The organism is Nostoc linckia z4 (assembly GCF_002608075.1).
Lineage (GTDB): Bacteria > Cyanobacteriota > Cyanobacteriia > Cyanobacteriales > Nostocaceae > Nostoc > Nostoc linckia.
On record NZ_LAHA01000005.1, the window covers coordinates 57672 to 115342 of the forward strand.

General features: G+C 38.2%; 48 protein-coding genes and 1 CRISPR repeat array (2 of these 49 cut by a window edge). Of the genes, 16 read left to right on the plus strand and 32 right to left on the minus strand.

The annotated features are described in order from the left end of the window. The 5 genes from VF06_RS06845 to VF06_RS06875 form a co-directional block, all read right to left on the minus strand. Window positions 1–469, minus strand: the 5' portion of a protein-coding gene (locus tag VF06_RS06845; protein ID WP_099069364.1) for a glutathione S-transferase family protein. Its footprint begins 182 nt before the window's first position; the window shows 469 of its 651 coding nt (coding positions 1–469); it begins with the start codon at window positions 467–469; its stop codon lies off the left edge, out of view. Window positions 470–895: 426 nt separating this feature from the next. Continuing rightward, window positions 896–1489, minus strand: coding sequence for a TetR/AcrR family transcriptional regulator (locus VF06_RS06850; protein ID WP_099069363.1), 594 nt, complete (start codon window positions 1487–1489; stop codon window positions 896–898). 557 nt (window positions 1490–2046) lie between these two features. Further along, the gene (locus VF06_RS42460) at window positions 2047–4644 is read right to left on the minus strand and encodes a CPBP family glutamic-type intramembrane protease (RefSeq protein WP_244918137.1); all 2598 of its coding nucleotides are present in this window, start codon (window positions 4642–4644) and stop codon (window positions 2047–2049) included. 324 nt (window positions 4645–4968) lie between these two features. Beyond that, window positions 4969–10914 (minus strand): trifunctional serine/threonine-protein kinase/ATP-binding protein/sensor histidine kinase, encoded by a 5946-nt coding sequence (locus VF06_RS06870; protein ID WP_099072246.1) that lies wholly within the window; start codon window positions 10912–10914, stop codon window positions 4969–4971. A gap of 246 nt (window positions 10915–11160) precedes the next feature. Continuing rightward, window positions 11161–12258, minus strand: coding sequence for a hypothetical protein (locus tag VF06_RS06875; RefSeq protein ID WP_099072247.1), 1098 nt, complete (start codon window positions 12256–12258; stop codon window positions 11161–11163). Between the two features lie 334 nt (window positions 12259–12592). Between VF06_RS06875 and VF06_RS06880 the strand changes: the two genes are divergently transcribed. From VF06_RS06880 to VF06_RS06925, 10 genes are all read left to right on the plus strand, one after another. After that, on the plus strand, window positions 12593–13135 hold the full coding sequence (locus VF06_RS06880; protein ID WP_099072248.1) for a hypothetical protein: 543 nt from the start codon (window positions 12593–12595) through the stop codon (window positions 13133–13135). 891 nt (window positions 13136–14026) lie between these two features. After that, complete coding sequence (locus tag VF06_RS06885) at window positions 14027–14521, plus strand: DUF2231 domain-containing protein (RefSeq protein ID WP_099072249.1); 495 nt, start codon at window positions 14027–14029, stop codon at window positions 14519–14521. Continuing rightward, window positions 14518–15117 (plus strand): DUF2231 domain-containing protein, encoded by a 600-nt coding sequence (locus VF06_RS06890; protein WP_099072250.1) that lies wholly within the window; start codon window positions 14518–14520, stop codon window positions 15115–15117. The genes VF06_RS06885 and VF06_RS06890 overlap by 4 nt, the downstream gene beginning before the upstream one ends. Before the next feature lie 121 nt (window positions 15118–15238). Then, window positions 15239–16171: a cytochrome c oxidase subunit II gene (locus tag VF06_RS06895; RefSeq protein WP_099072251.1), complete on the plus strand. Its 933-nt coding sequence runs from the start codon at window positions 15239–15241 to the stop codon at window positions 16169–16171. Continuing rightward, window positions 16161–17819, plus strand: a complete 1659-nt coding sequence (locus VF06_RS06900; protein ID WP_099073022.1) for a cytochrome c oxidase subunit I — start codon at window positions 16161–16163, stop codon at window positions 17817–17819. The genes VF06_RS06895 and VF06_RS06900 overlap by 11 nt, the downstream gene beginning before the upstream one ends. A 94-nt stretch (window positions 17820–17913) precedes the next feature. Continuing rightward, the gene (locus VF06_RS06905) at window positions 17914–18582 is read left to right on the plus strand and encodes a cytochrome c oxidase subunit 3 (RefSeq protein WP_099076416.1); all 669 of its coding nucleotides are present in this window, start codon (window positions 17914–17916) and stop codon (window positions 18580–18582) included. A 38-nt stretch (window positions 18583–18620) separates the two neighbouring features. After that, window positions 18621–18860: a hypothetical protein gene (locus tag VF06_RS06910; protein ID WP_099076417.1), complete on the plus strand. Its 240-nt coding sequence runs from the start codon at window positions 18621–18623 to the stop codon at window positions 18858–18860. A gap of 78 nt (window positions 18861–18938) precedes the next feature. After that, on the plus strand, window positions 18939–20306 hold the full coding sequence (locus tag VF06_RS06915) for an NAD(P)/FAD-dependent oxidoreductase (RefSeq protein ID WP_099067943.1): 1368 nt from the start codon (window positions 18939–18941) through the stop codon (window positions 20304–20306). Window positions 20307–20537: 231 nt separating this feature from the next. Then, entirely contained in the window at window positions 20538–21146 is a 609-nt protein-coding gene (locus tag VF06_RS06920; protein WP_099067944.1) for a TetR/AcrR family transcriptional regulator, read from the plus strand. Window positions 21147–21437: 291 nt separating this feature from the next. Beyond that, the gene (locus tag VF06_RS06925; RefSeq protein WP_099067945.1) at window positions 21438–22349 is read left to right on the plus strand and encodes a fatty acid desaturase; all 912 of its coding nucleotides are present in this window, start codon (window positions 21438–21440) and stop codon (window positions 22347–22349) included. Between the two features lie 190 nt (window positions 22350–22539). Here VF06_RS06925 and VF06_RS06930 read toward each other — a convergent pair whose 3' ends face one another. The 10 genes from VF06_RS06930 to VF06_RS06975 form a co-directional block, all read right to left on the minus strand. After that, window positions 22540–23289: an SDR family oxidoreductase gene (locus tag VF06_RS06930; RefSeq protein ID WP_099067946.1), complete on the minus strand. Its 750-nt coding sequence runs from the start codon at window positions 23287–23289 to the stop codon at window positions 22540–22542. A 120-nt stretch (window positions 23290–23409) separates the two neighbouring features. Further along, window positions 23410–24831 (minus strand): MFS transporter, encoded by a 1422-nt coding sequence (locus VF06_RS06935; protein WP_099067947.1) that lies wholly within the window; start codon window positions 24829–24831, stop codon window positions 23410–23412. 229 nt (window positions 24832–25060) lie between these two features. Continuing rightward, complete coding sequence (locus tag VF06_RS06940) at window positions 25061–25687, minus strand: rRNA large subunit pseudouridine synthase E (protein WP_099067948.1); 627 nt, start codon at window positions 25685–25687, stop codon at window positions 25061–25063. A 584-nt stretch (window positions 25688–26271) separates the two neighbouring features. After that, window positions 26272–26961: a DevA family ABC transporter ATP-binding protein gene (locus tag VF06_RS06945; RefSeq protein WP_099067949.1), complete on the minus strand. Its 690-nt coding sequence runs from the start codon at window positions 26959–26961 to the stop codon at window positions 26272–26274. A gap of 67 nt (window positions 26962–27028) precedes the next feature. Beyond that, entirely contained in the window at window positions 27029–28210 is a 1182-nt protein-coding gene (devC, locus tag VF06_RS06950) for an ABC transporter permease DevC (RefSeq protein WP_099067950.1), read from the minus strand. A gap of 45 nt (window positions 28211–28255) precedes the next feature. After that, the gene (locus VF06_RS06955) at window positions 28256–29443 is read right to left on the minus strand and encodes an ABC exporter membrane fusion protein (RefSeq protein ID WP_099067951.1); all 1188 of its coding nucleotides are present in this window, start codon (window positions 29441–29443) and stop codon (window positions 28256–28258) included. A 259-nt stretch (window positions 29444–29702) separates the two neighbouring features. Further along, complete coding sequence (locus VF06_RS06960; protein WP_099067952.1) at window positions 29703–29966, minus strand: hypothetical protein; 264 nt, start codon at window positions 29964–29966, stop codon at window positions 29703–29705. Between the two features lie 143 nt (window positions 29967–30109). After that, window positions 30110–30322: a hypothetical protein gene (locus VF06_RS06965; RefSeq protein WP_099067953.1), complete on the minus strand. Its 213-nt coding sequence runs from the start codon at window positions 30320–30322 to the stop codon at window positions 30110–30112. 171 nt (window positions 30323–30493) lie between these two features. Then, window positions 30494–30688 carry a hypothetical protein gene (locus VF06_RS06970; protein WP_099067954.1) on the minus strand — a complete coding sequence of 65 codons (195 nt, stop codon included), beginning with the start codon at window positions 30686–30688 and terminating at the stop codon, window positions 30494–30496. A gap of 755 nt (window positions 30689–31443) precedes the next feature. Continuing rightward, a complete protein-coding gene (locus tag VF06_RS06975) occupies window positions 31444–31713 on the minus strand; it encodes a hypothetical protein (RefSeq protein ID WP_244918010.1) in 270 nt (89 codons plus the stop codon). Between the two features lie 1287 nt (window positions 31714–33000). Here VF06_RS06975 and VF06_RS06985 point away from each other — a divergent pair. The 5 genes from VF06_RS06985 (at window position 33001) to VF06_RS07005 (ending at window position 36987) form a co-directional block, all read left to right on the plus strand. After that, complete coding sequence (locus VF06_RS06985) at window positions 33001–33648, plus strand: sigma-70 family RNA polymerase sigma factor (RefSeq protein WP_099067957.1); 648 nt, start codon at window positions 33001–33003, stop codon at window positions 33646–33648. 320 nt (window positions 33649–33968) lie between these two features. Then, on the plus strand, window positions 33969–34556 hold the full coding sequence (locus VF06_RS06990) for a hypothetical protein (protein WP_257207503.1): 588 nt from the start codon (window positions 33969–33971) through the stop codon (window positions 34554–34556). A 227-nt stretch (window positions 34557–34783) separates the two neighbouring features. Continuing rightward, window positions 34784–35662 (plus strand): phosphodiester glycosidase family protein, encoded by an 879-nt coding sequence (locus tag VF06_RS06995; protein WP_099067958.1) that lies wholly within the window; start codon window positions 34784–34786, stop codon window positions 35660–35662. A gap of 363 nt (window positions 35663–36025) precedes the next feature. Beyond that, window positions 36026–36448 carry a hypothetical protein gene (locus tag VF06_RS07000; RefSeq protein ID WP_099067959.1) on the plus strand — a complete coding sequence of 141 codons (423 nt, stop codon included), beginning with the start codon at window positions 36026–36028 and terminating at the stop codon, window positions 36446–36448. A gap of 284 nt (window positions 36449–36732) precedes the next feature. Then, window positions 36733–36987, plus strand: a complete 255-nt coding sequence (locus tag VF06_RS07005) for a hypothetical protein (protein WP_099067960.1) — start codon at window positions 36733–36735, stop codon at window positions 36985–36987. 17 nt (window positions 36988–37004) lie between these two features. Here the strand turns inward: VF06_RS07005 and VF06_RS07010 are convergent, their stop codons facing one another. The 17 genes from VF06_RS07010 to VF06_RS07090 all read right to left on the minus strand — a co-directional run bounded on the left by VF06_RS07010 (window position 37005) and on the right by VF06_RS07090 (window position 55116). Next, window positions 37005–37481, minus strand: coding sequence for a DUF1499 domain-containing protein (locus VF06_RS07010; RefSeq protein ID WP_099067961.1), 477 nt, complete (start codon window positions 37479–37481; stop codon window positions 37005–37007). A 188-nt stretch (window positions 37482–37669) separates the two neighbouring features. Next, on the minus strand, window positions 37670–39295 hold the full coding sequence (locus tag VF06_RS07015) for a hypothetical protein (protein WP_099067962.1): 1626 nt from the start codon (window positions 39293–39295) through the stop codon (window positions 37670–37672). A gap of 3 nt (window positions 39296–39298) precedes the next feature. Next, complete coding sequence (locus VF06_RS07020) at window positions 39299–40909, minus strand: hypothetical protein (RefSeq protein ID WP_099067963.1); 1611 nt, start codon at window positions 40907–40909, stop codon at window positions 39299–39301. Then, the gene (locus VF06_RS07025; RefSeq protein WP_099067964.1) at window positions 40899–41312 is read right to left on the minus strand and encodes a hypothetical protein; all 414 of its coding nucleotides are present in this window, start codon (window positions 41310–41312) and stop codon (window positions 40899–40901) included. Before VF06_RS07025 ends, VF06_RS07020 begins: the two co-directional genes overlap by 11 nt. Before the next feature lie 165 nt (window positions 41313–41477). Beyond that, window positions 41478–42317, minus strand: coding sequence for a type III-B CRISPR module RAMP protein Cmr4 (gene cmr4 / locus VF06_RS07030; RefSeq protein ID WP_099067965.1), 840 nt, complete (start codon window positions 42315–42317; stop codon window positions 41478–41480). Between the two features lies 1 nt (window position 42318). Continuing rightward, a complete protein-coding gene (locus VF06_RS07035) occupies window positions 42319–43305 on the minus strand; it encodes a CRISPR-associated protein (RefSeq protein WP_099067966.1) in 987 nt (328 codons plus the stop codon). Window positions 43306–43429: 124 nt separating this feature from the next. Next, window positions 43430–44980 (minus strand): Cas10/Cmr2 second palm domain-containing protein, encoded by a 1551-nt coding sequence (locus VF06_RS07040; protein WP_099067967.1) that lies wholly within the window; start codon window positions 44978–44980, stop codon window positions 43430–43432. A 468-nt stretch (window positions 44981–45448) separates the two neighbouring features. Beyond that, window positions 45449–46515: a CRISPR direct-repeat array (repeat unit 36 nt; unit sequence CTTTACCGATTGCTCTAAATCGGAATTAATGGAAAC). 128 nt (window positions 46516–46643) lie between these two features. Beyond that, window positions 46644–46928 carry a hypothetical protein gene (locus tag VF06_RS07045; protein WP_180267291.1) on the minus strand — a complete coding sequence of 95 codons (285 nt, stop codon included), beginning with the start codon at window positions 46926–46928 and terminating at the stop codon, window positions 46644–46646. Between the two features lie 189 nt (window positions 46929–47117). Further along, window positions 47118–47384 (minus strand): hypothetical protein, encoded by a 267-nt coding sequence (locus VF06_RS07050; protein ID WP_099067969.1) that lies wholly within the window; start codon window positions 47382–47384, stop codon window positions 47118–47120. 807 nt (window positions 47385–48191) lie between these two features. Continuing rightward, entirely contained in the window at window positions 48192–49172 is a 981-nt protein-coding gene (locus VF06_RS07055; RefSeq protein ID WP_099067970.1) for an aldo/keto reductase, read from the minus strand. 279 nt (window positions 49173–49451) lie between these two features. Then, complete coding sequence (locus tag VF06_RS07060; protein WP_244918013.1) at window positions 49452–49955, minus strand: thermonuclease family protein; 504 nt, start codon at window positions 49953–49955, stop codon at window positions 49452–49454. Window positions 49956–50010: 55 nt separating this feature from the next. Then, on the minus strand, window positions 50011–50556 hold the full coding sequence (locus VF06_RS07065) for an HD domain-containing protein (protein WP_099067972.1): 546 nt from the start codon (window positions 50554–50556) through the stop codon (window positions 50011–50013). Window positions 50557–50571: 15 nt separating this feature from the next. Then, a complete protein-coding gene (locus VF06_RS07070) occupies window positions 50572–50775 on the minus strand; it encodes a hypothetical protein (RefSeq protein ID WP_099068008.1) in 204 nt (67 codons plus the stop codon). 51 nt (window positions 50776–50826) lie between these two features. After that, a complete protein-coding gene (locus tag VF06_RS07075) occupies window positions 50827–51366 on the minus strand; it encodes a DOMON-like domain-containing protein (RefSeq protein WP_099067973.1) in 540 nt (179 codons plus the stop codon). Between the two features lie 426 nt (window positions 51367–51792). After that, complete coding sequence (locus VF06_RS07080; protein WP_099067974.1) at window positions 51793–52953, minus strand: phosphotransferase enzyme family protein; 1161 nt, start codon at window positions 52951–52953, stop codon at window positions 51793–51795. A gap of 315 nt (window positions 52954–53268) precedes the next feature. Further along, window positions 53269–54576: an agenet domain-containing protein gene (locus VF06_RS07085; RefSeq protein ID WP_099067975.1), complete on the minus strand. Its 1308-nt coding sequence runs from the start codon at window positions 54574–54576 to the stop codon at window positions 53269–53271. A 318-nt stretch (window positions 54577–54894) separates the two neighbouring features. Continuing rightward, on the minus strand, window positions 54895–55116 hold the full coding sequence (locus VF06_RS07090) for a DUF4327 family protein (protein WP_099067976.1): 222 nt from the start codon (window positions 55114–55116) through the stop codon (window positions 54895–54897). A gap of 480 nt (window positions 55117–55596) precedes the next feature. Between VF06_RS07090 and VF06_RS07100 the strand changes: the two genes are divergently transcribed. Continuing rightward, a protein-coding gene (locus VF06_RS07100; protein ID WP_099067978.1) for a PAS domain S-box protein crosses the window boundary here: on the plus strand, window positions 55597–57671 show its 5' end (the start). 3601 nt of this gene lie beyond the right edge of the window; the window shows 2075 of its 5676 coding nt (coding positions 1–2075); the start codon lies at window positions 55597–55599; its stop codon lies beyond the right edge, outside the window.

Consider the following 57671-nt stretch of genomic DNA (forward strand, 5'->3'; position numbering starts at 1 on the left):
TGCCTACGATAAATGATGTTGCTAGTTCTTTTTCGAGGACATCTAGATGGTGACTAGTGATGTTTGCTGACTCTGCAACAACAACTTCATCAGGTATACCACCCATAATTGGACTCATAATTCGTTGCAAAAACAATTGCATCACACCGACTGTATACAAATAATTTGCTGCAATACCAATCCATTTCCGGACTTGGGCGCGTGCTTTGACATCGGTGGGTTGTAAAGATGGGCCTGCAAAAGCTTCATCAACGTAACCTAAAATCGCTGGAGTTTCGTACAAGACGAAATCTCCATGTTCCAATACGGGCATTCTCCCAAATGGGTTGAGCTTGGCATATTCGTCTGTCTTCAGATAATCAAACCCGATTTCGTTGAAGCGGTAGTCAATTCCTTTCTCGATTAAGACAATACGAGCAGAACGGACATAAGGACTGACTGGAAAGCCGTGTATAACAACGCTGGACATAAGGTTTACTCCTGAAGTGTTAATCGTATTTTTGAACGCTCATTCAATTTGAACACTCATTCAAGATAAAACGAAACAAAATCATTGTCAACACCAAATCGTAAAATTAATTTCTGAAAAAACGTCGGCTTACCTTCGGGGATCAGAGAAAAGTGCGGGGGAAAGGGGAAAGGGGAAAGGGGAAAGGGGAAAGGGGAAAGGGGAAAGGTTTTAAATCCCTTAACCTTTACCCCTTTCGCTTTGCCCAGGCCTCACAAGGGCATTTTTGGATTGGTAGACCACTAGTAGTACGCCAAGTAAGCTTGGCTCTTTAAAGGGTAAGGAGGAAAGGTTTTAAATCCCTTACCCTTTTACCTTTCCCCTTTTCCCTTTAGCCTTTCCCCTTTTCCCTTTTCCCTTTCCCCTTTCCGCTTTCCCCTTTCCCCTTTACCCCGCTAAGTTGACTTGGCGAACTACTAGTGTCCTTGCTCCTGCTGCAATACTGTTAAGGGTTTGAGCGTCACGTCGGATTCGTGCAACAGCTAACATACCCACAACTAATCCCAGCAGTGCTTTTGCGTTGGTATCTATGGCAAATGATTTCGGCAAATCTCCGTCCTCAATTGCTTGAGCAAGATTGAGCCGAAAGAATGATTCAATTTCGTCTAAACGATCCTCAATAATGGCGATGGTGCTTGGTGAATGGGATTCCCGCTCTATTGCTGTGTTAATAATCAAACAACCCTTCTGTTTTGAGTCGCCGATCATTGCTTTTGCCAATAGATCGAACCATTGCTGAATACATTCCAACGGTGGACAATGGCGTGGCATGGAAGCCCGAAAGAATTCTTGTGTGTATTTTTTGAATACTTGCTGAAATAACTTTTCTTTGTCACCAAAGGCGGCGTATAAGCTTCCAGGCTGGATTCCTGTAGCTTGTACAATGTCTTTCATAGATGTGTTGGCATAACCACGCTGCCAGAACAAATCCATGATGATTGCTAAAACCTCGTCTTTATCAAACTCTCGTTGCCGAACCACGGGGTAATTGAAGTCTCCCAATTATTGTATGTATTTGTTAACTATACATATTTTTGAACGATTAATCAAGATTCAGCTTTTTTATGTGTTTTTGCCATTTTTAGGGTAATTTAAATCACTCGTTTACAAAAAATCAGTACTATTGATTACACTTACACTTTAATGAGATTGTTATTTGATAAGGATTTGAGGAGCGATCGCCAATCTCAACTCAATACTTTTACGTACATATCTTATTTTGAACAAACAATCAAAAATATGGCAATAGGGTTCTAATACTGCTCGGTTAAGGATTTTAAACTGGAATTTGGTTTGGGGAAAAGGTGAGCCAGCGCGGTCTTGGGGGTTTCCCCCATGAGCGACTGGCGAACCCCGAAGGGGTTAAAGGGTAAGGGTTAAAGGTTTTTTCTTTCCCTTTTCCCCTTTCCCTTTCCCCCTTAACCGACAAGTATTGAATAGGGTTCAGTTAAGGGCTAGTAGTAAAATTTTTGGGTTTTCGAGATGCGATTTATCCGCGTCTCTATAAGTGTTTTGGTCTTATCTGAACTGTATTAGCCTTAATGGGATGAATCTGTGAATTTTTCCATCCCTCCAAAAACAATTAACCAAACCACTACCACAACCCAGTGAATTAAAACTATCACCCACAAGGAACCTGTAAGGGCATAGGCAAGTGTACATATAATTCCTAATAATGCAGCTAAACTGAGAAACACTAAATTAAAAAATGTAGATAATCCCTTTCTAAAAAAGGTTTTAGCATTCAATGGATGATAAACAACAAACAATAATAAACTGAAAATTCCCCACAATACCCAATTAAACCAACTGATGATTTCTGTGGGATGAGGCAGCAGAAAAACTCGAAAAATTAATTCTTCTAAAATTGCAGGTGTGAATAAGCAACGCAATACCAACAAGCTTTGATCGAGCAAATTAGCAGACCAAATTTGTATTTGTAAAAAGTTAAATTTCCAACCAAAAGGTATGGCGATCGCACCATAAATTACCAGTAGTAAACCGGCAATTAACCAATCTTGGAGGCTGGGAATTACTAATGATGATAAAAAACGATTCAAAAGAATTGATAGCGGTGAAATATTAGTAAAGGGAATCTGAATTTGTCCGAAAATCACTGTTGGTGCAATGGGTGTAATGTCAGCCTGCCAACCGCCTACTTGATTGGTTCGCCATACTTGCATTATGGCACCTTGTTTTAAAAATATTGCGGCAAGTTCGTCCTGTGCTTGTCTTGGCATAATTGTTCGCCATGTCGTCAAACCAGCCCAAATACTCCTATCTTGAAATGCTTCCCCAGTACTCTGCCAATCCAAAAATGCTGGGTCAGGTTTCTTTAAAGGGGCAGGGGTAGAAGGTAAGGGATTTAAAACCTTTCCCCTTTCCCCTTTACCCTTTCCCCCGCCTAGTTCACTTGGCGAACTACTAGTTTTGCCGATTCCCGTACCTGCGAGTATACTAGCTTGACTCTGCCAATCAGCCCTGACTATCCCCAAAGGTGTTAATTGTTTTTCTAAAGCTTGACCTAATTTGATTAACTGTTGAAACCTTGAGGTTTGCGGGTGATTAGAATTGGCATTTAACCAAGTTTGAATTTGAGGACTAGCAGCAACTTGATTTTTAATGGCTAGTATTGCTGCATACAGCGCTTGACTAGAATCTTGAATACAAGAAGTAGCAGGTGATACTATGGAAGCGCCAGTACCATCGCCGACTCGATAACGGGCCATTGTGACTTGTAATTGTTGCTGGAATTCATTTAAAGGCGAAAGTTTGACTCCACCAAAATTATAATCTTGGGTTACAGGGTCAAATTTTATCAGAATATCCGATACCGGACGGGTTGCCAGCCAGCCGCGTTGTAAGTTTCCCATATAATCAGCCCATGTATGCGTTGCAGCAATAATTCCATCGGGGTTGTGGGCATAAATTTGATGATATTTTGTCTCGAAGCGTAATTCGTCAGTAAACTGATCTCGCACAACTTCTGCAATTCCAAAAGCAAAATGTCCGGTGACAGTGTAAGGGACTCCCAGTGTCTCAGCTTTACGTCCGCCAATTCCACCGAATAAGTGGAGTAAGATTGCTTTGTCCCCTTCTTGCCATTTTGATATTAATTGATTGGATGAATTGTTTGTTGGGACTGGGTTTAAGAAAAGAGTATTAAATTGACCTTTTTTTTCTTCCGTATTTTGCCAATTTCCAGTTTGAATATAATTCAGTGCTGATTGTTTGCCAGTAATGCTTTGATTGGGTTGGATGTGAAATAGAGAACGAGGGGCGATCGCCTGCACAGTAAATACATCATTGATATCTTTAGCACCGTAAATATACCAGCCTTCATTACCCGCAGGTGACTTTTCAATTTGCTGCAAAGTTGAAGGAGGAAAATTTCGCGTATCTATAACTTGTTGGGGAATGCGAATAGTTTCTAAAACTCCATCAAACTGATGAGAATTAGGGTTGTAATGCTGTACCAAAAAATAATCACTATTTGTGTGATTTTTAGTTGATGAATAAGTTGGCGGATGGGGTTTGATGATTTTTACCAAACCATAAAATCTACCAGTCACCAAAACAGGTTCTTGTTCAATTTGTAAAAGTGGTTGTTCTGGACTTTCTATATAAATTGTTTGGGCATCTAAAGCAACAATTGTATCATCATGAGGATTTGCTCCAGCCAAAGAACGTAAACTTCCTACCTGACGCACTCCATTCAGTCGAAAAGGATGAATATTTCCTTGTTTTTGGCTTTGAATGACTTCCGGAGTAAAATTTACATCTCGCGTTACAGCTTGAAGGTAAGCTAGTGAATCTTGATTTTTTTTCCATTCCAGACGCACAATCTTTCCTACCAAACTTTGTGCGGTGGGTGGTGCATGTTGTACTTCCAGCCATACCCAATCTAAATTATCTACTAATTGCTGTTTCGTTGGTAAAATTAATCTTCCTACCCAGTCTGCAATCGGTTTATAAAGGTTTGCAGAGGGAATTTTTGTCACTGGGTAAAAACTAGGTTGATTAAAATTTTGTTGAATATGTATTGCATAATTGCTTTTGCGTTCTACTAACTGTGGTTGTTTTGGGGAAAATTGCAACACCACAACTAGGGCTAGGAAGAGTAACAATAAAAATATTGTTAATTTTAACGTGTTTTTGCGATTCAATCCGGGCCAAATCAAGGAAATATACCTAGTAGTAATTCGTCATTATTATATTAATAATACTGGCATTTTAGAGGTGAAAAAGACGGTGGCTGAGGGATGTGATGGCGAAGAAAAAAGAGCGATCGCTTTTTTTATGATACAAATACCCTGTAGGGGGGAACTGGTTTGGTGCGAAAAGATTTGGGGCGAACAGCCGTTCGCCCCTACAGGGGTCTGGATTTGTATTAAGATTTTGATGAATTGGTATGATGCCAGAAATGTCTGGAATTCTTGTTTTTTGGTGATTTGTGTGTGCTAAAGCGGTAACTTGATGGCAAATTCAGTACCTTTGCCTGGGGTAGAATCTACATGAATTATTCCTCCATGTTTTTCTACGACAATTTGTCGGGCAATGGCTAACCCTAAACCTGTTCCTTTTCCTACCGCTTTAGTAGTAAATAAATGGTCAAAAATCTTTTGTTGAATTTCTTCATTTATCCCTTTGGCATTATCAGCAATTGATATTTTTACGTGTTGTTCTACGATTGATGTTGTAATTGTGATGTGATTGGGATTGGCTTGTATTTCTGATGAATTTCGTCCAATATTGGATTCTTCTAGGGCATCAATGGCATTAACTATAATATTCATAAATACTTGATTTAACTGTCCGGGAAAACAATTAATTAAAGGTAAATCGCCATAATTAGTAGTTACTTGAATGGCGGGACGTTGTTGATTAGCTTTCAGGCGATGTTTGAGAATTAAAATTGTACTATCAATACCGTCATGAAGATTAAATTCTACTTTGTGTTCTCGGTCTGCACGGGAGAAAGTGCGAAGACTGGTACTAATATTTGTCAGTCTGTTGCACGCTAAAGCCATAGAGTCAATAATTTTTGGTAAATCTTCTAAGCTATAATCCAAGTCAATTTTTTCAGCGTGGTCTTGGATTTCATTATTATGATGGGAAAAATTAATTTGATATAATTTTAAGTGTTCGACAACATCAGCCAAAATAGGTTTAATTTGTTGGAGACTAGCATAAATAAAACCTAAGGGATTATTCATTTCATGAGCTACCCCAGCAACTAAGTTACCTAATGCAGACATTTTCTCATTTTGTACTAATTGAAGTTGAGTTTGTTGGAGTTGTTGTAGTGTTTCTCTTAGTTGTGTGGCTTGTTTTTGAGTTTTAATTAATAAATCTGTTTGCTTGAGGGCAACTCCCATTTGTGCGCCAATTTGCTGGGCAAATTGAATCTCAAAAGGTTGCCAGTGACGAGGGCGATGGCATTGATGAATACAGAGTAATCCCCAGAGTGTCTCATCTTGCATAATTGGAACTACCAATGATGCCTTGACTTGGAATTGCGTTAATATTGTGCGATGGCAATCTTTGACTACATCTGAGTTAATGTCATTAATAGTGCAAACACGTCCTTGTTTGTACAGGGTAGCAAAGTTTTCACTAAAGCAACAATCTTGAACTTTTACTGCTAAAGCAGAAGTAAATTCTGGTAGAACATCTTCTGCAATAAATTGGCCATACCTGTAATTTTCATCTAAATGAAACTGATAAATTCCGACGCGATCGGCTTTGAGAATCTCACGAATATTTTGAGTGACTGCACCGAAAATTGCATCTAAGTTTAAAAATTCTCGAATTTGAGTGACAACTTCAAATAAGGTTTTTTGTTGTTGGAGAGATTGTTGTAGTTGTTGCGCTTTTTCTTGGGATTCTCGATAGAGGCGGGCATTTTCTAAAGAGATGGCAGCTTGGGCTGCTAACATTTGAATTATTTGCAAGCGATCGCTGTTAAATACCCCACTTGTAAGTTGATTTTCAAGGTAAAGAATACCGACTAAATGTCCTTGATGAATAATTGGCGTACATAACACACTTTTGGGCTGAATTCTGTGCATATATTCGCCGATAATTCCGGGAAGATTTGTGATACAGTCATCTATCACAATGGTTTGTTGAGTATTTTTGACGAAATTAATAATTGTTGTAGGAATCTCTTGGTAAGTATCTATTTTTTGTCGGTTAAGTGTGGTTTCTAAATCACCTTGATAACTTCCTTGATGGTTGATTAAAGTCACCGCTTTGACTTGCCAATTACCCTGTTCTTCAGGGAGAATCAAGGCACATTTGTTTGCTCCAGAGTTTTCGATAATAATTTGGGTGAGACTAGCCAAAAGTTGCTCTAATTCAATAGTACTGGAGATAGTTTGAGCAGCTTTGAGGATGGAAGCAAAATTGAGAACATCACTAATGCTGGTGCTGTGAATGGTAGAAATTTGACCGATGGTACCAATATTTTCCACAGGATTTAAGTTGAATCGTTGCTGTTGCAGGATGGGTTTGAGTAATTGGGGATAGCATTTTTCTAGATTGTCAGTTTTAGCTTTTGCTCCCCATCGAGCGTAGCAGTAATATGCTTCTTGCATGTATCCTTGGGCTGCTTTTTCTTTACCCCAATTCAGGTAAAATTTAGCAGCAAGTTCGTTGGCTATGGCTTCTTCTTGGAGATAACCGTTGGCTTGGGCTTCCGCAATGGCATTATCGTAAAGTTCTTGGGCTTGGAGATATTTTCCAACAATTCGCGATCGCTCTGCTTCAACTAGCAAATACTTATGTAAAAAGTTTTGCGAACAACTTTCTGACCAGATTTTGAGTTTGGCTTGATTGGTTTCAATCTGCTGCAACACATCGTTACGCTCTGGTTGTGGCAAACTTAAATAGCGATCGCACAAAATCAAACAACTATAGTAATAGTAACCAGAAGAAGTGGTAAATCCGGCACAAGCATTGAGAAATTTACCAGCTTCCATAACATAGTGAATGTCCGGTTTAAAGCTGTCAATTAAGCAAGCTCGATGCATTTGTAGAATGTAATACGTACCTAGTGCTGTATGGGATTTTAATGCTTGAGAACGCTCGACCCAAGCTTGTTCTGTTGTTGCCAAGGTTGGTTGTTGTTCATCTAAAGATTGCGAAAGTTGGTTGACAAAGAAACGGCAGGCTGAAAGAATACTCAGCAAAAAATCATGCTTTAGTTTCTCGCCAATCAGCCAATATTTATCGATGTCCATCGCTATATCTGCGAGGTTTTCACCTTGAAACAGTCGATTAAGAATATTACCGTATAGGTTGTATCCAGCGTGGATGATTTCTCCAGATTCGAGTCCTGCGAGGAACCCTTGATAATTTCTCTGGGCTGCTCCCTGTATTGGCTTTGCCCAAACTTGGATACCACAACTGAATATAAAGCAAGCCCTAGATTGCTGAAATTTACTATTAAGCTTATAGCTTAATTGCAGCGCCAGTTCAGCAAACTCCAGTCCGCGCTGGTACTGACCATGTATCAGTCCAATCAGAAAACCGTAACTGGCATAGGCTTTGATTGATTCAGCAGTGTTACCCTGTTCAATGGATAAACGCACGGCTCTAAAGGTCGCGAAACTGTAGAGATGGAAATCAGAGACAATGTAGGCCGGTGGTTGCAAAATAATCAATAATTCAATGGCGACTCGAACTTCTAAATTCGTTACCGCAGGTAAATCCAACAACGTCGCCAGGGAGCGATTTTTTAAGCTGTCTTCAACAACGGTAAACTCTTGTTGAGCTAATTGTTTCAATGTAGATCTGTCAAAAGTGATGCCCAGACTTTCTAACCCTGACAAACCCGCCTGGATGGATTCTGCAAACTGTCCTTGCAAAGAATACCAATCTACTTTCAAAACATAAATTTTAGCTCTATCGATATTTGAGTTGGCAAATTCCAGTAATATTGACACTGTGTCTTCTAACAACTGAAAATCTCCACTCATCAACGCGGCTTCTGCTAAATTGAAATGCAGATTGAATGCCAGACCATAGGCCGCAGTCTTAGCATCTTTTGTTAACAAATTTATCCCCACTTGTAAGTAACTTTTTGCCGCTTCATAGGCTGTAGAAGCTTTAGCTTTTTGACCCGCACTTAAATTAAGTTCCGCAAGTTGTTTTTTCTCATTTTCATCTGAAAGCAAAAATTTGCCAATGTTGATTTGGTTGACTACATCAAAAATTCTGTCCTCTAATTCTGCCGTTGATAGATTTTTTAGTAGTAGTTTGCCGATGTGGTAGTGAGTTGCTTGTTTTTGAGTTTCGGGAATTAAAGAATAAGCTGCTTGTTGAATGCGATCGTGGAGAAATTTATATACAACAATTTCAGCATTCTCTTGAGTAACAGGCTGATTTTCCGAACCGACAAAAAACTTATAAACTTCACTTTGGGGTAAAATTAATCCATCTTGTAAGGCACTCCACAAACTAGCTGCGGTTTCGATTTTTGATTGTTTAGAAACAATAGCTAATGTTTCTAAATCAAATTGATTGCCGATACATGCAGCTAATTGTAAAATATTTTGAGTTGATTCTGGCAATTTTTGTAATTGTAAAGCCATGAATTCAACGACATCATTGGTGAGCGATCGCTGATTAATTTTTGTGATATCACATTGCCAATAACCTTGCTCGTAATTAAAATAAATCAATCCTTCTTGATGCAATGCTTTAATAAATTGTGTAGCAAAAAATGGATTACCTTGAGTTTTTTGATAAATTAATTGTGAAAGTGGTAAAGCTAGGTTTACTTTACAATTTAAGGTATCAGATACTAATTGATTTAATTTTAATTGATTGAGTGATTGAAGAATAATTGTATTAACGACCGCACCATTTTTTTGGATTTCATCCAATGTCAACATCAAAGGATGCGCCCTTGATACTTCATTATCTCGATAAGCACCAATCAGAAGTAAATATCGATAATTTGCCTCGCTCATTAAGGATTCCATGAGTTTTAATGAGGCAGAATCAATCCATTGTAGGTCATCTAAAAATATTACCAATGGATGTTCTTTGTTAAGAAATAATTCAATAAATTTTCGCAGTAATAAATTAAATCTATTTTGTACCGCAATACCCGATACTTCTGGCACAGGAGATTGTTTTCCGATAATTAGTTCTAATTCTGGAATAACTTCAATAATTATTTGAGCGTTATCTCCTAATGCTTGAGTAATTTTCCCCCGCCATTGTTGTATTTGTTCGTCGCTTTCTGTGAGTAATTGTCCTATCAAATTGCGAAAAGCTTGTACAAATGCCGAAAAGGGAATATTACGGTTAAATTGGTCAAACTTGCCTTTAATAAAATAACCACGTTGTTTAACAATTGGTTTATGAACTTCATTGACAACCGCTGTTTTACCAATCCCAGAAAAACCAGCTACCAGCATCATTTCGGTAGCACCATCAGCCACGCGGTCAAATGCTTCCAGCAACATTTGAACTTCATTTTCACGACCGTAGAGTTTTTCGGGAATGATAAAGCGATCGCACACATCCCGCCGTCCAATAAGAAAGTTTTCAATCTTACCAGTTTCTTGGAGTTGAGTTAAACAATTTTCTAAATCAGATTTTAGTCCCAATGTACTTTGATAGCGGTCTTCAGCGTTCTTTGCCATCAATTTTGCGATGGTATCAGAAATTACCTGCGGTATTGCTTGATTTTTGACTGGATTTGGCTGTTTAGCAATGTGGCAATGTACCAATTCCATCGCATCGTTTGATTTAAATGGTAATTCCCCAGTCAGTAATTCATAGAAAGTGACACCTAAAGAATAAAAATCAGTCCGATAATCAATTAAGCGATTCATTCTCCCCGTTTGTTCTGGAGAAATATAAGCAAGCGTTCCTTCTAAGACATTGGGGTTAATGAGTGTTTGACTTTCCCGTGGTAATAAAGATGCAATACTAAAATCGATTAGCTTTACTTGTTTGGTTGCAGGATTAATTAAAATATTGCTGGGTTTAATATCTTTATGAATAATGCGCTCTTTGTAAAGTATTTCTAAACAATTGCACAGAGCGATCGCTATCTGTAAAAATTCTTGTAAAAAATTGATGTTCTGCTTGCGAATGCCAGCAAAATAATCCTGGAGAGAAATACCTCCAAAATCTTCCATAATCAAGGCATAGCCATTTTCATAAGGTTCCAGACTGTAGGTTTGGATGATTTCGGGGTAGTTGAGATTTTTGGCAATGGTGTATTGATTGCGAAACTCCACAAGTTCGCTAAAGCTAGGATAAGAATTTTTCAACAGTTTGATAATTACGGATGATGAGTCAATCTCTCGCAACGCTCGATAAACCAATGTTCTGGAACCATTGTAAAGTTCTTCAATCAAGCGATATCCCGTAATATAAAGCATCGTACTGAACCTGAAATACCAAATTTAGTATTCCCTAACAAACACAAGATTTCACCATTAGATAGAAACAGTTACATTCATCATGAAACTGCAATAACTATTGCACAGCTTACTGTCCCAACTTTATATTTTTATCAAGCAAGTATCTGCTGATATTTCTGGTACGAAGGAACTCTTAAACCCATCCGTTCAAGTTTTGGGTCTAAAAACATTTTTGAAGTGCAGCTTTAAACCCAGAACTAAAATCTATCTTAATGGAAGCCAGCCATTTTCAGAACATACACCTGTTTCGCGTCTTGGAGGGATACACCAATAATTTTCACCATCAAATATCAAACCTTCTTTGATGTAATTTAACTCAGAAATTGGTTGCCATTCCTTATTTCCTTCCTCGTCATAATATCGATACTGTTCCCCTTTTATTTCCAAACCTTGACCTGTTCCTCCGAGAATATAAAATCCGTCTACAATCACAGGAGATGGTGCTTCCAGCAAAGAAGACTCACAAATTGTTCCTTCACCTTGACAACCTTTTGCGATGTTTCCATCAGTTGATAGGCTATAAACTTTACCATCTTTGAAAAGTAATCCTAAGCCACTGCCATCTTGCAAAATAATGGGATTGGAGAATTTTCCGTTATATTGAACCGAACTTTCAAATTTACCGTTAAGCTTAACTATAGTGGTTCCGTCAGGGGCGATCGCTATGGATTGACCAGTTCCATTTCCATTAAGAAAATTAAACAATCGAGTGCCGATAAACGGTAGTTTCTCTTGATGAGAAGCAACCAAAGTTGATTGATTAGTATTTGTCCCCTTTTCAATCGACCAATGCCAAACTACTCGTTCTGTATTAGTGCGATCGGCCATCGTCGCTGAAATCCATAAAAGTTCTCCAGCTTTATTGGTAAACTCAAATCGACAAGCTCCCACACCCGTCCCCGAACAGTCTTTAACCTCTTCATACCCGAAATCAAATAATTCTTTCACAGAAGTATCTTGGAGATTAGGAGAATCGCCCTGTAAATTTGGTTGCCAACCTTGTTGAATCACTAGTTCTCGCGCTTTTTGATATGGCATACCTTCTTTGAGATCTAGCTTGCTCACTGCATTGGCAGAATTTTTAGTTCTAGATGGGAGGTTCTGGACTTGATTGGCTTTTGTTGGAGAGGTTTCTTTTGCTTGGCCCCCAGCAGTTTGAATTGGAGTGTAATTATTAACACGATTATCTGGCTGCACATTGGGAGTTGCAAAACCCGCGCATCCACTGGCGATCGCTCCCAATAAACTTGTAAAAATAGCTACTTTTAGTACATACGCACATAATTTATTGTTTTTCAACATCAGTTACAACCTATGAAGTGATACATATAATTAATATTATTTTACGCAATTTTACATACTCATTTTTTGTGTGACCAACAGGCAAGAAGAAACAGCAAGCGAAAGCCCGTAGGGACTTCTAAGTAAAAAAATATTCCATTACTATTGTTGACTGTTGGCGGTTCACAGTTAACAGTCAACACATTAAGATTTTCTCTCACCCCAGTTCAAATTCAGTGCTGCTAAAATTGTGTTTCTTGCATAACACAGAACCAGAAACACAAAACGATTATGGAAAATTAGATTTGCAAATGTAGATTAAATAAGATGTAAAACTTGGCTTAAATACCATCTAATGAAAAAAATTATCTTCACTACAGCATTAACTGGCTTGCTTTCACTTTCCTTTACAGCCAACCAAGACTTAATTTTAGCTCAGCCTCCAAAAGTAGCACAAACTCAAAACACAATCATAGCTCTTACCAAAGTGGGACTAGGAAAAATTTGTCCTGGTATGTCCGAACAACAAGTACGCAGCATTCTTGGAAAACCCATTAGCAGTAAAACCCAATTTAGCGAGGGAGTTGGCGACAATATCCGAACGCTTCAATACTCAAATATTTCCATATCTCTAGTTCCCTATGTAAACAAGCCGAAAAATTTCTTTGTTTACCACTTTGTTACCCGCAGTTCTAAATTCCCAACTCCAACGGGTGTAAAAGTTGGCGATTCGCAATCCCAGGTAATTAAGCTTTACGGCAAACCTTATATATCGCAAGAAGGTAAAATTACCTTTTTAGGATATTTAGTTGGTAGTCAAGATAGCGCTGCTGCATTCACCTTCCGTATCGAAGCTGGCAAAGTCACGCAAATTGAGTATAGCGAGCAGTTAACCTAAGTTGTGTCTTGAAAATAGGGAACAGGGAACAGGGAACAGGGAACAGGGAACAGGGAACAGGGAACAGGAAATTTTCGTGTTGGCTGTTCACCGTTGATGGTTGACAGTTAAAAACTTTACTAACTATGTTGACTGTCAACCGTTAACAATCAACATTTTAATCAAACATAAAAAAAATCGGAGGAAATCCAAAGCAACCTCCGCTTTTATGAATCAAAGACTATATTGTTATGGTGGCATATCATATCCAATAATCCCTATCCATCAGGAATATATTTTACTCTCTCGAAAGGTAGAGATGAATTAATTCTGCATTGCCCGAAATCCTTACTCTTTTATAACCCTGTTGCCTGTTGCCTATTGCCTCTTGCCTGCCTATACAGATCGAATCATTAATCAAATTAGACTGCTGTAGAGTATTCATGCTTGCAAACATCCTCTGATATCATGTCCGGTTGAAGACTTATCATTAGGACTGACGCGGGGACGGGGAGACGCAAAGACGCGGAGAATTTTTTTGATAAGTGATTAGGCGGACATGATATGAGAATCAGTGAATTTATCTTTTGGCCTTGCTGAGGGCATGATTAAGGTTGACGCAAAGACGCGGGGACACACCAGACGCACGGATTATGGTTGATTCCAAAATCATCCCGCAATTATGCACCATCTATCTTTTAAATTCACACATCCTTTGTTTTACGTAAATCTTTCCAAAGATAGTGTTTTTAATCGCTACTTTCAGAAACTATGTATTCAGATATATTTTCAAAACAGCATATAAAATTCATTGGAGTTTAACAAGTATAAATACATAAATACTACAAAAAATATAATTTTATTTTGACCGCAGCCAGTGATGATAGCGCGTTAATACTTCAGGAAAAAATGATGCCTGCTTTGCCTCTCAACAGTCAAAATCTTCCTTACCCCGACCCCATACACCCCATCATCGTCCACTTTGTGATTGCGATGGTGTTTTTTTCATTTTTCTGCGATGTCGTAGGTTATTTTACCCATAATGCGCGTTTGTTTGAAGTCAGTTTTTGGAATATGTTTGTGGCTTCAGTGGCTATTTTTTTCGCAGTTATCTTTGGTCAATTTGAAGCAGGTTTGGCAAACAATTATCAAGCAGTCCAGCCAACACTAAATTTTCACACTATTATGGGTTGGTCGTTAGCTGTGATTATAGCTAGTATCACAGCTTGGCGTTTTGTAATTCGTAATCGCAATTCCTTAAAAATACCCCCAGCTTATCTTGGTGTAGCAACTTTTTTGATTTGTCTAGTCTTCTTGCAAGTATACCTGGGAAGCAAACTATTTTGGGTATACGGGTTGCATGTCGAACCTGTTGTGGAAGCAACCAAGCAGGGGGTTTGGCAATGAATTCGCAGCTAATCGAACAATTAAGATTAAGGTTAGGCGCTAACGGATTACCTTACGAAATTCCTATACACCCGCAATTAGTACATTTAACATTGGGCTTGTTTATTATCGCCATCTTATTTGATATCGCAGGAGCATTTTTTCATTTAGGGCGACCAATTTTCAAATTTCTCGGTCTACCTGCAATCCGTTCTGGCTTCTTCGATGTTGGCTGGTACAACCTAATAGCAGCGGCCGTTGTGACATTTTTCACCGTTGCATTTGGTTTTTTCGAGTTACTGCTAGCAAATCCACCAGTAAATCAAAAGAGTGATTGGGGTTTGAGTCCTGGTTGGACAATGCTACTACATGGTTTAGGTGGTGTTTTGTTATTGGGAATGTTTGTTGGTATGACTGTATGGAGAGGTTTTCAACGCGATCGCTGGCGCAAAAATGCTTCACGACAAGTACAGTGGAGTTACTTATTAGTAGGTATTGTAATGTTAGGTATTTTATATGTCCACGGCACTTTAGGGGCACAACTAGGCGAGGAGTTCGGAATTCACGTGACGGCGGCCAAATTAATCCAACAGAGTACAAATCGAAATTTGTATTAGTTATTAGTTATTAGTCATTAGTCATTAGTCATCTTTGAAGCTATGGAAAGAAATAAAGCTAAATTTAATTTTGATATGTCAATTGACAATTAAATAATTCAACAATGATTTATCGAATTTTATGGTGAAATTTTTAGAATATTTACTAATAGCTGGATGTATAGCATTGTTGCTAGTTATCAGTCATTGGATTGGGCAGCAAGCATATTCTTGGATGCCTGTGGAAGCTACAGCGGAAGCACAAAAGGTAGATAGTTTATTTAGCTTTTTAGTCTCAGTTGGAGCCTTCATCTTTCTTGCCCTTGTGGGTATGATGATTTATTCAATGCTGTTTTTTCGCGCACCAAAGGAAGACTACACAGAAGGGCATCCATCTAGAGGTGATGTGAGATTAGAAATTCTCTGGACAGTAACCCCAACTTTGTTAGTAATGTGGATTGCTTTCCAAGGATTCAATATTTATCGGCAATTGGATATTTTGGGTTTAAAGCAAATTGTTCATTTGCATACACCTGTAGAATCTGCAACAGCCTACGCCGCAGAAATCAGCCCAGGCGCAGCCCCCCTCAAGCAACCAGCTGATGAAACAATTGAAGTTTTTGTCAAGCAGTGGGATTGGTCTTTCCGCTATCCAAATAATATTAATAGTCAGGAATTACACCTGCCAGTGAATCGCCGTACTCGTCTCAATATGCACGCCCAGGAAGTGATTCACGGTTTTTACGTCCCGGAATTTCGCTTAAAGCAAGATATTATTCCTGGACGAGACATTGACCTTGTGGTCACACCCATTCGTGTTGGTAAATATCAACTCAAAGATTCTCAATTTAGCGGTACTTACTTTTCTTTGATGGATGCGGATGTATATGTGGAACCAATTGAAAAATATAACCAATGGCTTACTCAAGTAACTAATCAACCAATGACGATCAAAAATCAGGCTGTTGCTGAATATAGCCAACCGCCGAAGACATTATTTAAAACTAGCTGGTACACTGTCGCACCTGCTGAATCTAGTATTGCTAATCAAAGGAAAGTCAGTAATGACACATGATAATGTTTCTAATTTGGAGAATTCTCCAAACCAGACAGTTGATAATTGGCGACAATATTTCAGCTTTAGCACCGACCATAAAGTTATCGGTGTTCAGTACATAATAACAACTTTCATTTTCTTTCTAATTGGCGGGTTGTTGGCAATGCTGATTCGTGCCGAACTCCTCACCCCGCAATTAAATGTAGTCGATCGCCCCCTCTACAACAGCTTATTTTCTATGCACGGGACAATCATGATTTTTCTGTGGATTATCCCGTTCAATGCAGGTATTTCTAATTACCTAGTACCCCTAATGATTGGAGCGCGAGATATGGCGTTTCCCCTACTCAACGCCATTTCTTTTTGGATTATTCCACCAGCCGGTATTTTTTTACTGTCTAGCTTTTTGTTACCCAACGGCCCTGCAAAAGCTGGTTGGTGGTCTTATCCACCTGTTAGTCTGCAATTTCCTCCCGATCAACCAATTAATGGTCAATTCTTTTGGATTGTCAGTTTAGTATTGATTGGCATTTCTTCCATTATGGGAGCAGTTAATTTTATAACTACAATTTTTTGGATGCGCGCCCCAGGAATGACATTTTTTCGGATGCCTGTATTTGTTTGGTCAGTCCTTAGTGCCCAGTTATTGCAGCTAATTAACTTGCCTTTCTTAACTGGTGCATTGGTATTACTATTATTTGACCTAGCTTTTGGAACCCAATTTTTCAAACCTTTAGAAAATGGCGACCCAATAATTTATCAACATCTTTTCTGGTTTTACTCCCATCCAGCAGTTTACATCATGGCACTGCCAGCCTTTGGGATTTTTGCAGAAGTTCTACCCGCATTTTCCCGGAATCCTTTATTTGGCTATCGTTCCTTAGCCCTTGCTTCCCTGGGCATTGCCTTAGTGAGCATTTTTGTTTGGGTGCATCACATGTTCACTAGCGCTACCCCTGGTTGGATGCGAATGACTTTTATGGTGACATCAATGTTGGTGGCTGTGCCCACTGGTGTCAAAGCATTTGGCTGGACTGCCACAGTTTGGAAAAGTAAGCTACACCTAGAGACACCGATGTTGTTTGCAATGGGCGGTGCAGCAATGTTTATTTTTGGTGGTGTTACTGGTGTCATGCTTGCCGCCACACCTTTCGATATTCATGTTAATAATACTTACTTTGTAGTAGGGCACTTTCATTACATTGTCTTCAACACAATTACGATGGCAATTTTCGCAGCCATTTACTTTTGGTTTCCCAAGATTACTGGACGAATGTATGCTGAAGGCTGGGGTAAATTGCATTTCTTATTAACTTTTATTGGTGCTAACCTGACTTTCTTTCCCATGCACCCACTAGGTTTACAGGGAATGTTGCGCCGCATCTCCTCCTACGACCCACAGTATCAAGGATGGAATATTATCTCCAGTCTGGGAAGCTTCTTACTAGGAGTATCCGTATTGCCTTTCATTGCTAATATGGTGGGTTCCTGTTTATACGGCCCAAAAGCAGTAAATAATCCTTGGCACGCCACTGGACTGGAATGGACAACCACCTCACCACCACCGCGAGATAACTTTGACAATATTCCAGTTGTGAAAAGACCCCCTTATGACTACGGCGATCCCAAATACTCTGTGATTGAAAATTCTGACAATGGGGGATAGGGGTGGGGAGATGGGGAGATGGGGGGATGGGGATGGGGGGACGCCCTGACGCGGGGAATACAATGACTAATGACCAATGACTAATGACTAATTTATGACCCGTCGTATTATTCATATAGATGAAAGTCCTATTCGTTTTGAACGATGGCGGCAATATTTACCAAGTTGGTTGCAACGTTTTTTGCCAAGTGGTGGCGGAAATGTGGAAGACCATCATGGTAAAGGGATGTTTGGGTTTAGTGTATTTTTGCTGTCAGAAAGCTTAGTTTTTGTGAGTTTTATATTTACATACGTGGCTTTGAGATTGACGCATTCCAAAAATTGGCTACCGCCTGGTGTTTCAGGGGTGGAATTGTCTAATTTTGTTATTATTAATACGGTGGTTTTGCTCTCTAGTAGCTTTGTGATTCAACCAGCCGAAAATGCTCTCAAGGATGGCAGATTAAACAGATTTCGGTGGCTTTGGTTGATGGCGATCGCAATGGGAACTTACTTCTTAATTGGTCAATTAATTGAGTGGAGTAAACTGGATTTTGGATTAACTACAGGACTATTAGGTGCAACATTTTTCTTATTAACCGGTTTTCATGGTCTACACGTTCTCGCTGGTGTAATTCTCCAGATAATTATGCTCATGCGCTCATTTATTCGGGGTAATTACAACAAAGGTCACTTTGGCGTCAGTGCAGCTACTTTGTTTTGGCATTTTGTTGACATAGTGTGGGTATTTTTATTTTCGCTGCTTTATTTGTGGCGAGTATAAAAATATTAAAATAATCAAAGTTTTTCAGGAGTAAATTTATGAAATTATTAGCACAAGAATTACCATCTCCAAGAGCAATTCAAGAAACTCCCTCGCCTGCTATCAATAAAGATCCACTGATTGCGCGTAACTTACAAAAAGAACAGTATGTGGGTATTTTCGGGCTAGCGATCGCTTTAATTGCTGCTGTCGGATTTTTGAGCCGCAGAATTGAATACGCCATTATATTCGCCATGATTCTGAGTGCCATTCTCATTGCTTTCTTTTTATTTGTATAGCGAATTGGTCATTAGTCATTGGTCATTCCCCGCGTCCCCCCATCTCCCCATCCCCCCACCTCCCCATCTCCCCACCTTATGAACAGCCAAGTTTATCAAACTATAATTCTCGGCGGTGGTTTTACCGGATTATTTACGGCATTAAATCTTGCTTCCGAACATTATCCTCGTTCTGTGATTTTGATTGATAAAGAAGAACGTTTCTGTTTTAAGCCGTTGCTGTATGAATATTTTGATGGCGAAATGAATAGCTTTCAAGTAGTACCGCGTTTTTCGGAATTACTTCGAGGTAGCGGTGTTATCTTTGTTCAAGATACAGTGGAGTCAATAGATTTGCATCAACAGCAAGTCCAATTAGCTTCGGGTAACTCCTACAAATACAGTAACTTAGTATTAGCTTTAGGCAGTGTTACTGGCTATCATAGCGTTAAAGGTGTAAAAGAAAATGCCTTTGCTTTCTGGACACAAGCAGATGCGATCGCTCTCGATCGCCATTTACGCGGATGTTTCCAAAAGGCAATTAAAATTGAAGATCCAGAACTACGTCAAAAATTATTAACAGTAGTTGTAGTTGGTGGTGGTGCTTCTGGTGTGGAAATGGCAGCTACTTTAGCAGATTTTCTGCCTCATTGGTATGGCGCTTTGGGAGGAAATGCAACTGAAATTCGTGTGATTATGCTCAATCACGGAGAAAAAATTCTCGATGGCGATATTAACGATCCGCTACGCCCAATTGCTGAACAAGAATTAAAAAAACGCACTGTACCAATTGAAATTATCACAGAGGCAGAAGCTACTGCTGTTAGTCAGAATGCTGTTGAATATAAAACTAACAATCAAGTCAAGATACTGCCGACACACACCACAATCTGGACGGCTGGTACTTCTGTCCATCCATTAATTCAAAATTTACCAATTCCTCAAGAACATCGAGACCATCACCATCGTCTCTTAGTTACTTCTAATATGCAATTGCTGGATTTTCCAGAAGTTTTTGCAGGTGGTGACTGTGCGGCTGTTCGCGATAATTCCTTACCACCAACAGCCCAAGTAGCTTATCAACAAGGAGCTAATATTGCCAGAAATTTGAAAGCGATGGCAATAGGAGAAGACCCCAAACCTGTTGGGATAAATATCCGAGGAACTCTCTTAAAATTAGGATTAAATGATGCTGCTGCTAACTTATTCAATGTTTTTGAAGTTGTAGGTGAACCAGCACATTTAATTCGTCAAGGCACTTATTTAACATTATTGCCAACCCCGATTCATGACTTCAAAGCTACAACTGAATGGCTAGATGAAGAGATTTTTCATAACCACCTAGACACCCACAAGACTGGTAAAAAAGTAGTACAGGCAGTAGAGTTAATTGGTGCAGGAGTCGTTAGTGTATTAGTTGCAAGGAAATTACTCCGAATGTTAGGAGAAAAAGAAAAAACCGAATAGCAAGTAGGGAATTGGCAATGGAAAAGAGTTTTTTGCAAGCCTGATATTCAATTGTGAAGAAAAAGATAATTCATTGATGAATATGCTTCTTTATAACAGTTTGCCTTGAGTTTAGCCTCAGGAATTGCGAGCCTCCAGGGTGTTGAAAACTGTTATAAATTTTAGAAATTGGATGATGAATTATCCTTTTCAACATAACCTAGTGATATCAGTGAGTATTTGCCAGCATAAATGAATAAAGCCATCCGTTCGTCAGCCCTTACCCGTAAACGTTTGATTGAAGCAGCCTCGCAGGTATTTGCTAGTTTAGGGGTTCAAGGAGCAACCACCCGTGAAATAGCTCGTGTTGCCAGTGTGAATGAAGTGACTTTATTTCGCCACTTTGCTAGCAAAGAACAACTTTTGGGAGCAGTAATCGAAAATGTTTTAGCACTCCAGATAGAATCCCTTGCACATCCCGAAGCATGGACGCAGGATTTGAAAATTGATTTAGAACGGTATGCCCAACTTTACAATACTATGTTAGAGTCACATGAAGACTTAATTCGTACCTTCATTGGAGAAGCCAAGCGTCATCCAGAGGCCGCCAGACAAGTGATTCAAGAAGCTGCTAAGCCATTAGGGGAAAAACTAGTAGCTTACTTACAATGTGGTCAAAGACGAGGTATTGTCAGAGCAGATATCGATCCGTTTCCAGCAGTTGATATGTTTACAGGAATGTTGTTAGCGGGAATGCTATGTCGTACTGCAAAATTCAATCAAGCTAACTATAGCTGTGAGCGCTATATTGAAACTTGTGTAGATATTTTTGTGCGTGGTATCAGTATTACTCCACTCTAATAAAGCTTTGATAAGTACCTCAAAAAGTTGCAATTTGCTGTAAGTATGTAATGTAACAGCAATTCTTGTAAATTTTCTCAGGATTATGTCTATAAAGGGATTGTCAAAATTAAATCTAATATTTTCTAATTGAAGAATTAAGTATTATGTCTAATAATTTTTAGGTATTGTTGAATTTAGATAGCTTGTTTGTGAAATTTATGGTTAATATCTAATGAACGGTGGAAATGTCTGAAAATTTTTGTTTTTAATGCGTGTCGATTCTTGGTGGAGTAGCTATTAGGAGTAATTATGACAGCCATTAATAATATTTCAATAAAAAACAAACAATCTGTAAACCTTGTAATTACTTTATTTGTTTGGTTACTATATCTGTTCTTCCTACCTTATATTTATGCTTCATTCCACATATTTTCAATCTTATTTATGCTTTTTCCTGGAGTCTATCTTCTTTGTTTATTGGCACAATTTATGCATGAATGTTGGCATGAATATTTACCCGGTATTGACAATAAGCTTTTTTACTTAATATTATCTTGGGTGATTTTTCTTGAGCCACAAATTTTTAACATAGTACATCCTTATCATCATTCCCAAGTAAATACTTACAAAGATATAGAGTTTCATCCTTTAGGTGAAATTAAAAATAAACCATTACGAATTATCTACAACTTTTTAGAAATATGTTTTGGAAACATCTTTGTTATACTCGTGACTAGTTTCAAAATATCCAGGCATCCGACACTCAAACATGTGTATTCTTATAAAAAATTCATAGTTTCGATTTTGATGTGGATTATTATTTGGGGAGGAATTGGATACACTTCGCATTTAATATTAGGAGTAAGCACAAGTCAAATTGTAATTTCTTATTTTCTTACCTGTTGGATGGGTTCTTTTATGGTTCATCATTGTGAATTAATAGAGCATGGAAATTTAATTGTAGAGGGAGACTTGAAAGAACGTAACTTACAAACTAGAAACTTGAAACCTTGCGGTATCATAGAAAGATTTTTTCTATTTATTACCCATAATCATTGTCTAGAACATTCGTTACATCATTCGATGTCTAATCTTTACACTCGACCATTTCCCCAAGCATATGTCCTACCAGAAAAAACAGTATATATTTCATTTGGTGAATATTTAGTAATCCTCAAAGATATGCTTACAGGTAAATGCGTAGTTGTTAATCCTAAATAATTGCTTGCAAGGCTAGTAGTTCGCCAAGTTCACTTGGCGGGGGAAAGGGGAAGGGGTAAAGGGTAAAGGATTTAAAACTTTTTCCCTTTCCCCTTTCCCCTTTCCCCAGCCCTCATCCAGCAAAGTTGACTTGCCAGAACACTAGGGTGGCACTGCTGTGCTACCCTAACTTCGTTGTTGGTTATTGGTGTTAGTTTTCTTGTCCGGTTGGTCGGATCAAAATTTCGTTGACATTAACGTGTGGTGGTTGAGTGACAGCATAAACGATCGCAGCAGCGATGTCTTCACTTTGCAGAGGTGTGATGGATTTGCGTCGTTCTTGGATACGTTGTTTGCTAACGGGATCGGTAATATGGTCATCAATACCTGTATCAACTAAGCCAGGTTCGATGATGGTGACGCGAATATTATCCTTGTAGACTTCTTGACGCAGTGCTTCCGAAAGAGCATTTACACCCCATTTGGTGGCGTTGTAAACACCTACACCAGCTCGCGCTGTCCGCCCTGCAACCGAGGAAATGTTAACTATATGCCCCGCTTGTTGCTGTTTCAAAATGGGCAAAGCTGCATGAGTCACATATAACAACCCTAGAACATTGATATCAAAAGAGCGCCGCCAATCTGCTGGATTTCCGGTCTCAATAGTACCGAGCAAAGCAATACCAGCATTATTAACTACAATATCTACCCGACCGAACTCTGCATTGGCCTTGCTCACCAAGTTATTTGCCTGTGTCTCGTCAGTAATATCAGTGACAACAGCTAGTGCCTGACCACCACTCGCTTGGATACGTTCTGCCAATGCCTCAAGAAGTTCACCACGCCTAGCAGCCAGAACTACTTTTGCTCCTTCTGCCGCTAAGGCGATGGCCGTCGCTTCCCCAATTCCCGAAGAAGCACCCGTAATAATTGCTACTTTTTCTTGTAATTTACCAGTCATTTGTCATTTTCCTTAGTGATAGTGATTGGGCATGGGGCATTGGGCATTGGGCATTGGGCATTGGGCATGGGGGAGACAAGGGGAATAAATTCTACTGACTTACCAGTCATCAGTCATCAGTCATTCCTTCCTTAATCTCAAAACAGATGCCATTGCTGCCGCACATAGTACTAGGGCGGCAAAACGAAAAGTTCCTTGGAAGCCGATAACGATCGCTTCTGGAGGAGCAACGGATACATCTGCACCCCCAGCCATAGTGGCGATTAAGCCTCCAAATACTGCCCCAAACAGCGAAACTCCGACGGTGTTACCTGAGGTGCGCGATAAAGACAACAACCCAGAACCAATTCCCAGCCGCTCGCGAGGCACTGTTCCCATGACGGCGCTGTTGTTGGGGGATTGAAATAAACCCAGTCCTATACCGTAAATAAAATAACGGGAGATATAGCCTACTTCAGTGATTTGGGCATCAAAGGTGCTAATTCCCAAACAGCCGCCAATCATCAACCCCAACCCAATTGAGCTAATTAATTGAGTGCCAAAGCGGTCTGCAAGTGTTCCAGCTAAGGGGGCAACGAACCCACTCAGTATGGGGGATACTGCTAGTAGTAGCCCTACTTTTGCTGTGGGATATTGCTTTACTCCCTGCAAAAAGAATGGCACGATTAGTAGAGAACCACCAATGACGGTGAAGGCTAGCCAGCCACTGAGCAAACTCATACTCAATTGAAGATTGCGAAACAAGTGCAGTTCGAGTAGTGGTTGCTCTATTAGCATTTCAACTACCAAAAAAGTCGTCAAACTAATGGCGGCGATCGCTAGTAATATCAATGCATTAATACTACTAAAACCAAGGCTTTGACCTAGTGTCATACCTAAGCCAAAACTACCCAAAGTCAATAAAGCCAGCATTGCTCCAAAAGGGTCAAATTTCTGTTTACCCTCAATGACTACAGAAGGTGGCACTACGCGAGCAACTAAAAAACTAGCTACGATCCCCAGGGGTACATTGACCAAAAATATACTATGCCAGCCCGACCAACCCAGCAGTAGTCCGCCAGCCGAAGGGCCAAAAGCAATACCCAATGACACCACGCTACCGATGATACCCACAGCCCGACCTCGTTCGGAAGAGGGAAAAACTTCTGTAATAATTGCCAAACCAAGGCCAGAGATAAACACAGCACCTAATCCTTGGAGTGCCCGAAAGCCGATTAACCACTCGATACCAGGTGCAAGACCACACAACAACGAACTGAAAGTGAATAAAATCAGTCCGCCTTGATATAACGACTTCTTGCCCCACATATCCCCCAGCCTGGTTGCTGCCAACACTAAACCGGAACTAACCAACTGGTAACTCAATACAACCCATTGAGTTATGGGAAAAGTGGTGTCAAAAGCTTCTACCAATGTGGGTAAAGCAACATTGATAATGCCCACATCCAAGGTAGACATGAATACCCCAAGTCCTACACCAACTAAAACCCAATTTTTTTGAGAGCTTGACAAAGCCAGAGGTTGTGCTTGCAATTTTGCCAACTTTTACTTTCCGCCTTTAACTTTACGATTATCAATAGTTTGCATACGTATATTCATTGTAGGTTGTTACCATTACTGCCAAAGTTAGGGAACTGCAAAAATAACACGTGGTGGTTGACTGTTGACCGTTGACGGTTCACAGTTAACAGTTTTTAGTTGTAAGTCTACTAAAATACGTTAAATTGATAGACTTAGTGTATTTTATGCTAAAGTTGAAGCCACACAACATTCAACTGACATCAAAATCAGGAATGCGGGAAAAACTTTTTGATTTGCTGAAATTATGCAGAGATTTGAGTTCTGATATTGTGATGTCCCGCCATTGACCGGGTTGTAAGTCATTTAATTCTAAGTGGGCGATGCTGACCCTAACCAATCGCAAAGTCGGAAACCCCACAGCCGCAGTCATGCGGCGCACTTGGCGGTTTTTTCCCTCAGTCAAGGTCATTTCCAGCCAAGCTGTTGGTACATTTTTACGAAATCTAATTGGTGGGTTGCGTTCTGGTAGCTGTGGTTCTGCTGGTAATAGCCTAACTTCTGCTGGCTGAGTGCGGTAATCTTGAATTTCCACACCTGTTTGTAATCTTTTTATGGCCTCTGCATCGGGAATTCGTTCTACTTGTACCCAATAGGTACGTTTATGAGCAAAACGGGGATGGGCGAGGCGATGTTGCAATTGTCCGTCGCTGGTTAGTAACAATAAACCTTCGCTGTCCCAATCTAAGCGTCCCACAGGATAGACATCAGGCACATCAATATAATCTTTGAGAGTGCTATGTGTGGGAGTTTCTTTTGTAAATTGACTGAGAACTCCGTATGGTTTGTAAAAAATAATATATCGATGGTGATTGGTCATTAGTTATTAGTTATTAATTATTTTGTGCGTTCCTTTTATTTTGTCCAATCACCACTGTGTTGATAGCGATCGCCACTTTCAATAAAATAAATATTACACCTGATTTTACCTAACGCACCATATTATATAGCGGTGCGTCACGTTTGAGTGTTTAACGCACCCCACTTAAGATTTACTAACCTTACTAAAGATAAAACCAGTTAAAAATAGACCTGGAATAGTCGATTGTATATATTCTATTATCGTGGAAGTTAATCCCATGAGAACCAAGGTAATAGGCATTTTCAGCATTATTTATACCACCAGTACCATTAAATAAATTAACATATATATAACCTCCAAATACAGCCTGACTTTGAGATAAAGTCAAGTTGTTTATAAATACCTCCAAATCAGTAGGATGGCAATAACAAATTATTATTTTAGCCATTGTTTTAATTTATCCATTACAAAAAAATACTTTCGATTTTAAAAATTTATCAACAATAATTTCGGAGTAAGTCGTCAGAATTCAGTATGAATTTGAGTTAACAAACAACACGAAAAAATATCCAAATTAAATGTGCCACAGCTTATTATTGATATCAGCAGTAAACTTCTTTAACTAGGCGTCCATCTTCTATATAAATGATTCTATCAGATATATCTAAAATTCTATTGTCATGGGTAACCATTAAAATTGCTGAATTTTGCTCTTTAGCTAATAATTGCATGAGATTCACAATATCTCGACCTGATTTACTATCTAATGCTGCGGTAGGTTCATCAGCCAGAATTAATTTTGGATGCTTTACTAAAGCACGAGCAATTGCTACTCGTTGCTTTTGACCACCAGAAAGTTCGCATGGATAGTAATTAGTTCGATTCCCCAATTGAACAGCTTGAAGCATAGCTTCTGCTTTTTTTTCAGCTTCGGAATTAGACATATTATTGTCTAATTCAAGTAGCATTTGAACATTTTGCTGAGCCGTTAAGAAATTTAGTAAGTTATGGGACTGAAAAATATAGCCAATATGACGACGTATTTCTCCCAATTGTTCATTACTAGCGCCATAAAGTTCTTGATTAAGAAATTTTATGCTTCCTTTTTGAATGGAACGTAACCCACCAATTAAACTTAGTAATGTTGTTTTACCCGAACCTGAAGGGCCAGTCATAGTGACAATTTCGCCATATTTAATATTGAGGTTGATGTTAAATAAAATTTGGCTTTTTAAGATTTGTTTGCCAAAGTAGTGATTGAGGTTTTTGATGCTAATAATAAAGTCTGACATAGGTGGTTAAAAGTTGATTATTGACTGCGAACAGTCTTCTATGACATATTTTTTATTGATAAATACCTTACAGATGACTAAAAAAATCTGCTGGATCTATCTTTCGCAATTTTTTTGTAGATATAAACCCAGATGCTAAGCACATTAAAATTATAAAAAACAATACCATAGCTGCTTTGTCTAAGCTCATAGTAATTGGTAAATTAGTAACACTTTTGGCTACATCATACAAACCTATAGATATGGCAAACCCAGGTATGTAACCAAAAGATGCTAAGATTAAAGCCTGTTGAAAAACTACAATGAGTAGATATTGATTTTTAAAACCCATTGCTTTGAGGGTGGCATATTCCACTAAATGACTAGCGATATTACTATAAAGAATTTGATAGACGACTACTACACCAACAACAAATACCATAGTCACCATCAATTGAAATACAAATCCAATAGGCGCTCTGAGCGTCCAATAATTTTTCTCTAAATTAATAAAATCCTGGCGTGTAATCACTATCACGTCTTTAGGTAATTTAGCAGATAAAATAGCCAAAACTTTTTGGGGGTTAGCATCGGGTTTGAGATTAATTGAGCCTATATCTACATTTTGTGCTGAACGACCTTCAAATATTTGAAAAAATGTAGAAGCACTCACAATTAAATTGCCATCAACTCCAAAGGATGGGCCGAGACTAAATAATCCACCCACTTTTACTTTGTAACCAATTGGTGAAGTATAGTTAAATATTTCCAGCGTCACAGGTTTTCCTAGTTCAAAATCTTGAGGAATTGGCCCAAATTGTGACCGAGATTTACTATCAAATAAAACTATGTTAGGTAATTGTAATAATTTGTGGTTTTTTTGAATATCTGGCAATGTTAAAATTTGTTGATTTGGATCGAAACCAAGTACATATATAGGAAACTTTATGCCATTAGTTAAATTTTTTAGTTTAGCAAACTGCATATATAAGGGATTAACTGATTCTATGCCGTCGCATCCTAATATTTGATATAAATACCAACGTGGAAAGCTTTGATTGAAAGTCAACGATTGATATTGATTACTGATGATAAATAAATCGCCTTTGAGATTGTTATGTAACTGCGTAGCACTAGTGTATAAAGCGTCTTGAAAACCAACTTGGATAAACATCATTACTGCAATAAAAGCAATTCCAGTGGAAGCCACAAAAAAGCGAGCTTTTTGTCGAGCTAGCTGTAACCAAGCCAGAGATATATTAAGAATCATTTGATAAACCTAAAGTGATACACAAATCAACCTCGATCTATAGATTTAAATATCAATGCGTACCTGTACCTGTAAATTAGTAAGAGCGGTGATTTGTTTGTTATCTTTCATATTATTGATGCGAATTTTTACCTGAATTACTTTGTTGTCTGTATCGGCTTGCAAATTATTAAACATATTTTGTTGCTCGACTTGCAGACCAATATCTGTGACTGTTCCTCGTAATTCCTTTGGTAAAGCATCACTAGTAATCACGACTGACTGACCTAGACGTACTTTTTTAATATCAGTTTCATAAACTTCTGCTATTGCATACATCTGTTGTGTACGACCCAAGTCAGCTATTCCCGCACTACCAATAATTTCTCCAGGACGAGTATTAATTTTCAGAATTTGCCCAGCTATGGGCGATCGCACAGAACTTAAATCCAATTCAACCTGGGCTTGTTTGACTGAAGCTTTGACACTTTCGACATTAGCTTGTGCTGCTTGCACATCGGTAGAACGCACTTCTGTAATACTTGCAAACTTGGCTTTGGCCTCTATCAACTGCTGTTGAATAGTTTTTACAATTCGATTCTCGGAAGCCTTAGCTTCGTTATACTGCTGTTGAAGAACTTCGACTCGCAAACGCCTAGTCTCTGACTCAGAAGCAGAAATAGCACCCACTTTGTATAAGTGCTGATAACGCTGATTTTCGCTTTCAGCATTACGCAATTCTGCTTCTAGGCGAGCAGTTGTAGCTTGTTGTGCAGACATGGCTCCCAACAAATCAGCTTGTAGGCGAGTAATTGTTGCTTGCTGTGCAGATATGTCTCCAACTTTGGCACCCGCTTTTACTTGATTGAGATTAGCTTGCGCTACTAATACTTGTTTTTGTGCTTTTTCTAAAGCTGCAAGACGTGGATAATAACTATCAAGAACAGCAATTATTTGTCCCTCATGCACCCAACTTCCTGGTTTAACAAAAAGTTTCCCCACTCGAACGCCGCCTTGAAAATTAGGTGCAGATAAACGAATAACTTCTCCTTCAGGTTCCAAAGATCCTAAAGCAGTAACAGCAGTTATTGTGGGAGAATCACTAGGAACAGATGAGTCTAATTTAGAGGTCAACTGAAATCGTGAAAAACTGTAGAAAGAAAGTGTAATAGGAACTACAGCCATAGCAGCTGTCAACATTATCAAATACCAATTTACAGGTTTTGTTAATGGCTGCCTTTGTTTGTATACCATAATTATCTTTTCCAAGTTAGTGTGCAAAGCTTTTGCATTCAATCACGCCAACAGTTACAGCAGAATTGAAAAGTCAAACAAATTTGATATAGCAGTTTTAAATGAGAAAGTGAAATCTTGTGTAGAAGCTGTTGACTGTTAACAGTTCACAGTCAACAATCAACAGTCACCACTGATATTTTTCACAACTCAAATAGGATTGCTATATCTGGCTTTGTTCCCTAAAATTGATACTTCACTCAGTGAAAATCAAAAATATTTAACTCGCATTAGTCAAACTTACAACTTCTGGTGTTCCTATAGGTAACATGATGACGAAATTAATAGTTAATCTTGAAAAATCAATCGTAAATAACTTGTTGCCATCTAAAGAAAAAAGGCTAAGGCTATTTGAGACGTTATTGATACCATCCTGAATGTTAGCCAAATCAACACCAACAATACCTCCTAATACAGTAGTAGATTTTTCAGAAGATATTTGAGCGAATATTTCGTTATTTTCGAGATCGAGAATTTGTAGCATATTGTATAGTTAATAGCATCAAAGTTAAGAGTGAAGTGACGTTGATTCATAGCGAAAAGGTATTTACATCGTTTTTAGTCACGGGTAGCATTCAGGTAAATATTTTTTAACATTAAATAAAATTCATAACCCAAATCGGAAGATTAAACTTGTGCAAAACTTCCGGCGGTTGGATTGGCCATTTCTGACATCAGAGAACTAACTCCAAAGGCAATTAACCCAGCAAAAAGTCCGGCGGTGAGTGCGGCGGCTGCAAAGGCATAGGGAGCAACTTCACAGCCACTAACACTAACAGATTCTTCATTGGAAATTTCGTTAAAAAGTTCGTTATTTTCGATATCGGTAATTTGCAGCATATTGTGTACATCTGCACGCTAAAACAGTATAACTATTGGTGGTTGTTGACAGTTGACAGTTCACAGTCAACAGTCAACTATTAACATCAGAGATTTAATAACACGCCCACTTGATTCACTTTTAAGAACCGAATAAGGGCGCGTTATGTTCTTCAACTTATGGAAAAAAGCTTATTCGAGAGAAGGGTTAATTGCAGTAAATAATAGTATCGCTTGTACAATTGGGTCTTTAAAAACGCCAGTGGCTATTGCAAGAATACTTGCGACACCAAAGGATTCAAGTCCACCGCCAGTAACGCTAGCAGATTCTTCACTGGAAATTTCACTGAGTAGTTTGTTATTTTCGAGATCTATAATTTGCAGCATATTGTGTAATTAAGGGCATCAGGGTCAAGGTATAGTGGCACTTTTTCACAGTGAAAAGGTACGCACATTGTTTTTAGTCACAGTTCGCATTCAGATAAATCAGCTATTACGCTTATAAATTACACAATTAGTCATCAGGTTCGTTGATTGTTAACGATTAACTTTCAATCGTCAACAGCTAACATGAAAAGATGTGCAAGTTAAATGCGTGACAGCATATTCAAGTAAATTGTTTGCTGATAGCCAAACTTCTTTGTTTGTGAACTGTTCCTATTATCTTTAACGAACACTCAATGCAAAATATTCCATCAGTTCGCCAAATTGGCATCAGCTTATTGAGTATGTGATGTCGATTTTGGATTAAAAGCCTTTGCTACAAAGCTGTTCTAACAACTTCAAACAATACTTCCTGTGTAAATTGAGTGTTATATGACAAATAATTTCTCAGATAATTGCTAATTTAGGAATATTTTCCATTCGATATTCGTTAAAGAAAATAAGAACGGAAGAAATAGACATCATTAAATTCATAGATAAATTTAGTTTGGATTGATTAAAGCCTGACCTAAGATTTTTTGATATCGATTTCTGCCGTGACTAACTCCTGAATACTTGCTTTATCAACCTCAGTGAATTCACTGGGGATTTTTATTTTTATTTTTGTATTTATAAAATATACAAAACCGGATTTATCACTTGTAATAAATCCGGTTCATCAATAATTTATCATGCTACAGCTGCAAGAATTATCAAAACTAATAAACAAATCTATTGTATATTGACCTGGAACTGGTTACTGTATTTATATTATTATCATGATAGTTAATTGAACCTGGGCCTCCACCATCATATCTAACACTAGTATCAATGGAATTGATATATGTTCTATCAGTAGTATTCATGATGCAAAAACCATAGGGAAAACCACCTGCTAATATAGTTTCTGCTTCTTCTTTAGTAAGATTGTGAATTAATTTTTCTATGTAACTAGGATGTAAAGCAGAAATGACAATTTTTTTCATCATGTTAGTTATCATCGGATTTTTATAAATTAATTGTATATTGACCTGGAACTGGTTCTTGTGTTGATATTATTATCATGAGAATTAATTGAATTGAAGCCTCCACCGTCAAATCTAGTACTGTTGTCAGCAGCATTGATATATGTCCTATCAGTGGTATTCATGATCTCAATGCCATAGGGATAAGCACCTGCCAATATAGTTTTTGCTTCTTCTGTAGTGAGATGGTGTATAAATCGGTTTATAAAATTAGAAGACAAGGTATAAATTACTATTTTAGTCACAAATTTTATTCCTCTAATGTTAGTAGGGGTTGGCTTTTAGTTGATTGCACTAGTCCACTTTTCTCACTGATTATTATATGTAAAAGACTATCCTGAAAACAGGTATTTGCAGATATTTATAAGACATAAATCGTTTTGTGTCTTGGAAATTTACAACAATGATAAGTAGAACAGGATAAATAATTAAAGGTTTGTAGTGAGAACTAAAGTTCTCAAAAAAGGACTAAAGTCCTCACTACGAACTGAATTTTATTCTTTTACATTACTTAACATAGTTTGGTTTTTTCAAGTCGTTCTACTTATAGTAGTACGCCACTTGGCTCTTTAAAGGGAAAAGGGGAAAGGGGAAAGGTTTTAATCCCTCCCGTTTCCTCAGCCCTCACAAGCGCATTTTTGGGTTGGCAAACTACTACAGGAGTATTGATTTTTTTCAAAAATCAAATAGGAGTCCCATAGTACTTTTCATATACTATACTTGAATGTAATTAAAGTATATTATTATACTTAAAATTTATGTCTGGCAATATCATAGACTAAATTCATTAAATAATGTCACTTCCAAGTTTTTTAGAACTTGAATATTACCTCATTTAATCGCCAATAATGCAGTTACTAATCAATTTTTGAAACATTTTCATTCTAATTAATAGCTCTTTTTATCTTTTTTTTATGTCTCGATTCACAAAAATAAAACAATAATACCCGTATTATTGTCCATTTTGCTTGTTTAATAACATCATTATTTTCTTTATTTTCCCTTAAATTTATTTTAGAAAGATAAGTTGTTCTATTAGAACTTACCGAATTATTTCCATAAAACACAAGTAATCCAGCTTGAAAACATAGTCTAGACTTTTAAATTGCACAATCGCTTTGTTGATAGTTCACACTCAACAGTCAACAATCAACTATTTAATCGGTTGTTTATTTGTTGGAATTTCCTATTAGGTCTGTTTTCAAGATGTAAAAGCATTTGAAATAGAAAATTAATTTTGCTTAATAATTTATGCTATTACAACAAGAATCATTGTCTTCTTATCAAGAAATTCTGCTGAAATTAGACTATCGTCAGAGATTAGAAAAAATAGCTCGCAAATACACGAGAGGAACAAGTTTATCTTGGGAAGATGCTTTACAAATTGCCCATTTAAAAGTTTTCCTGGCTTTTCAAGCAGGAAAGTTTCGCCAAGGGAATGTAAAAGAATTTTATTACTGGGCTATTGCTGTAGCTAGATGTGCAATTATTGATTCTGTTCGTAAAGAAAGTCTGCGGAAGTACCAGAGTTTAGATGATAACCTTCCAGGAACAGATATGTCTCTATTAGACACAATTCCTGATGAATTTAGCACATTGGATGCAATAGAGCGTGCAGATTTAATTGTGAAAGCTCTAGAGTCTATTGACAAACTTGATAAATGCTATCCACACCTAAATTATCTTAAATTATGGCAAGGAAAAGTTGATGGTAAAACACAAACTCAAATTGCTGCTGAATTAAAAATCAGTCAGGGTGAAGTTTCCAAGCGATGGCAAGAACTATTAAGGCAGATTGCAGAGTTATTAGGACTATTGGAAATTAAAAATATGAAGGATAAACTGCAAAAAAAATACCAACATAAAACATCACAACGTAGGTCAATACAACAGTGGTAAGTTAATAAAATAGGGATTCAATCAAAGTTATTTCTGTATCCAATTTTTATCATTTTTTGATGTCCTAACCAACTTAGCTGTTGTTATAGGTAAAAAAGTTCAATTATTCATTAGATATGGATTGAATACTATCCTATGTTGATGTTTTGGTTGTCAATGAACGTTGATTCAAGAAAAAATCTATGCACGTAAATTTTAGAAAATTGATTTTTTTTAAAAAACAAAAGTGTAATATCTTAAGGCCACAACCTGGAGAAATTTGGAAAGTTAATGGCTCAATAACAAGTCCTTTAAATTTCCTGAGCCGAGATCAACAAAATTTGTACTCTTCTTTAGCACGCAATTTTTTAGCAGGTAATTCACCACCACGCTATGTAATGATTGTTAAAGAACCTGAGCTATCAGAAAATATAGAAGAGGAATGGTTGATTGTTTATGTGATGCTGCTATCAGTAGAAACAGATTTTGTGAGTAATATAGATTTGCTGATTCCTGCTAGGATATCAGGTTTAGATCGAGATTTACTAGCAGAGACTTGGCATATTATTCCTACACTGGCTTGTAATTTACTACAACCTGTTGGCAAACGACTTTCCCGGCAGATTTATGATTATTTGCTAACAGTCACAGACTATCATAATGGGTTGGTTTCTCAACTACCAGCAATGAGAGAAATTCAACACTTAGGGTTGACAGATGATAACTCATACTCTGGAAACAAACAAAAAATTCAAAACTTTCATAAAGCAGAACAAGACTGGAGTGATGTATTAACAGTACCAGTGGCAGCTTACTATACTTACTTAAAAAGTATAAAATTTACGCAAGCAATTTTAAATGAAGCATTGCAATTAGAACAAGATTTGCAATCTGACAAAAATTTGAGATTTTACGGTTTTAATAAATAAGTTATTTTGGTTAAAGCGTTGACTGTTGACTGTTAACAATAGCAGCTTTAATTATTTCATTATTCAGTAATGCCTAAAATCAATCTTCATTTGTAGCGATCGCTCGACTGAATTTTCTTTACACTTCTTAAGATATAGCCTCTAAAATTGCAAAAGCTAGTTTAAACAGCATCGGGTTTATAAGCTAGCATCCATAAGAATATGGCAGCTATTTTTGGGGGTAACAAGTGAGGAAAATTTGGCTATTGAATTTGACATTGGTCAGTTTGGGAATGGTGTTATGGTTTAATATGCGTTCCTTACCGACATCAACACCTACTGTTGCAGTTTCACCACCAAAATCTATCCGCTATGAACAGCGCACTTTAGCCGAAAGCATAGCGAATGTTCTATTCGTTCCAGCTAACAGTCAATTTTTGGTAACTCCTGCACTATCAGACAAAGTAGGTACTGTAGAAGAGTTTGCCCAAAAGTATAAAGCGATCGCCATTTTTAATGCAGGCTTTTTCGATCCAGCCAACCAAAAAACCACATCCTATGTCATCATACAAGGAAAATTGGTAGCTGACCCCAAACAAAACCATCGCTTAGTAAATAATCCCAACTTAAAACCTTACTTAGGTAAAATTCTCAACCGCACAGAATTCCGTCGTTATCTATGCGGGGAAAATATCAAATATGATATTACTTTGCACAATGAACCACCACCAGACGGTTGTAAGTTAATCGATGCTATAGGCGCTGGGCCGCAACTATTACCACAACTGACGTTAGTAGAAGAAGCTTTTGTAGATAAAGTTAATAAACGAGATGCACTTGGTAGCAACCAACTCAATGCTAGAACTGCTGTAGGAATTACCCGTGATGGAAGTGTTGTTTTAGTCATGGTTAGTCAAAAATCTTTAGGTGGGGCTAATTCGGGAATTTCGTTACCAGCGTTAGCAGATTTTATGAAAACCCTTCGTGTTGAGAAAGCGATGAATTTAGATGGTGGTAGTTCGTCTTCGCTTTATTACAAGGGTAAAACTTTTTACGGAAAAATTGATTTGCAGGGAAATTTCATCAAACGGCCTGTGAAATCAGTTTTAGTGGTTCAAGAAAAATAAACATAACTATAGCAATTTCAAATAATTTGTGAACTATTACATGTTAAGGTTGTTGACTGTTAACTGTTGACAGTCAACACTAATATTGTTCAAAACTGAAATAGGATTGCTATAGTTAGAAATATTACCAAATTGGTAAGTTGTATTTATAACTTGCTGTAATTTCCCACGTCAACAAAAACAAACTCAGGTAAGACTAATTTTTAGGCAAGACGTTTTAGATTATACAAATTATAATGTAAGCGTTCTCGTATTTTGTTGATGTATCCTTGAAGAAACATTAATACTCTATCTCTTTATGGGTAGAGTATTCACCAATTGTGGATTCTGACTCTTGTCTATTAGTCAGCGAGTAAAAGTTATATGAAATTAGTTAAAAAGTTTTTAGCGTTATTTTTTCTCGTATTTGGCATACCATTGTCTGCTGGGATGCTTTGGGAAATTATCAATCCTAAAACTACCCCTGAAGACAAAAAAGGCGCTGTAGCTGCTTTAGTTGTTTTCACAATTCCGTCAACAATGATAGGAAGTTGGTTGAGTTGGTCTGTAATCCAGGAGAGTAAAAAACAAAAAACTTTACTCTTAGAAGCAGAACAAAAGCATCTTCAATCGGTGTTTTTAGAATTAGTTGAGAGTAATTCTGGAACGATTACAGTATTGCAAATGGCGAAAAATGCTGATATATCAACCCAAAAAGCTAAAGAATATTTAGATGAGAAAGCCAAGGAACTAAATGCTTCTTTTGAAGTAGGTGAAAGTGGAAATATTTTGTATCGGTTTTCATAAAAATTTAGAATTATCTATTCATCAGGGTTGATACCAATTTATTCAAATCTTGATACAAATGCAACAAATTGTAAGGGGGTGCTGCTAAGGCGATCGCCTGCTTCATTGACTGTTGACGGTTAACTGTCAACAGTCAACAGCCAACATCAAAAGACATACAAATTAAATGCGTGACAACTTATATCTTTTCATACTTACGGAAGAGGTAATCTTCACTAAGTTTATTGTCATTATGGCAATAGGGTAGTGTACAAAAGCCTTTTGTAGCAGTATGGAATAGTTATATGGATACCTACATCAAAAAAACCACTTTTAACACATTTGTCTTTGAGATGACTGATGAAGATTGGTTTAACTTAGGAAAATCTGATGCTTGGGCTGGGCGATTTAAAATGTCACCAGAACAAGATGCTCAAGCAGCAAGTATGTATGATTTAGGTTACAGCGAAGGTAAAACTCAACGTCCACCAATTCAAACAATAAAGGAGGAGTCAGGAGTCAGGAGTCAGGAGTCAGAATTCAGAATTCAGAATACTTGAATCAGAAATCGCTAAAATCAAATATTTAAATCGCGTAAAGCTAGACGAATTTGTTCTATGCGTCTGCGGTTAACGCCGAGATCGGATTCTCCCACGCGAGAAGCCGATCGCACATGAATCACTGGTTCATCCGCAGGAAAATAAAACTCTACATCATCGATAAATTGAAAAATGCGGCTTTTGGAGAGAGCATGGATGTAATTATCTGTTTGTTCGATAACCTGTGTGCGGGGAACAACGGTGAGGACTTTGAGTAAGGTTTCTTTTGCTACATCGCGGTTTGTGTGGTAGGCGATCGCGTCAATGGCGTGTTTGTCATCTGCGTTTTGACTGACAACACAGTTGTTGGAAGCAGGACAAGCACTCAGATGACCGTTATTAAGTCCTAAGCTAGAAGCAGCCCAGGTAGCGCTAGGAAATATAAAAGTTAGGAGTATTGTGAGAGTGAGACTCCAGAAGAATCGGCGGGCGATCGCTGTTAGCAAGGGAGACATGATAAATTTACTCCTGTTGGTTTGACTCAATTATTTTCGGTCATTTTGGCGCAGTTGTGGGAGTTAATGGTTATAGGATGAAAACTGTAATACATTACACAAAATATTTTTTATGTATACATTCGTAGGGGCGCACAGCTGTGCGCCCCTACCCCGTACCTAACTTTCGTTCTTGTTCCTTTTCTTCTTCAAGTCAGAGAATCTGCTATTTCTTTCAATTTACTCTCTAATTTATTGTTAGTTTCTTGTTCTCGCCACAGACCAAAAAGTTTTAAAGCTTTTAAAAATGGTAGTTTTACATCCTGGCGATAGGCTTCGTAAACTACATTGATTGTCTTACCAGAATCGTTACTTAACTGCTTGATAGTCCCTAAAAATCGGTTAATGGAATTATTGTTATATCCCAATAAATAATCACACACTTCTTGCTGATATACACCTACTAAATTATGCAATAATTGGTTACGCAGATCATCTTCTGTTTTTCTTTTATATTGACATGACCATTCCAAAATTCCCCATGCTTTAAAATCATGTCTAAGTTCACATAGCCATTTGAACTGTTTGCTATTATTCAATTTGAAAATTCTGTCTCTTGAATTTTGATATTTTTCCCAGTTTGGAAAATCAAAATCGCTTGGATCGGGATTAGGAAATTTTAATTTTCTTAAAACATCTAATGGATTTTGCAGGTTTGTTGATTTTTTAATATCGGTTTGAGACTTAACAAATAAACCAGTTTGATCCCAATCTACGAGACTTGATAATTTTATAGGATAATCATTAATCTTTTGAGTTTGGGAAATAATGGCAGCTTTTAAAAAAGTCTCTTGCGTAGCATTGAGAATAGCTATTCCCTGAATGTAATTTTCTTGTTTAAAAAATATTTCCACTAAATCAAGCGCAGTAACAATTCGCTCAACTGCTGATTTTACTTCAAATTCTTGCCCTTTTATTAAAGCATTATTGATATTAAATAAATCAACTAGTTGATTTATTTGTTTTATTGTTTGTTCATCAACTATTCCTATTAATATTTCTTTAGCCGCAGCAGGTAATCCTTTAATAATTAACTGCTTGGCTTTTTGAATTTGCATTCCCCGCCAATAATTAGAACTTTCAATAGCTTCTGATTCGGATTTTTGCTTATAATTTTCATTCTCATCAAAATATTCATTACTAACTAAAAATTTGACATTTTTAAATCTACCTAAGCTAACAAATTGCACCGCCGAAGATATGGCTGGTGTTCCAGCTTGATGGCTAACATATACTGTTGTTAATTCATTATTATCTAACTGTGGTAATGTTTTTTCTACCAAAGAAAGGGTTTCATTCCAATTATCTATACCTTTCTTATCTGGATTGTTTGGCGTTAAATATAAAAACTCTAGTTGAGATTTGTCTTTAAAATACCACTCTAATAGAGGTCTAAGCGTACAAGTATCTTGCCAGTAAGGGCATTTTTCATAAAGAATTTGGTCTGGGTCAAAGATTTTACTTTGGTCTGTCAGCAAAATGATAATTTTTTGCGGCTGATTATTATCTCCAAAATATTTACAATAAGTATCAAGCAATGGAAACTCTAAATCTCGCTTGTAATAATCAGGGTGTTTTTCATACACTAAGCCTAAAACTCTAGCTGGTACAGTGTAACCAGCACTTTTATCTCTGGGGTCTAGTGGCGGAGGTGAAGCAAAGTCTGTAGCATAAAATTCATCTTCATATCTCACTTCACCATACAAACTTCCCCAAGTTTTGTCATTTTTGAGGATGACATCACTATTACCTGTTGTCAAAATCCAAATATTCATACTTTATTCTCCCCAAAGTTTGGTAAAATCACTGGTAGTTAAAAAACTTAAAAATTCCTGTGTTGTCTCATCTTTTTTATCAGGAAAAACCGTCAATAACTCTACATATTCTCTGCCTTTACGCTTTATTTCTCCTTCTTTATTTCTGATATAGTGCGGGTACATACGATGCCAAATTCTACCAATTTGGCTCATTTTACCAGTGAGACTTGAACCTTTAATTGATTTACTTCCTTGGTAATTACCGTGAAACCATCTCACGGCTAAACTGTCATCTTCATCTTGGGCAATGCGTCCCCAGATTTGGACTTTTTGCGGATGGAATGATTCACGCCAAGAACTTATTTTATTACTTGGAGTTTTCCCTTTTAATTTCAGCCAGTTGTTTACAGTTTTTTGAATATCATTCAAGATATTAGTGATATGGCTGAGGCTATTGACTGGGAAGTAATATTGATTTGATTGTGGGGTAAATTGCCAATGACAACCTATCATTGGTTTACCATTTAAATACTCTGGAAAGAAGAGACGGTGGTCAATGCGTCGCCAGGATTTTCCAAAGCCACCAAGCAGCATTGCAAATCTTAAAATTTGTGTTGCTAATGTCTTCAATTCTTTTTTATATTCTTTGGAGAATGAACCCATGCACAGAATATTTAAAGTTCCTACATTTAAATCATAGGTAGGCATGATATTTCTACCATATTTATATTCATCCATTTCTAAATCAACGGCATTAAAAGAAATTCCTAACTCTCCCACAACTGCGCCATTTCTACCGGCGAAACCTCCCCAAAGTTGTCTGGTTAATTCTTCGGCTGTGTTTTCATCGGTAACGCTGCTAAATAATCGCAGAGTGTGACCGCGTAAGGCGGCTTTAAAAGTATTTGGTCGAAATTCTCCGGTTTTATCGATTAGTTGTGATGCTAATCCTTGTCCGCGTAGGTTAACAGTTACTAATTTGGTTTCTGGATGGTTTATCGGTTGACCGTAACCCGCACTAACTCTAGAACCTATACCTTTTTCTATGGCTTTATCCCAAATATTCCAGATGATTTCCCATTCACTGGGGTCTAGTTTTTTAGTACTGGAAATGCCAAATACTAAGGTGGGTTTATAAAGAGATATTTGAATAAAGGCTGAGTGGCTACCGTTATTTTTAACTTGCCAATCTTGTTGAGGATGAACTACATCAATTAATGGTTCTTCAACCCATGTTGCATCTTTGGGATAACCACCATGAAAGCGTAAAATTCCTGGTTGGGTATCTTTATTAGTTATTTTTCCACCACAGTATTTTTTAGCTTGTTCTGGGGTACAGGCGCGTAAAAATGCGCCTTTCATACTTGCGCCTGGGTAAAAAGGAAATCCTTTAGCGGCGATGACTGGCCGAATGATATCTTCGTCTTGTCCGCTGTTGGAAACGAAGCGCCAAGTTATTTGATATTCTTTTGTTTTAACGTTGCTGCTAAATTTAGGTGGTTCGATTGCAGCGGCTTCTACCCATTCATCAACCCATCTTTCTGATTGTTCGGGATTTCTAATATATTGAATTTGTCCGCGTCCTGAAATTTGGGCTTGAAACATTAATGGAACTTCATTACTATTCGTCATCGCCAACTCCTGATTTTTTATAGCGCTGAGTCCACCAAACTAAGCTGTCACAAAATTGAGTGAGGACTGCTAAACAAATTCTTTGGTCTTCAATGGGGAGTTTCCATAATTCGGCTGCGACTTCTTGAATTTTTGCGGTGTTATTATTGCTAACATCTTCTTGGGGTAGTTTAATTCCGGCCTGTTGCATAATTTTGACAAAGCTTTTCCAGGTATCGCGCCAATATTGACCTTTTGGTGGTTCTTTTTCTAAGAGTCTTAGTTGTTCTCCCCAAAATCTTTCTAAGCCAAATGCTACGGTGATTCGCATTTTGTGAGATTGACCGATGACTCCTTTTTGGTCGCGGTGTTTGAGGACTAGGCGTTGTGCTTCTTGGTCTAAGTCGTAGGATTTCCAGGTCATAAGTGATAGTAATTCGTAATTAAAGATTTGTAGGGTGTGTTATGCCGTAGGCTAACGCACCTTGAATTTTTGATGGTGCAAAACGATACATCTTTTGCTAATTTTGTATGATGATGAGTTAGTTTTTTTTATTTCACGCAGAGGCGCAGAGAGGAGTTTGAGAGTTTAGAGTCCGTTTAAGGTTAAGGTACAGTGACCAAAGCCGATGGATTCTAAGCCGCCAAGGTAAATGTCTGCGGTTTGGGTGTCATTGAAGGGTTGCCATTTTTTTCCTGATTTATCGTCTCTGATGGCGATGGGAAATACTAAGATGGTTCCTTCTGGTAAGGCTTCGGTGTTGAAGAAGCCGCCGCCTTCAACTACTTTTTGATCTGGTTTTAAACGGACGCGACTTTGACGATATAATGCCATGTCGTGAATCATGGATATATCACTGTCCTCTACGATTACTGATGGTTTTTCTTTGCCGGATGGAAACCAAGGGGATAGGTCTAATGGATCTTTTTTAATGCTTAAAAAACCTAAATTGAAAAATAAGGTTTTTTGACTTCCCGAACCTCGCGCTTTTAAGTTTTTGGAACCTGTGTAAGGGTCTGGTATTTCTATTTCTTTGAGAGATTTACCGTTTATTTTGACAGTTTCGCCGGCTATTCTTTGGTAGCGTTGGAGTAGACGCGGACTTGTTACCCACACTATTGGTTGACCGGGACAAAAGACTGGTAGCCAGAGAATAGAAGCGTATTCAAATTTGATAATTGATTCGTTATTAATTTCTGATTGTTCGGAACCTGCTGCATCACCATACCAATAATTTGCAGCTTGTTCTCCATCTATCAGGCGCATTTCGGAACGCAGGCGGCCGCGAATTGAACTACCTGGAAGTATTCCTGTTTGCGTAAATTGGTCGCGGAATATTAAGTTTAAATTTCCGCTTTCTTCTCCGGCGGTTGCACCTACGTGTAAGGGTGCTAAGGTTTCTATGATTCCATAAGCTTTTTTATACATTTTAGGCTACTCCTTTAATTTCTATTGGTAAACATAAACCGCATCCTACACGTTTTAGGCTGTAACCTTCTTCGGGGAACCATGCTTCGTCCCATTGGTACCAAGGTTTGTTTATCGGTTCGGCTAAAACATAAACACTACCAGCAGGTACGGCGTAACGTCCTCTTCCTAAGTTACCTTTGGCGCGGTAACGGTAGGGTACTGGTTTATCTGTTAGCATTTCTATGGTTTGGGGAAAGCTTTTATGTTGAGGATGGCGGTGAGAGAAGCGGTTTGAACCCCATGTAGCTGGTGCAATTAAGGCGAAAGTGCGTTGAATTGGCTGATTTAATAGGGTTAAGAATTTTTTATTTTTAAGTTCTTCGCACTCGATTTCGACTATGTGATTTTCTCCGCCGAAGCGATACCAGCCGTTTTCTAGAGGATAGGTTGAAAGATAAACTAAACAACTGTCGTCTGACATTTGGACGGAGTTTTCTAAGAAGAGTCCGTCTGATTTTTCTACACAACGTTCAGATGTTTTGATTTTGGGATGGAGAAAGGAAACGTATTCCCAAGGATTTTTAGCTACAGACTCATTAGACTTCAGTGTTTTTGGTGCTATTCCCCAAGAATTAATAGTTTGCCAACGATAATCAGGTTCTAGTTTTTCGCTTTTATTTTCTAATTGCCATTGACCATTTTTTAATTCCCACTCATCTACTGCTTTTTTGGCGATGATTTTATTCCAAGGTATGGGAATATAAAAGTTTTGCTTGTCTTTGAGTTTTGACCAAAAAGGGCCAGCTACAAATAGGTTGTCGCGCAATTCTGTTTGAGGGAATTTTTTGGTAATTTTGTTGACGCTAAACATTAAACCTGAGAGGGTGGCGGCTTCTGGAGGAAATTTTGCACCGGAACGACCCACTAAGTTTTCTGGGGAAAGAAATGCACCTGCACTTCCATACATTAATCCCAATGGATTGATTGTAATTATGTATTTGAACATAGGTACAGTGGCGTTAAGATTTAAGGTTTGTAGTGAGGGCTAAAGCCCTAGTTTGAGGGCTGAAGCCCTCACTACGAACTAAATTTATTTTTGGATTAGTTAACATGTTTGGTTTTATTGTCACTTAATTACATAAATGCCAGCCTACTTGAATTAAATTACTTATCCACTCAATTGTGGCTTTGCTTCTTTCATAAGCATCATCTTCGTCACTAAAACCGACGAGATGTTTGGCACGTTCAGGATTGAGCAATTCTTTGCCTTCGCCTGGGAAATAAATATCGAAGAATTCAATGGGGAATTTTTCGACAAATGTTTTTTTATCAATATTAAATGCACGTCGTGATTCTAGTTGTGCTAAATCTTGATATACATGACTCCAGTTTGATTTTTTCTCTCTGTCTTGGTATTTGGTTAATATGTCTAAATAATCCCAGGGACAAGTCCACTGCACGTATTGACCGCTGTTAAAGACTATGCGAATAGTAACTCTATTTCTTCCTAAAGATTTAGCTAGTTTTTCGGCTTCTCGACAATGTTGCAGGACATCTCGTTGGGGGACGCTACCTGCAACCCAAACAAAACCAACACTGACATTAATCGGCTGTTTATGTTCTTTCCATTTATTGTTTAATGTCATCAACCATTCAAATGCTTTGAATGGGGGAATAGGTTCGGCAGGATTTTTACTGTAAATTATGCCTAGAAAGTCGTCTCCACCTGCATAAACTACTCTGCCTAATTTTTCGCGTAAGTTGAATTTTTCACCAAAGTCTTTGCCCCAATCACGGATTGCATGAGTAAAATTTTTCAGTTCTTCATCACCGTTATTTTTAGCAGCTAATTTTTTTAGATATTCGCCAACTTTATCGCCATCTCCCATAAACCAACCCGTCCATTGTCCAGGGATATTTTTAGTTGGTTGGGGTTTGCGTTGAATTTCTCTAAAGCCTTTATCTAATGGTTCTATTTTGAGGTTGTCTCGAATTTCATGCCAGGTAACTAAACGTTTTACTAATTCGGGAATACTCAGTTTTTCGTTAGGTGCAATAAATTTTCCTTCTGGGGTTTCTTCTTCTGGTTCTTCGGTGATTGCTGCTAATGCTTGATAAAATTTCTTAATTTGTTCGTCTTCTAAAGAATAGGTGATAAATTTAGGATCTCTGGCTTTTCCACCCAATCCAGGAAATGCTATTCCATCTGTTCCTGTTAAACTAGAACTTTCTCCTATCCAGTTAAGCGCTGTCCAACCACGGGAAAGTTTGCGGGTTTCTAAGTTGTCCATTGCTGCTGGAATGCTGTCGCCTTCTCCCCAAAAGATTTCCCAGGCGTGGTTTCCCCAGTTTGTCCACTCTCTCTCCCAATGGTATTTATCTGAGACTTTATCCTCTATCCATGTGCGACATTCGTGCAATATTCTTTTCCATGCTGATAACAGCGTTTGTTCTGCTTGTGATTTGGAAAATTGTCCTTTAATTAGGATGCGATTTGGCATTCCTTTTTGAAGTTTGGGAAGTCCTGGGGATATGACTGTTGTGGTTTTTTGGGCTTCTTGTACTAGCTGCTGGCTGAGATATGAGAGAATCAATGATGCACCGTACAAGTCTCGGAGTTTACGGGATTTCTCAATAAATCCTTGGACGGGAGCAAAGGTTATGGCTGTATATTTGGTCACGCTTGCTTTTGTCACTGGTTGCAGTCTTGTTTAAATTACTGTAGAAATTTGAGTTTTTATTCAGTGGTTATACTTTGTAATAATTCTCGATTTGGGTAATTAGGAGTTATGTAAGGGTGGGTGAGTTCTTGTGACTTTTATATCTTGGCGGAAATTTTGAGGATGTAAAGGCCTTTTCGTGCGAATGACGAAATTTTTTTTAGAGATGATTTATTTCACGCAGAGGCGCAGCACTTCGGCTACGCTCAGTGACCGGCGCGGAGAGGATGAGGAGTTTGAGATGTTCATCGACACCAGTCGCCAAATCGCTACAATCCTATATTTTTCGTTGAGTGGTGTCGATTCCTTACTGGATAATGATTTGAGGTATGTGTGTTGTTCAATTTCACACAACATATATAATGTTTTTTAGAGTGGTGTCGATTTGGCGGCTGAAAGCCTTACGGGGCAAAGGCTCCTGAACGAACTCTTTACCGATTGCTCTAAATCGGAATTAATGGAAACGGCAATATCTTGCAACTGTTCTGGAGAAAAACTTTTCCTTTACCGATTGCTCTAAATCGGAATTAATGGAAACTAACGCATGGATCTTCCATTACCATTACAACTTCTTCTTTACCGATTGCTCTAAATCGGAATTAATGGAAACAATCTTTTGTCTCTCGATGGAGGGTGCTTGCAGATTCTTTACCGATTGCTCTAAATCGGAATTAATGGAAACTTGACACTAGAAGTTCCTCCTGCGCCGCCTTGACCATTACCTTTACCGATTGCTCTAAATCGGAATTAATGGAAACGCTATAAAAACAGCATCGGAAGCGGGTATTCCAACTACTTTACCGATTGCTCTAAATCGGAATTAATGGAAACTTTACAACAGAAAAAACACGGATTCTATGTAGAACTTTACCGATTGCTCTAAATCGGAATTAATGGAAACAAGATTCTTTTTGCACGTTGTAAATGGCAGCAGGGATTCTTTACCGATTGCTCTAAATCGGAATTAATGGAAACTATTTGCAATACCCAGTCTTTTTTTGTTTTTGGCAAAAGCTTTACCGATTGCTCTAAATCGGAATTAATGGAAACTAAAGTTGATGGTTTTTGTCGTCCAGTGCTGTGACCTTCTCCTTTACCGATTGCTCTAAATCGGAATTAATGGAAACACTTGTCCTTCCAACTTTGTGGAAAGACTTCTCGACTCCTTTACCGATTGCTCTAAATCGGAATTAATGGAAACCACCAAGCCAGTCAATCCTCAAAGTTCTTGAGGTTGCCTTTACCGATTGCTCTAAATCGGAATTAATGGAAACTCTTCCAACATGTTGTCGCCAATAATGGAAAAGCCGTTTTCTTTACCGATCGCCCTAAATCGGAATTAATGGAAACCAAATCTCATTAGCCCAGTTCCCATTTTCGGAACGGGGTCTTTACCGATCGCTCTAAATCGGAATTAATGGAAACAATTTCTTTGATTTTTGCTTTGAACTTCAAGTTTGCTTTACCGATCGCTCTAAATCGGAACTAAGGATTACCAAAAATATCCAATCTTGTGGGGTGGGCGTCTCGCCCGCCCAGTCCATAGGGCGGACAAGATGTCCACCCCACAAGAAAAAATCCCCGACTTTTTAGAAAAGCCGGGAATTTTATTTTTCTCAATTGCTTATTGCATTAAAATCTGACGGATTAAAATACTCATTACTTCGTCAGCATTACCAGTTGGTACTAATGGACTCCAGTCGCCGACGCTAGCGTAGCCAATGATTTGCAGATGGTGAATTGTGCCGATAACTGCTTTTGAAGAACCCATCAATAAATGTTTAACCGGTTCTCTTTTGGGTAATGGATTTTGAGCCGGTTGATTTAAGACTGGTATATTTAAGTTCTCGCTATCCAAGTATTGTTGCAGTTCTGATTGATTTTCTACAAACTCTTCTTCTTGTGCCATGATGATAATTAACTCTCAGAATGGGGGTTTAGGGAAAGGCGATCGCAAGCTCTTGCCGGAGGGCGATCGCCTTTCTTATTTGCATATTAAAGTATAATTTTATACTTGTAAAGTACCTTGATGAAAATAATAAGCATTTATTGGTAATTTTTTCAATAATTTTATCGAAACTTCATGTTTTGGTAAAATTCAATAAGTAAAAGCAGCAATTACTTTCTCAAAAGCAGCTTTTACTTTCTCAAAACAAGCTTTTGCTTTCTCATTTTGGTGTTTTCCGCAAGTCAAATAAGCTTTTGCTTTCTCAAAAGCAGCTTTTACTTTCTCAAAACAAGCTTTTGTTTTCTCATTTGGATGTTTTCTACAAGTCAAATAAGCTTTGATTTTCTCCAAACAAGCTTTTGCTTTCTCATTTGGATGTTTTCTACAAGTCAAATCAGCTTTTACAGCAAATTGCAACTTTGTGAGGTATAGGTAATTGTAAGGGAGATAATAATTTGATTCAAATCACAACATAATTTTCACCCAGTTTCTAGTCCTTTGGTATACTTTTAATGTGACGGAATTAAAAAGGCGATCGTTGGGTTTATGAGTTAATAAGTTCAGATAAGCTGATTTTTCTTGTCCCTATTCCCTTACTCCACAAATAAACTTTTTTAACTTCAAGCTTATTGATTTATCAATATTTAGAATGAAGAGGAATCTAGGAATTATTGTATTTTTATTATTAATTTTATATGTTAGCTATTCAATTAAGGCTAATAGCAAAATCAATATTGATATTTTTCCTGGACATACTCCTAAAAATTTAGAGAAAATATCTAGAGGAATAATCAAGTGTAAGTGGTTTCCCAATCCACATCATTGTGAGTAATGTATTGAGTTATTTGTACAACAATTTTCAGTTAAATAACCCACACTGTAGGGGCTAACGGTTGTTCATTGGTGTCAACTTAACATCAAAACATTGTAATGACGTTATATCAAACTTAACTCAATTACCAATTAATCCGGACTTACCCCACCCCGGCTTTGCTGACGCAAAACCTCCCCTCCCCTTAGCAAGGGGAGGGGATTGAGGGGTGGGGTAAACGGCTGTGGGACAAGGTTATAAAAACGGATTTGATATTAAAGGGAAAAGGGAAAATACCAAACCTTTCCCCCTTTTCCCTGCCCCTTTTCCCGACTTCTGCAAGAAGTCTCATACACCAGCAAACAACCTTTAAAATTGATGATATCTTGTGTGTGATGAAAAGATACTTGAGATTAACGGTTAACAGAACTCATGTCTGGGTAGCGATCGCCTGCTGCGACATTTTTGGGTGCAACTGCTTCAATGCGATTCAATTCTTCTTGTGTCAAAGTAATTTCGGTGGCTGCAATATTCTCCTCTAAGTAAGTCCGGCGTTTTGTACCAGGAATTGGCACAATATCGTCTCCTTGAGCCAAAAGCCACGCTAATGCAAGCTGACTTGCGGTTACTCCTTTTTCGCTGGCAATTTCTTTCACTTGCTCCACTAATTGCAGGTTTTTATAAAAATTTTCACCTTGAAAGCGGGGAGAATTTCTGCGATAGTCATCAGCTGGAAGATCCTCAGGACTTGTAATTGCACCTGATAAAAATCCTCTGCCTAATGGACTATAGGGAACAAACCCAATACCTAATTCCCGCACTGTAGGTAAAATTTCGTCCTCCGGTTCTCGACTCCAAAGAGAGTATTCTGTTTGCAGTGCGCTAATGGGATGAACTGCTTGCGCTCGTCGAATCGTAGCCGGAGCAGCTTCGGAAAGTCCTAAATAACGTACTTTTCCTTGTTTAACTAATTCTGCCATTGCCCCCACAGTATCTTCAATGGGTACAGTTGGATCTACGCGATGTTGATAATAAAGGTCAATAACTTCAACTCCCAGGCGTTTGAGGGAAGCATCGCAAGCTTGACGGACGTATTCTGGTTTACCACTAATGCCTTTCCAGCCACCGTCCTCAGTGCGGACGTTACCAAATTTAGTTGCTAAAACTACTTTATCGCGACGGTCTTTAATTGCTCTGCCTACTAATTGTTCGTTAGTAAAAGGCCCGTACATATCAGCAGTATCAAGAAAATTAACTCCGAGTTCTAATGCTCGATGAATTGTAGCAATGGCTTCAACTTCATCACGACCGCTATAAAACTCAGACATTCCCATGCAACCAAGTCCAATAGTTGAAACTTCTAAACCTTGTTTGCCTAGCTTTCTAATTTTCATCAACTAATCTCCTAAGTAATTGGGAAGACAAATTACACCCTTGTGTATTATCTCTTTCTCAATTATTAAGTCATCTATTATGAGAAATATTCCTTGGGTAATTCCAAAATCGGTTGAAGCGTTGACTGTTGATTGTTGACGGTTGACAGTTCACAGTTCACAATCAACGGTCAACAATAGTAATTGTAAGGGCGAACGGCCGTACCCTACAGTAAAGCAAAGCCTACGCCCCTACATATATACTTGATTTACCTAAACAACGCTGTATATTCTGACTCCTTACTCCTGACTCCTGAATTCTGAATTCTGACTCCTGACTCCTGAATTCTGACTCCTGAATTCTGAATTCTGACTCCTGTTCATACTTTTCTTTGATTGTTGCCACAATCCTAATCCTTTGTTTTTAGCGTTAGCTTCGCCAATCAAATATTGAATTTGGTTTTCATAGCAATTAGATAAAGATGGTTTGTCAACTACAGCGTTACCTTCCTGTACCAAAAGTAAATTAACTGAGCGATTATCCAAAAATACTTCGCCAAGGGTGCGACCATTGTTGACTGGTTCTATATTTCTAATAACTATAGGACTTTGAGGCGGTAGTAATTGTTTTAATCTTTGTGTTGTTACTAGGTTTATTTGGCGATTAGTTGTTTTTGATGGATTAATACACGCCAATTTTACTGTAATTGGTTGTCCGGTGTTATCCTTAACCAAAATTGTATTTCCATCTACAACGCCAACTACTGTAGCTAGCACCAACATTAATTCTAGTAAATCCATCATTTTATCTCTGGTAATTGATAATTTACAGGTGATTTATAATTTCACATTAATTTAACTACTTGATGAAAACTTTGTAGTCTTCAATTTTGCTAGCCAAGCGCCATGCTAGGAATGGACTTGCATCTTTCAAGGTTTCATAAATTTCAATTCCTTGTTCTCGATAGCGAATAATTTTCTCTTGATTCCAATAATGTGGCGGCGCTTGTAGGTTGCTAATTCTATCGGCTAGCTTTACCATCCATATTTCTGGCGGTTGCTTTTTGATTCTCCGCAAACTATCTGTCATTTGCAAATCTTTAGCAATGGAATTATCTTTAGTGAGTGCAAGTACGCCATTAGCGATCGCTTCTCCAAATTCAGTTTTGATTTCTTCAAAGGTTGTCACTGTGTCTTCGATGATGTCATGCAAAATTGCACATTGAATTGCTAAATTGCCGTCACGTTCATTTTCGACATATAAAGCAGCAATTACTTCCATACTCACAAAATTCAAGTGCATAATATAAGGTATTTCTGAACCTGGAATTTTCTGCCCTTGATGTGCCTGCGCTGCTTTATTGAAGGCTTTGATATAACTTTCCTGCGACCAATTTTTTTGCATATTTAACGCTCTAATTTAATCATCTGGAAATTGCCAAGACGAAATACTTTCTACATCTTTGCTACCGCATTCAACGCAAGTAACATCAAATGTGGAATCTATCCATTCATAGCCGCAACTACGACAGTGACAAAAAATATTATTGCGGTTCGCTTGTTTTATACCCTCGTGCCACTTCTGTAGTTTATCAGGAGGAAAAAACGAAAATTTATCAGACACAATTGCAATCAATCCTTTGTATAAACGATGATTTATGGCGTTTTTGCCATGTTACAATTCCAGAATGAAACTATCTCGCAAATGAAAATCAGCTTCTGCACCCCGATGAGTTAATGCCCAGTAACTAAAGCCACCATCTTTGTATTGAATAACAGTGGTAATGGCAACTTCAATTATTTTTTCTGGAGAGATAAGTTTATCCAAATCAATGTTTAATGTAAGTACTAATTTATTCGGTTGATTTGTAACATTAAATGCAAGTATTGTCAAGGCTGCTTCTTCCCTCATTCCTTGACGATAGCCATCAAAACGATAGACATTCCAGTGTCCGGCGGGGGAGAGATTGAATTCCCAATATTGTTGAGAATTTTTAATGCTAAGAAAAAATTCAAAACAAGTATTTTCCCACAGTTGATGCTGGCGCGATGGCGTGTTTGATGCTGGAGCAATGGCAATTTGATTTAAATCTCCTATCAGGTTATAACTGATGCTAAATTGATTAATATTTCGGCTGATATCACCTGTAATTTCCAAATTAGCTAGAGATTCGCTAGAAGGAAATGGTTGCAAAGAAAATGTCTGGTTATTCATTTGTTTCTGGTTGATGGTTGACGGTTACGAGGATGTTTTAAAAGTCTTTTTGTTGGTTAAAAAACGTTTTATATCCCCCTAATACCAATTCACGCATTATGTGGATTAGACACTAAAACCGTTGATTTATCGTTGTAGAGACGTTGCAATGCAACGTCTCTACAGGGCGCACAATCCCTGATATTTCGTTGATTTGGATAATTTACATCATGTCCGCATAATTTAGTTATGATTCCCACAGCCATTGCACCCCACCCCTTAATCCCCTCGCCGCCTGCTCTGAGGGGAGACAAAGCGTAGCTTTGGCTCTTTGGGGTTTTTCGGGTTTAATAAGTAATCAAGCGGACACAATATCACATCAGACGTAATTCAAAATCTAAAATTCAAAAAGTGAAATATAGCAACTCACGAATCAACAGTCAACAGTCAACAATCAACAGCCAACCCTAAAATAATTTTTTTTTGCCCTTCTTGAATATCTTCGATAATTTTACGAATCTGCGTTTCTTGGGATTCGATACTCTCGGTGAGTTTAAACTGAACCATCGCCCTTGCTAAATTATGTTCTGGATACTTGACTTTGAAATAGACATTTCCTGCTAAATAATCGGTAAAAAATCTTAATCCTAATTCAAAGGTAATCAAACGAATTGCATCGTAGATATAAGCATAGTCATTTGCGGTGAGAAAAGCCTTAGCTACACTCAGATAACCTGCTAAAATTCTTTGACACAAGTCGGTATCGAAATAAACGCTTTGGAAATTCTGGGTTTCTTCTCCAACGGGATTGCAACCGGAACGCAAACAATCGCCGATATCGTAATGTACTAAACCGGGTTTTACGGTGTCGAGGTCGATGACGCTGACGGCTTGCTGGGTAGCAGTGTCGAACATGACATTATTGATTTTTGGATCGCCGTGCATCAAACGCAGTGGCAAAATTCCTTGTGTTTTGGCATTTTCTAGGATGTGTGCAAAGGTTTGGCGATCGCTAACAAATTCCAAGCAATAATTAACCTCAGGAGTTTTCGGCACTTTGGTTGTGGCTAAAGCTTGATTGTATTGCTGGAGGTAAAGGGGTGTAATATGAAATCCTTGCAGAGTATCGGCGAGTTTTTCTGGTGGTAAATCGCTAATTAAATTGTGGAACATACCCAAGGCATAACCGATTTCTTGTGCATGTGAGCGATCGTGCATGGTATCAAAGGATTGTGAATCTTCAATAAAGCTAATGGCCCGCCAAAAGGAACCGTCAGCATCTCGCCAGTGGTCTTCTTCGTTTTTAGTTAGTAGTACTTGCGGTACTTCCCAGCGACGATTCAAAGGAGTAGATTGTAACTTTTGGCGAACATGCTCAGTGAAGATACACATGTTCTGCATAATCAGTTTTGGCTGGCGAAATACTTGTGTATTAATGCGTTGTAAAACAAAATGCTGTTGTTCTGAAGAATCTAAAGTGACTAAAAAAGTGTCATTTATATTACCACTACCGAAGGCTTTTGTCGCTGTAACCTTTCCCAGTCTGGCGAATTGATTGGCGATCGCAACTAGATTTTCTGTACCTTGTTTATTAAGTTCTTCGATCATATTCGTGTTTATCCTGACTCCTCCTCACCTACATTGCACAAAGGCAATAGGGGATATCGTAGCGCAAGTATCAAGAGAATTTGTAATTCGTAATTCCTAATTCGTAATTTTTAATTTTTCTCAGTCACAGTGATGTGGGGAATTATTTGTCAATGATGAATTGGTAAAAATGCTGTCTGGGAATACGGGGTACTCACGCCCCGTATTCATTATACTTGTTACATAAGTCGGGAAAGGGGTAAAGGTTTTGTGTTTTCCCTTTCCCCTTTTTCCATCTCTTGCAAACAGCACTTTTGCAAGAGGTCTATTCACTAGTTAGCGAATTTCGTCGCTATCAACCCACTCATCATAAGAGGAGTCATAACCTATGTAGCGAAGGAAGTATTGGTGACCTTGGACTTGTTGAATGGTGGCAGAATACCAGGCTTCTTGGTCATCATCCCAACATTTTACTTTTTGACCAACAGCATATCCATTGTCATCAGCAGAGCGAAGATCGCGAGTACGAATGTCATCTTCACCTACCCATTCATCATAAGATGAACCATAACCAAGGTAATGAATATAGAATTGGTCATTTTGGACTTTTTCAATTGTTCCTTGATACCAATCTTCGTCATCGTTATCCCAGACTTCCACTGTGCTGCTGAGTGCATACTGATTGTTATTTGACGATTTCGCAGCAGATGAAACATCTTGAATAGGCTTTTGAGGTTGTTGCTTAATTTCCTCTTTCACTAAAGTATGTGCTTGCAAAATCACACTGCGAGCAACAGTTTGAATACCTGTATGTTCGTAGTAATTTGTAGTTTGGTCTAAAAATGCTGCTACAAAATCTAAATTATCATCAGCAATTTGAATAAAATTACCCAAATGACTAGAAATTGATTGCGGTGTGATGCCTGTTTTAGCTACTAAGCCATTCATCCACCCTTGCACAGAGTTGAAACTTTGATTAATAAAACCAAGTTTATCAGAGGGGGTATTGCCTGGTAGAGAGTTATTGACAGCTAAGAAAACAGGATTTTGAGCGACTACGCCAGTATCAACGCCACTAATAACTGAGTGAATTTTCCCTAAGAAATCTGGCCCTAAAGGTAAAATTCCATCGATACAAACTAAAGCAACCATCCGCATCAGAGATGCATTTTGATAGTTGTTAGCCAGAGAATTGGCAAATTGTTGCGGGTTTGGTTGAGGAATACCATTTAGTTTGCAAAAAGCGATGATTTCCACAGCAATTTTCAGTGCTAAATCAATCGATTGAGTGACATCGGCTTTGGGAGTAACGTTACTTAAAAAAGAAAGAAAACCAATTTTCTCACCAACTTTATTAGCTAAAGCCGCCGTGGCCATAGCTGTATCTGCTTTATCAATTATTTGATAAACTTTGATTGCAGCTTGATAGCCATTTTGAGGATCGTGATATAAGGAAACAGCGCGATCGCGAATTTTTTGGATTATTTGAGGATCTGTTTCTCCAGTGATGCCACGGATGTTATTGTCAAACCCCACCAAATTGTTCCATTCACCTGGTGCTACGTAATCAAGAGCTTTTAAAACTTTAACAGTGATATTGTCAGCTGGTAATTCATCAACCAACTGAATAATGGATTTATCCATCAGCCGCTCCTCAAAACTCTAAATGATTTTTACAATTCGGTTCGTAACTCCATAGGTTAAAAGTATAAAAAGCTACTATAAAATCAGCTATTATAGTCAACGCTGCGTGAATTACTGAACCGTATTAATAGAGTTCCCAGAATCGGCGAAAAAATAACTATTCTCAAATATTCTGCTGATTCCTTAACTATTCTGATATTATGTCCACCTAATTACCCATAATAAAAACCTCTTTGCGTCCCCCTGTCTCCGTGTCTTTACGTCAGTTCTAACTATGGGTCTTTAACCGAACCTGATATGACTCCTGAATGGTGACATTCAATCTTCGCTCCAATCTTCACGACCCAAGAGGTCTATAATTTTATCTCGGAGTAAAAATTCATTTTTTTCTAGCTCAAGTTCCACACAAATCCAATCACGACCAGGAATATATCTACACAAAGCGTAAATTGGCTCGTTACGACGAATTACTCCTTTTTTAACCAATTCCCGCGCTTCATCTTTGATAACTTCAATATCATATTTAACAAGAGTATCCATAACAAAACCCCCGGATGTTTACGACGCAGGTTGAGCCTAAGTATTGACACTTGGACTCTAACTTCAATTTATCGAAAGTATTTGAGGATTTTGTGAAGACGTAAATTCAACAGTACTTACACAGCGAGATTAATGGTTATTGGGCATGGGGCATTGGGCATTGGGCATTGGGCATGGGGCATTGGGCATTGGGCATTGGGCATGGGCATTGGGCAGAGGGGAAAAACTCATCTCGCCTTTCCCCTTTCCCCTTTCCCCTTTCCCCCTTTCCCCTTCCCCCTCATCTCCCCATACCCTTCCATAACTTCCGTAAAATTTGAAGCGAATGTGTAGTTTTACTGTAGTCGAATATTCCTGTCAGGGAGTAGCGATACAATCACTATACACATTTATGAGTATCATCAACAGCACATGATTACTAATTTGTAAAGGATTTAACTAAGGATTATTAGGCATTATTTGAAGAGGAGTCAGTGGTTGATGAGTAGACAACAGCTAGAGTTGGTAGAGCAATTGCAAACCACGTTGAATAAAATGGAAGTCACACTGGATGCGATCGCTGATGCTGTAGTCTGGGTGGGAGCAGACCAATGTATTCAATGGTGCAATTCTAGCTTTGAATTTCTAGTTAACCAAGCCCACGGTGGTGTTTGTGGTTTGAGGTTAATTGACTTGCTACCTTTGGTGCAAGCTGGACAGTTAGTTGCTTTGTCAGCCTATCCGGATATCAAAATCCTCAATGGAGAGTATGAAACAACAAATTATCAGTTGCGGCGCTCCCAAGGAACTTTAACATTACAAATTTCTGGTAGCTGTATCGGATTAACTGATGAAAAATGTGCAATATTGGTGATTCGCGATATTACTGAGACGATAGAAGCTCAAGAATCTTTGCAAGAGGTTGAGGAACAGTTAAATACATTAATTAACGCGACACCAGATATCATCTGTTTAAAAGATGGCGAGGGCAAATGGTTGCTCTCAAACCAAGCAAACTTGGAATTTTTAGAGCTAGAAGGTGTTGATTATCGAGGTAAAACTGATTCCGAACTGGCAGAATTTAGCAATTTTTATCGCGATGCCTTACTTCATTGCAGCGAAACAGATGAACAATCTTGGCAACTGGGATCTGTGCATCGGGTAGAAGAAATTGTACCCCGACCTGATGGCACAACGAGCAGTTTAGATATGATTAAAGCTCCCTTGTTTCACCAGGATGGTAGACGTAAGGCCTTGCTTGTTTTGGGACGGGATATTACAGAGCGCAAAAACACCCAGCTGGCTCTAGAAAATTCTTTATCTTTGCTCAATGCTATCTTTGAATCAATTCAAGATGGTATTTTAGTAGTCAATACTTTTAGTAATATCACTAGTTATAATCAAAAGTTCTTAGAAATGTGGTCGATTCCACCAGAACTTTTGAGCGAACCAAGTCATCCTCGGCGGCTAGCGCATCTAGCAGACCAGTTACAAGACCCCGATGCATTTTTACAACGTGTGCGGGAATTATACCAAAACCCGGAAGTTGTGAGTCATGACTGGTTAGAACTGTGCGATGGCAGAATATTTGAGCGCTACTCGTGTCCCCAGCGTGTCGGCGAACAGATTATTGGCAGAGTTTGGAGTTTCCGCGATGTGACTCAACGCCATAGGGCAGAAGAAGCACTGCGACAAAGTGAGTTGGAATACCGCAGTATTTTTGAAGCTATTAATGACGGACTATTTCTTACTGAAATCGAAACTGAAACAGTGGTTGAAATTAATCCTGCTGCTTACCAGATGCACGGCTATAGCTATGAAGAATTTATAGGTTTGCATCCATCTGCTTATATTCACCCAGATTCATATGGTGTTTTTAATGAGTTTGTAGAAAAAACACGAGCTGGCGAGCAATTTTACGGGCAAGCAGTTGATATCTGCAAAGATGGTAGTTTAATCGATGTGGAAGTCAAAGGAACGATTTGTATTTATCATGGCAAGCCACACATCTTAGCAATAGTGCGGGATATTACCGCTCGCAAACGCACTCAGGAAGCCTTGCGCCAAAGTGAAGCACAATATCGCGATTTAGTACAAACGGCGAATTGTATCATTCTGCGTTGGGATGGCAATGGTGACGTTATATTTTTGAATGACTACGGTCAAAGACTTTTTGGTTTCGATTTAGATGAAATTACAGGACGTAACGTTGTCGGTACAATTGTTCCGGAAACGGAAACTTCTGGACGGGACTTGCAGGCTTTGATGGTGGATATTTGCCTGCACCCAGAAAAATATGTATTTAACGAAAACGAGAACTTGTGTAAAAATGGCGATCGCGTTTGGATAGTCTGGGCAAATAAACCCATTTTAGATGAACAAGGAAACTTAGTCGAAATTCTTTCGGTGGGCACCGATGCCACAGAACGCAAACGCGTCCAAGCAGCGTTGCAAGAAAATGAGTTAAAATTCCGCAGCATTGTGGAAAATGCCAATGATTTGATATTTATTCTCTCACCACAGGGAATTTTTACTTATCACTCGCCGAATGTAACGGCAATCATGGGTTACAGCTT

What these genes read in the sequence shown, in the direction of transcription:
- VF06_RS06920 (WP_099067944.1), top strand. Translation starts at nt 20,538, where the DNA reads ATGAATAAAGCCATCCGTTCGTCAGCCCTTACCCGTAAACGTTTGATT.
- VF06_RS07005 (WP_099067960.1), top strand. Translation starts at nt 36,733, where the DNA reads ATGGATACCTACATCAAAAAAACCACTTTTAACACATTTGTCTTTGAG.
- devC (WP_099067950.1), bottom strand. Translation starts at nt 28,210, where the DNA reads ATGATTCTTAATATATCTCTGGCTTGGTTACAGCTAGCTCGACAAAAA.
- VF06_RS06870 (WP_099072246.1), bottom strand. Translation starts at nt 10,914, where the DNA reads ATGCTTTATATTACGGGATATCGCTTGATTGAAGAACTTTACAATGGT.
- VF06_RS06915 (WP_099067943.1), top strand. Translation starts at nt 18,939, where the DNA reads ATGAACAGCCAAGTTTATCAAACTATAATTCTCGGCGGTGGTTTTACC.
- VF06_RS07060 (WP_244918013.1), bottom strand. Translation starts at nt 49,955, where the DNA reads ATGATGGATTTACTAGAATTAATGTTGGTGCTAGCTACAGTAGTTGGC.
- VF06_RS07020 (WP_099067963.1), bottom strand. Translation starts at nt 40,909, where the DNA reads ATGACGAATAGTAATGAAGTTCCATTAATGTTTCAAGCCCAAATTTCA.
- VF06_RS06925 (WP_099067945.1), top strand. Translation starts at nt 21,438, where the DNA reads ATGACAGCCATTAATAATATTTCAATAAAAAACAAACAATCTGTAAAC.
- VF06_RS06945 (WP_099067949.1), bottom strand. Translation starts at nt 26,961, where the DNA reads ATGTCAGACTTTATTATTAGCATCAAAAACCTCAATCACTACTTTGGC.
- VF06_RS06930 (WP_099067946.1), bottom strand. Translation starts at nt 23,289, where the DNA reads ATGACTGGTAAATTACAAGAAAAAGTAGCAATTATTACGGGTGCTTCT.
- VF06_RS06885 (WP_099072249.1), top strand. Translation starts at nt 14,027, where the DNA reads ATGCCTGCTTTGCCTCTCAACAGTCAAAATCTTCCTTACCCCGACCCC.
- VF06_RS07085 (WP_099067975.1), bottom strand. Translation starts at nt 54,576, where the DNA reads ATGGATAAATCCATTATTCAGTTGGTTGATGAATTACCAGCTGACAAT.
- VF06_RS07035 (WP_099067966.1), bottom strand. Translation starts at nt 43,305, where the DNA reads ATGTTCAAATACATAATTACAATCAATCCATTGGGATTAATGTATGGA.
- VF06_RS07015 (WP_099067962.1), bottom strand. Translation starts at nt 39,295, where the DNA reads ATGAATATTTGGATTTTGACAACAGGTAATAGTGATGTCATCCTCAAA.
- VF06_RS07090 (WP_099067976.1), bottom strand. Translation starts at nt 55,116, where the DNA reads ATGGATACTCTTGTTAAATATGATATTGAAGTTATCAAAGATGAAGCG.
- VF06_RS06880 (WP_099072248.1), top strand. Translation starts at nt 12,593, where the DNA reads ATGAAAAAAATTATCTTCACTACAGCATTAACTGGCTTGCTTTCACTT.
- VF06_RS07010 (WP_099067961.1), bottom strand. Translation starts at nt 37,481, where the DNA reads ATGTCTCCCTTGCTAACAGCGATCGCCCGCCGATTCTTCTGGAGTCTC.
- VF06_RS07055 (WP_099067970.1), bottom strand. Translation starts at nt 49,172, where the DNA reads ATGAAAATTAGAAAGCTAGGCAAACAAGGTTTAGAAGTTTCAACTATT.
- VF06_RS06900 (WP_099073022.1), top strand. Translation starts at nt 16,161, where the DNA reads ATGACACATGATAATGTTTCTAATTTGGAGAATTCTCCAAACCAGACA.
- VF06_RS07045 (WP_180267291.1), bottom strand. Translation starts at nt 46,928, where the DNA reads ATGGCACAAGAAGAAGAGTTTGTAGAAAATCAATCAGAACTGCAACAA.
- VF06_RS07000 (WP_099067959.1), top strand. Translation starts at nt 36,026, where the DNA reads ATGAAATTAGTTAAAAAGTTTTTAGCGTTATTTTTTCTCGTATTTGGC.
- VF06_RS06895 (WP_099072251.1), top strand. Translation starts at nt 15,239, where the DNA reads ATGGTGAAATTTTTAGAATATTTACTAATAGCTGGATGTATAGCATTG.
- VF06_RS06940 (WP_099067948.1), bottom strand. Translation starts at nt 25,687, where the DNA reads ATGACCAATCACCATCGATATATTATTTTTTACAAACCATACGGAGTT.
- VF06_RS07080 (WP_099067974.1), bottom strand. Translation starts at nt 52,953, where the DNA reads ATGATCGAAGAACTTAATAAACAAGGTACAGAAAATCTAGTTGCGATC.
- VF06_RS06910 (WP_099076417.1), top strand. Translation starts at nt 18,621, where the DNA reads ATGAAATTATTAGCACAAGAATTACCATCTCCAAGAGCAATTCAAGAA.
- VF06_RS06985 (WP_099067957.1), top strand. Translation starts at nt 33,001, where the DNA reads ATGCTATTACAACAAGAATCATTGTCTTCTTATCAAGAAATTCTGCTG.
- VF06_RS07025 (WP_099067964.1), bottom strand. Translation starts at nt 41,312, where the DNA reads ATGACCTGGAAATCCTACGACTTAGACCAAGAAGCACAACGCCTAGTC.
- VF06_RS07065 (WP_099067972.1), bottom strand. Translation starts at nt 50,556, where the DNA reads ATGCAAAAAAATTGGTCGCAGGAAAGTTATATCAAAGCCTTCAATAAA.
- VF06_RS07075 (WP_099067973.1), bottom strand. Translation starts at nt 51,366, where the DNA reads ATGAATAACCAGACATTTTCTTTGCAACCATTTCCTTCTAGCGAATCT.
- VF06_RS06960 (WP_099067952.1), bottom strand. Translation starts at nt 29,966, where the DNA reads ATGCTACAAATTCTCGATCTCGAAAATAACGAAATATTCGCTCAAATA.
- VF06_RS06970 (WP_099067954.1), bottom strand. Translation starts at nt 30,688, where the DNA reads ATGCTGCAAATTATAGATCTCGAAAATAACAAACTACTCAGTGAAATT.
- VF06_RS06955 (WP_099067951.1), bottom strand. Translation starts at nt 29,443, where the DNA reads ATGGTATACAAACAAAGGCAGCCATTAACAAAACCTGTAAATTGGTAT.
- VF06_RS06905 (WP_099076416.1), top strand. Translation starts at nt 17,914, where the DNA reads ATGACCCGTCGTATTATTCATATAGATGAAAGTCCTATTCGTTTTGAA.
- cmr4 (WP_099067965.1), bottom strand. Translation starts at nt 42,317, where the DNA reads ATGTATAAAAAAGCTTATGGAATCATAGAAACCTTAGCACCCTTACAC.
- VF06_RS06975 (WP_244918010.1), bottom strand. Translation starts at nt 31,713, where the DNA reads ATGATGAAAAAAATTGTCATTTCTGCTTTACATCCTAGTTACATAGAA.
- VF06_RS06965 (WP_099067953.1), bottom strand. Translation starts at nt 30,322, where the DNA reads ATGCTGCAAATTACCGATATCGAAAATAACGAACTTTTTAACGAAATT.
- VF06_RS06890 (WP_099072250.1), top strand. Translation starts at nt 14,518, where the DNA reads ATGAATTCGCAGCTAATCGAACAATTAAGATTAAGGTTAGGCGCTAAC.
- VF06_RS06875 (WP_099072247.1), bottom strand. Translation starts at nt 12,258, where the DNA reads ATGTTGAAAAACAATAAATTATGTGCGTATGTACTAAAAGTAGCTATT.